The sequence below is a fragment of the Blautia sp. HCP3S3_H10_2 genome (assembly GCF_052122375.1).
Taxonomy (GTDB): domain Bacteria; phylum Bacillota; class Clostridia; order Lachnospirales; family Lachnospiraceae; genus Blautia_A.
This window is the reverse complement of record NZ_JBQKCL010000017.1, coordinates 57672-108322: the sequence shown is the minus strand read 5'-3', so window position 1 is coordinate 108322 and position 50651 is coordinate 57672. Positions and strand designations below refer to the sequence as shown.

The following is a 50651-nucleotide window of genomic DNA, read 5'->3' as shown; positions in this document are numbered from 1 at the left end:
TGGATAACCAAACAAAGGAATGTCCAAAATCAGGGATATCACTTTTGTGTAGGTGTCTAAAAAATAGGCACTACACTAATTCAAAATGTCCTTGACAAGGGATACAGTTTAGGAATTCTGCTAAATCCTTCAGGTACACTTCTCCTGTCTCTTTCACCCCGGCCTGGTTTGTTTCTCCATTGCCGTCATAAACACCAATGGCACGAAATCCAGCCTGCTTCGCAGTCTGAAGTGCATACAGGGAATCCTCGAATACCAGTGTTTCCTCTGGTCTGGTTCCCATATATTCTGCTGCCAGTCTGTAGATCAGCGGGGAATGCTTGCTTTCTCCCACCTCACTGGTAGTATCTATTTTTTGCAAGAACTCCAGAAGTCCGTTTCGCCGAAGTGCCCTTGTCACATGCTCCCGCGGACTGGAAGTAGCCGCTGTCATCTTGATCCCTTTCTCCTGCAAAAAAGCCAGCAGCTCCCTGGCGCCGTCTTTCGCTTTTACCTCGTAGAAGTAATAATCCTGCAGCATTTCCTGAATTCCTGCCAGTACCTCTTCTACAGACTGTTTCAGATGATACTGCTGCTTCATATATTCTGCGCCCTGTTCCATACTCATGGAAAACAACATCTCTCTTAGGTCCGGCTCTGGCTGGATTCCCTGATTTTGCAGGTATCTCGCTCCAAGATCATTCCAGATTGCCATAGAATCCAGCAACACACCGTCCAGGTCAAAAACTGCTCCCCGAATCATGCTTCCACCATCTTCTTTGTTTCTTCTTTCAGATCTTCTGTCGCCTTTTTAATATTCTTCTGTGCATAGATCGCACTGATAACTGCAATTCCACAGATCCCGCTTGTTTTCAGTTCTTTCACATTCTCCTGGGTTATGCCGCCAATGGCTATTACCGGAATCGATACTGCCTCGCAAATAGCCTTCAGTGTCTCATGGGGCACTTCCACGGCATCTGCTTTAGAGCCGGTAGGAAATACAGCTCCCACCCCGAGATAATCCGCTCCTCGTTTTTCCGCCAGAACTGCCTGTTCCACAGTCTGCGCAGATACACCAATGATCTTATCCGGTCCAAGCTTGGCCCGCACGTCGCCAGCTTCCATATCACTTTGTCCTACATGTACACCGTCTGCATTCATTGCAATCGCGATATCCACATTATCGTTGATCACAAACGGCACCTGATATTCCTTACATAACTTCTGAAGCTGCTTTGCCTCCTCCAGGAAATGTGCTTCATCCAGTTCCTTTTCCCGAAGCTGCACAAAGGTCACACCACCATCCAGGCTCTCTTTTACTACAGAATATAAGGTACGTCCATCCAGCCAGTGACGGTCCGTAACTGCATACAACAGCAGGTCTTTTTTATCGACGTTCATACTTGGCCCCCTCATTCAGGACTGCCTCGTCCATCTGATAAATAGCATCAATAATACGATTGCGGTATGTAGAATTCCCTTCCCATTCCTGCATATGGCTCCATCCGATTTCTCCTGCCAGTCCCATCACGCAGACTGCTGCTGCGGCTGCCTCCAGCTTCTGCTCCGGATTCGCTGTGATATAGGCTGTCATCATTCCGGACAGCTGGCATCCGGTTCCTGTGATTTTACCCATCTCCGGTCTGCCATTTCGGATCACATAACAGTTTTCCCCATCACTGACCAGATCAATAGCCCCTGTGATTGCTATTACAGAGCCGCTTTTTTTGGCAAAATCTTTTATGAAAGCGATAGAATTTTCCAGATTTTCTTCTGTTACGGCATCTGCCACATCTGCATCTACCCCTTTGGTTGTTCCACTTCCAAATGCAAGTGTCTTGATTTCAGAAATATTTCCGCGGATAACTGTCGGGTGCAGTTCTTCCATCAGTTTCAAAGCGGTCTCTGTACGCAGCTTCGATGCACCGGCGCCCACCGGATCCAGCAAGATCGGATGTCCCAGCTCTTTAGCACGCTTTCCTGCAAGAAACATTCCTTCGATGCTGCGCTCATTCAGGGTTCCAATATTAATATTTAACCCACCACAGATCGTTGTGATATCTTCCACATCCTTCGGCTCATCAGACATGATCGGGCTGCCGCCACAAGCCAGCAATACATTTGCCACATCATTTACTGTTACATAATTTGTAATATTATGCACCAGCGGTACCTGCTTTCTTACCTTTGTTAAACATTCTCCAAACATCATTTTCCTCCTTTACCTGCTTCATAGACAATTTTGTACAAGCCTCCCAACATGAAGAATTCACGTATTTACTTCGTAAATCGCGGCGTCTTCATATTTGAGCCAGCAAACTAAACGGACATGTCTGCTTACGCAGATATGTCCATGAATGAAAGTCGATTGCTCCGCGCCTCTGGCGCTCCCACAGGACCTTCATACTAAAAAGCGGATATGCCACAAAGACATATCCGCTCAAAATACACGTATGAAAAAAACACGTATCCGCTATATCCCTACGTTGGCATTATCCAAATCAGGTTACGGGTCCAGACCAAACATTCTGTTCTCAGCCTGCTTACGGCAAGCTCCCCTTTCATCTATTCTTGTACATTATAAGCCTGTCCAGCCCAAAATGCAATCTGCTTTTTTTGCGAATTTCGTTATTCTTCTTTTTGTACTTTTACTTTTTTCTTTTTATATTTATCAGGATTCAGCTTTTCATCTTTTGTTCTTCTCACCATTACAAAAATGCCAAGTCCAATAAGTGCTGCGATTATAACATCAACAATAATTACTGCAACTCTCCATGGAGACATTTTATAGTAAACTTTTGCTCCTGGCGCTGTGTTATTAACCTGTGCTGAATTTGCCATCGTATACAGAGTATCTTTTATAGCTCTTCGAAGTGCTGCCACGCCTGTTGCTGTATCAATAGATGTATATTTTCCTGGGCTAAGAGTCTTATCGATCATATGCTGGTCTACTCCGGCTCTTACCATTCTGTTTACTGCAACATTGTCATTTGGACCATTTCCCTGATCATAATCAGTAATTACAAATCCCTGGAATCCCCATTCATCTCTGAGCACTGCAGTCATAAGATTGTAATCATAGCCAGAATACAAACCACCTATTCCTGACCATCCGCTTGTCATCATGTTATCACATGCGCGCATAGTTTTTGTGCTGACTGTACCTTTATCATCAGAAATATACTTAATTGTTTTCATTGCTTCTTTTACAGGTATCTCAAATGCTTTGAGGTACAGTTCACGGATTGTCTGTTCTGTTGCCCATGCTGACGGAATCCACCAACGCTGTTCTTCCTGTTCAACCATTGCAAAGTGTTTCAGCGCACAATAAGTTCCTTTATCTCCTGCACCAGATATTACACCAGCTGCTATCTTTCCTGAAATAATTGGATCCTCTGAATAATATTCATAGTTTCTTCCAGAGAATGGAGACCAGTGAAGATTTACCGCCGGTGCGTACCATCCACTGCCATCAATCCAGTAATTTTCTTCTGCCACATGACTGCCCATCTCATATGCCAGATCCACATTCCATGTCTGCGCCAATGTCGTTGCGGCAGGGAAGGAACAACAGGATACCCAGTTATTACCAGAATTATCATTCAGGCCAATTCCCTGTGGACCATCATGTTCAGATGTAGCCATTTTACCAACTGCTGATAACTTTCCAGATGCATATCCATTTGCAAATAATGCTCCATTAATCTCATCGCTTTCATAGTCAAGCTGGTCTAACAGCTCGTCCCACTTTGAATCATAGTAACTGATTCCTCTCATGTTCGATAAAGTAAGACCATTATCCTGTTTGGATTTCGGCATATCTTTTTCTGCTACATATACTTTACTACCTTCACTAGATCCCAATACCGGATCGTTTACATCATCCCAGGTTCCTTTTCCAAGATCATATGTTGCATATCCATAATCCAGCCATGAAATCACCGTATCGCTTGCCTGCTTAGTTACATCTGTAGGTGCTGTTGGCTGAGTATTTTCCCAGTCTGCTCTTGTCAGAATTGTAACATCATTTCCAACAGATGGATCTGTCATATATTCATTTGCGTGCTCGAATTCATTTGTTGTTGCAATAAACTCAGCTGAATCGTCTGCTTCTTTCTTCGCTGGTTCCCCAGTTGATGTTCCATCAGCGTTTAATGCTGCCTGGGCATTTTTATCATAATTGCGGATATGATCTTCATCCGATCCGTCATACCAGAAAGTATCATCAATCGTTGTAATTTTCTTTTCGATTACATCATGACTGTTCTGACGCAAAGTAATCTCATAATCGCCTTTCTCAAGAACATATGCACCTGTTGTTCCGTTTCCATTATCATGTGTATAACAATAAGATGCCATATCTTCTTTCGGAATACTGATCTTAACAAGCTCAGACTCCCCTGGCTGTAATTCTCCTGTCTTATCAAAGGCAATCAGATTTGCTGTTGGTTTTTCGATTTTGTTCTCTTCATCAAACTCTGTATATGGAGCATTATAATAAATCTGCACAACATCCTTGCCGGCATATGTATCTCCTGTATTTGTTACCTTTACAGAAAGTTCAATATTATCTCCGGAATCATCATAGCTTTCAATTTTCTGATCAAAAGTAGTATAACTCATTCCATATCCAAATGGATATACAACACCATTATCACGGTTATAATACGGATCTGTCTCTCCCGCTGGAAGATTATTGCTTGTAAAGTATCCTAAATCAGATGCTGTTTCATACCAACGGTATCCAAGGTACATTCCTTCTTCATATTCACGGAAAGGAGCCTGGAATTCTGAGCCTCCCTTAAATGCAGCTAACCATATATCTCTTGTATATGTAGCATTCTCATATACAGTGTTTCCTTCTCCGTTATTAAAATTAACAAATGTAGGAGTTTCCTGGTTATTTGCTACAAATGTATCTACTGTTCTACCAGATGGGCATACAGTACCATTTAAGATTTTCCCAAGAGACTTGAATCCCATCGCACCAGGTGTACAAATCTGCAGAATTGCATTAACCTGGTCATCATCCTCGAGCTCCGGAATCTGCATAGCATTTGTTGAATTTATAACCACTACAACACCAGAGCAATTATCTTTTGCAAACTGAATGGTTTCTTTTTCTGCTTCTGTGAGAGCTAACTGATGAGGAGTTCCGTCCGCGTACTCCTTTGTATACAAATCTCCACCTTCTCCTGAAGCACGTCCAACGAAAACAATACCAACTGTATCTTTGCAGCTGTCTTCTAAACCTTTATAAGTATCTGCCGGATATTCACTGATATTTACAGATGCCCCTAAAAATGCTGTCTGTCCGCCTTCTCCGCTGGCTGCTACTGGTGTAGTATCAACCGTTTCTGCTTTTTTCATGGCATCTACAACATCCGTATTTACATTCCCGAATGCCTCTGTCAGACCTTTTTCTGCTGTATATACATAGTCTGCTGTTGTATTAGTTCCACCTGAACCAGAACCGCTCATTACAGGATTTATGTAACGATAACCAAACGGGGTTACCTTGCTATCCGTAGTAAGTGGCAAAATTCCGTCATTCTTTAACAGTACTTCACCTTCATCGCCAATCTGCTCTGCTATTTTCACACTATTATTCAATGCTTCTTCTGAATTCGTACTTTCAAAATCATAATAATTTGTATCCCAATCAGAAGTTCCTTTCGGTACAGTTGCTGTCTTTTTTCCTTTTCCAAGGAAGGTATCCAACGACGGTGTAAAATAATTTGTTACTGTCGTTAAAACTACAGCAAAAATCAAAAAAATAGCCATAATGGTGCTCATTATGATTCTGAATACCTTATTACTCATTTTTAATTTCTTTTCTTTTTTCATAGTTACTCCTTTCTCAGTTCAAATGCTTTAAAATCAATTGCTCCATTTCCACTATATTTGAAAAATATCGCATTTGAATGTTTCTCCCTTTTTTTCATTTCCTGCGCCTTTTCACTCACCACATGCCACTCATTTCCAGACTCAGAAACTCTGATCTCAGTCAACACATTGTCAAAAGTTTCATCCAATGAAATGATCATTTTGCCGTCTGCATTTCCTCTGATTTCTATTGAAACACTTCCAAGTTTCCGTATATCGAAATACTTAAATCCTGCAACCGCGCCATCTCTCATATTTGCAATGTATTGAACCGCTGTTGCATCTCCATCTTTTTTATCTTGTGTAAAATATGGATGTTCTGATAACTTCTTTCTCGGGTTCTTTCCATCATATCTTCCGGTACCATTCTTTGACCAGAGATTACATGCAATTCGTGCCTCATACCTTCCCAGTCCGTCCAATGGTCCACCATTCAGGCCACAGCTTGTAACCTCTGCCTGAGCAAAACTTCCATCAGACCGCATCTCTATTTCCTCTGCGCATGCCTGTCTTGCATAGGAGCTTCTGTTTGTCTGTCGATGGTAAAAAATATAATACTTATCATTTAAATGCAATATACTTCCATGAGTATTTCCCAGATAGTTTTTAGCATGGTTCTCATCTGTATTTTCATTCAAGAACAGATCCCCCTGGCTGATCAGCGTTCCTCCAAATTTGAAGCCTTCGGTTGGCTTATCACTAATTGCATAACAAAGTTCATGATTATTCTTTGAGGAATACACAAAATAATATTTCCCATTATATTTTCTCATAGAACTTGCTTCAAAAAATTCATGACCAGTAAATGCTCCAGTTCCCTCTTTTGGAAATAAAAGTTTTTCCGGGGTTTTTATCGTTATCATATCCGGTTCTAGTTCTAATACATATCCGCCTTCGAATTTTCTTTTTCCGCCTGTTACCACTCCTGGAACTGGCGTATAAAATCCTGAGTAGAGATATACCTTCCTGTCATCATCAATAAAAATACCTGGATCAAAAGGAAATGAATCTCCTTTTTTTCGTCCCCATACCGTACCATCTTTATAATGTACATAGCCATAAAATTCATACGGTCCCTGTGGTTTATCACTTACCGCAACTCCCATGATTCCCATGAAATCAAATGCATAATACAAATAATATTTTCCATCTGGTGCCTTCGCAACATCCGGTGCAAACAAAAGCCTCATTCCCAGTTTATTTTTTGGATCCTGGTTTTTACGATAAATGATTCCCTCATATCTCCAGTCACTCAGATCCTCAACTGGTGCAGAATAGCATACATAATCATTCATACAGAACATTGGTGCTCCAAATCTGTCATGTGATCCGTATATATACACTCGGTTTCCAAACACATAGGGTTCTGCATCTGGAATGTACTCATTCTGCGGCAAATATGGATTAAATGCCTGTCCTCTCATCTCATTTTTCCTGCCTTTTCACTCTTTCTGCCCTTTCATTGCCTGCTCTGAAGGAAAAATAATCTTATTTACAACAAAAAAGATTACCATGGAAACTCCCCCATTCAAAACAGTTGTTCCTATATTATAAATGAAATCTGGAACAAATTTTCCTGCTACAGCAATCCAGATACAATTGACTGAATTTACAATACAGGTCACCACGAAAAAAGCTACCATATACCATAGAATCTGTCGTCTCAGATTACCATGGCTGCGAAATACATAATTTCTCTGAATTACAAAATTCACGCATTCGCCGATCACCATTGCCGTCATGTATGCGCAAAAATAAGGTAAACCACCATGTGCTGTGTCATACCCTATAACGTTCCATTCAAACTGCTCGCCAAACAACTGAACCTGGATTCCTGGCCATCCAAATTTGACCATTGGTAGTCTTGCAAAAAGCTTTGGCAAAAACTGAAGCATCAGATATTTAAATACGGTTATCAGGTTACATACGATCACGAATAAACCGCCCTCACGTACCCATCGGGCAACTGCTGGCCTTTCATCCGCCCACTTATTCCATTTCTCAGCTATGAAAAACCTTTTATCGTCCTTTATTTCCTGCGTTTCTTTTAGCCTCCTTCCTTCTATCCTTGAAAACGATTCTGCGCAGTTAATCATTTTCCTTTTGATGTTTGTATCATAACACATATTTTTTTCGAATTTTCCTCATTTCAAAAATCGCATTTTTCATTTCATATTTTGCACTCAGATTCCATAAATGGACATTAACGAAAAAATAAAAAAGTCTGTCATTTCCGTTCAACGAAATTCGACAAACTTTTTTTACTTTTCTTACAATTTCTGTTTTGTTAATCCTTTACGGGGGAAAAGCAGTTCCAGGCGAAACCAATTATCTTTTATCGTAACATTAAAACAACCATGATATTTTTCTGCGGAATAACGAATACTCTTTAATCCATATCCATGATATCTCTTATCTGCTTTTGTCGTAGGAGGTAATTCTCCTATCTTTAAATGCTCTCCTTCATAATAATTCTCCACAAGTACACATACAAAAGATTGCTTCTCAGATATGCTCACATGAATCATTTTCATCTCTGGATCCTGAATCTGCACCTCATATTCAATCGCATTATCCAATGCATTTCCAAAAATCGTACATAGATCCATCACGTGTATCTGATTTAACAGTTTCCCATCTGCAACAACTGTCATTTTTATTCCAAGTCGTACGCATTGTGTACTTTTACTCGTAAAGATTGTATCAAGTACTGAGTTTCCAGTCTTTATCTCTGAATCATACAAATGAATTCCCCGTTCAATCTCATCTAAATACTGACCTTTTTTCTTCTCATTGGGTTCCTCCCGAAGTACCTGTATCTGATGCTTTAAATCATGATATTTCCGATTCAACAACTCTATATTTTCCTGCGATTCCCTGTACTGCAAATACTGCGTACGAAGTACATTCTGGATTGCCATCATCTCCTGCTTGGTATCATTATCAAGCTTCACTATCTGGAAAATTTCAATCATAAGAACTCCAGCCAGATCCATCAACGTGCGGATATTAAAGATTTCAGATTTCATTACCCCGGTAAATGGTGTTATCACTTCTGTATAACTTAAATTACTAAGCGCAAACATAAATAGAGTAAGAATCCAGACAAGTAACAGATTTTTTCTGCTGATTTCCAACTCATAGTTTTCTCTTTCTCTCACTTGGTGGATATCCAGATAATAAAAAAGAAGAAATCCTACTACATAAATCGCCCCACAAAAAAGAACACTTTTCACTGTATATTCTTTTCGTCCGTTTTTCCAAAAATAAAATGAATAAATCTGCCATTCAAGTGCTGCAATCAATTCTGCACGCATAAATGCCCTTGCGCACATATAAGCAGCATTTTTCCATTTTGTCTGGCAACCATATTTTAAAAGAATTGTCATTACAGCAATTGCTGCAAACATTCCGGCTAGCCAAAGCCAGTTTTCCACGGTTCCACACCAAAGCTGAATTATCGCCAGAGGCAGAAAACCAGCTGCCACTGCGGTCAGTTTTATCTTTTTTTCCTTTAAGATACCACCACATGCTATGATCATATTCACACATGACAGCCATTCTGCAAATGCCGTATATAATTTAGGAATGTCCTGTATTTTTCTCACCTCCCATCTGTTACTCAGTCATATAGCTCACAAGCTTTGCCATAAATTCATTCTTTTTCCCACGACTGATTTTTAACATTTCACCATTTACATTTACTATACTGTTTTCTACCTCCCTGACCCACTTCAGATTTACCAGACAGCCGCTGCTGCATCTTGTAAATCCATCTGATCCCAGTTTGTCTTCCATCTCTTTCATTGAAAAAATAGTGGTTTCATATGTTCCATTAACTGTGTGAAACGTCAGTCTATGCCCCATACTTTCAATCCATTCAATATCAGACGTTTTTATTCTTCTTACCCCGTCCCTCATGGAAATAGACAAATACTTTTCTTTTGTTCTTTCCAGAGAACGGATTGCTTTTTTCAGGGTTTCTGTAAAGCTTGCATAGCTGATCGGCTTCAAAACATAATCAAGCGCATTTACTTTATATCCCCGTAACGCATACTGCGCCATATTGGTGATAAAAATAATAATAACCTGCTCATCCACTTTACGAATCTGTTCTGCGGCTTCCATCCCATCCATCATGCCCATTTCAATATCCATCAAAATGATATCCTGCGCCTTGTTATAACCATCTACTATTTCATATCCATCATGGAACCTTGAAACCTGAAACTGCTCTTGCTGCGCCTCTCCAAATTTCTTCAGATATTCCTGTATTGTCTCAGCGTAGTTATCATCATCCTCGACAATTGCTACATGTATCAATTTATTTTTTCCTTTCTGCCGCCTTTGGCCAAATCATATTTTAGTTTCTGTTTGTAAAGACATTCCTTCACTTTGCAGAATGCCTTTTTCAAAAACTTTCCAGATTTTATTTCATTTACAACTTAACCATCTCACATATGGTCTGTTTCACTTTCTCCATATCCAGCGGCTTCGCCAGATGGGCATTCATTCCAGCTGCAAGACAGTTCTCTTCATCCTCTTTGAAAGCATTCGCTGTCATGGCAATGATCGGAATCGTCTTTGCATCCGGCCGTGCCATCCTCCTGCATCCCTGCCAGCACCTCTGTCAGCTGTGTATTTAATCCGCTTGTATCTTTTTTATCAAATGCAACTCCAAGCTCCACTGACTGCAAAGTTTCTTCCAGAATCCTGAATTTCAATCCTGTATCTGCCATAAACTGGTCTACTGAAGTGTCATGTGCTGCCAACGCATCCACATACCCTTTACTTAGAAGAATAAAGATCAGGTCTCTTTTCTGTACGAAAATCACCTTACGCAGCTGAGGAAACGTACCATCATGACTGCGGATGATATCCTCTGGTTTGGTGGTATTCTGTACAGCGATCACTTTATCCTCCAGATCCTGCAATGTCTGGATGTCACTGTCTTCGTTTACCGCACCTACCTGACGGCTGCGCATGTAAGGTCCGGCCCAGTTATATTCATCCTCACGCCCGGTCATGGTAAAACTACTCCAGATACAGTCTATCTCTCCATCTGCCAGTAAATCCTTCTTGTCCTCCCAATTGATGAAAACAAATTCCGGAGCATACCCCATTCTGGAAAAAGCTTCCCTGGCCAGTTCTACGTCAATTCCCGTCATTTCCCCATTGGCGTCTGCATAACTAAACGGAGAATAGTTGTCACAGCCCACTATTATTTCAGGCAGATTTTCATTTTTTGTATTTTCCTCAGCTCTGCTGCATCCGCCGAGTATGCTTCCCAGCAGCAGAACTACCAGGCCAAGGCTGATTATCTTTTTCATAGGCTCCCCCTTTGTATCCTTAGAAGCTTAATTACGTTTTTCCCTTGCATAAGATCATAATCTTCCGCCAACCATCATTCTTGTATTCCCCTCAAGTATATCACAAAGGTATCTAATATAGACAAAAACATTCCAAAATAACTAGGCAAAAGGGATTTTTTTTAAGCGCAAACTATGTTAAAATGTGGCAAACTTAAATTATTTGATGGAGAACTCCAATGAACAAACTATTTAATTCTGAAATAGATTTAAAGCTCCGGTTATTTTATGTCCTTGCCTGGACAGGATGTATTGCAAATACTATTGGCTATGTGTCAAATGCACTGTTGTATGGACTGTCGGCCGCTACGCTGTTTCCTTTTTTCTGCGCTCTGATTATCTATGCAGCCAGTGCCTATGGTATCCATACAGGTAAAACGCGAGTACCTGCGCTTCTCATTCTTTCCATATGCAATCTGGTGGAATTCCCCGTACTGTATTGTCTGTACGGACCATACCGGTTGTCTTATATGATATTGGGAATCGTGGCCACAGCGCTATTCCTTGAAGATGCCTGGAGAATTGCCGGTACATCCCTGCTGATGTTATTTGACTGTATGCTTATTATATGGAAAATGGTCCGGCCGGATTTTTTCTCAGCCTTCGTGGTTGAAGAAAATCTGCTTTCCGCAGTCATTACCTTTTTAATCGCCAGCGGAAGTATCATATCCATGCTGACTATTCTTCTCAGGCAATACGCCCAGCAGCAGAAATGTATGCAGCAGATGACAGAAGACCTGCAGCTGGCAGCACACCTGGATCCATTGACCCGGTTATATAACCGACGCTATCTTACACAATATCTGACGGACAAAATAAGTGACGGTGAGGTAACTTTCGCTGTGGTTCTTCTGGATATTGATAATTTTAAGCAGATCAATGACACCTATGGTCACATGTTTGGCGATGAAGTTTTACAGAGCTTTTCCCAAATTCTTCTGAAACATATGAAAGGTCATGGCATTGTCACCCGTTTTGGCGGGGAAGAATTTATGCTGGTATTTAATTCCGTGGATAAATCCTCTATGCAACAAATTCTGAGTCAGTGCGCATCCCGGTGTAAAAATAAAATTCTTTCCGCCTACTTCTGCACACGCATTCTGATATCTCTCTTTGAACCTTTTCTCAATTTCCTCCAGCGAAGAAGAGAAAGTAAAATCCGAAACTCTCTCAATTCCTGCCATAATCACCTTGTCTGTGTGGGAACGGACTTCGGAAATAGAGGTGCGCTCCTCATCACTGACTCCAGGCACATGATCTTCCCAGTTAAACGCCTGGGCTTCACACTGATAGATCTGGTCAAACATAAGATTTTTGATTCCATGTACATGAAGCACATTAAACCAGGTATACCCTTTCACTTTTTCCAGAAAATCCATGAGAAAAGGCTTCTCAAACCGCTGGAAATCAGCTTCACTGATCAATTCCCTGGTTGTATACTGGGTAGAATAAAAGAATCCATCTACACCAGCTTCGATCATGCCTTTGGCAAGTCTCAGATTGTTCTCATGAATCACTTCCAGCCCATGCATCAGTTCGTTCGGATATTTCTCTATATAATCAGAAACTGTCGGCACCTGGTAACTGCTGTAATCCAGACCTTCCACCCGCTCTATAGGTGAAGTACAAAGCTTCAGCCAGGAAAGCGGAGTAAAAAATGTGGGAATTACCACTTTTTCTTTTTTGTAATGTTTCACAATTCCGTCAGCCGCACGAAGTTCCCTGGCAAATACCGGGTTTTCCAGTGTCAGAGGCTCCAGCGCAGCCAGTGCCTCCGGTGAAGAAAACGCAAATTTCTTTGTAATTCCGCAAAGTCTGGCAGGATCATTTTCAGGAAATTCGATCACATCCCCGCAGGCTTCTCCCATATACTGAGGCTGTGACATGATCTTTACCAGATCCCAGTTATTTTCCTCTGTGAAACGAATGGTTCCGGCAATCATTTTCTCCGGATCACGGTCGATTAGCGAATTATGCTGCCAGCCTCCGATCGGTGTTACGTCCACTTCTTTTCCTTCCAGAACTGCCTGGATTCTCTGATAGCCATTCATCATCGTTCTCTCCAATCTTCCCATCCCTCTTCCGTTCCCATTGGACAGGATACTATACATTTTCCGCAGGCCAGCTTTCTTCCCAGCTTTGTGTTTTTCGCACGGTTTCTTCCATCACTGCATAACTGGTAATTTACCATTTTTTCCCGGGAAATGCCAGGTTCCCACTGAACACCGCTCAGCACCTTAAACAAACATGCATCTACACATTTGCGACAGTCTCCGCAATGACTTTTATCCATCGGGATTCCGTCATCCAACGGTGCATCCACCAGAATCCCGGACATGGAAAGCCTTGGACCAAATCCTGGCGTGATCAGCAGATTGTTCTTTCCGATCCAGCCAAGACCAGCACGCCTTGCGGCCTCCTTCACGGAAAATTCAGCTGTCATTGTCTTACTCAGATCCGGCAGAACTACAACATGATGCGCAATCCCCTTTTCCTCCAGCATCCTGCTCATTTTTGCCTCAAATTCATTCCGATAGGGAAAAGTAGCATATTGGATTTCACGGAAATGAGGTTCTTTATATCCTTTCAAAGTCAGCATTTCAGAAAAAGGAAATACAGTTACGATCACGTGGGTATAGGTTCCCTTACAGGCGTCTTTCCACAAAGCACAGCTCCCCCAGAATGCATTCGGATAGCTCTCTTTCACAATGCTGTCTATCGCATTTTCAAGCTCTTTTCTTTCCATTCTGTATTGCCTCCACATTTATTAATCTATCTTCAATTACTGTATTCTGGATTTCAGCGTAAAGTTCATTTCTCTTCTCTTCATCTCTGCAGGAACGAGCTTCGTCCAGCATTGCATCTACATCCGGGTTGCTATATGTAGAATAACTTTCTCCGGAATGAAGAACTGCATAGATTGCAGCATCAACATCCAGATATTGTCCGCCGCCATGCAGATCCACTACATAATCAGCAATCCCAAGAATCATCCCCAATATAAATTCTCCATATTTATAAGAAAATGAATCTCCCGGCTGTTCCCGGTCAAATACCCGGTTTAGATTGACTCCGTCCACCGGACTTCCATTAGCCTGACCTTCATATGCTGAAACATTCAGGATTGGAACCAGAAGTACATTCCCATATAGTTCTTCCGGCTTCAATTCCTCCCGCAGATGCATAACCGTGATGATTCCGTCGTATTCATCTCCATGAAGCGCTGCTTCCACCCAAATTGTCTTCTGTTTGTGACCCTGGCTCCCCTGTATTCCCTTCAGATAATAATATGGAATCTTCTGCCTTATTCCTTCCACTTTAGTGGAAAAGAATCCTGCCAGGCTGCTTCCACATTCCATGTTCCTTGTCTTTTCCCGGAACAAGGCCAGTTCTCTTTCCACTTCCTTCTTCATTGGTATTCTCCTTTCGGTTTCCTTTTGTAAAAAGGATCAATCCCAGTATGATGATTCCACCACCAAGAATAGTTCCGGTACCAGGTATCTCTCCCAGCATTGCAAAACTCATAATACTGCTTAACAGTGGTGTAAGAAACATTGCATTGGTCACATCTGACGTCTTATCCGCAAGATTCAGCGCTTTGTTCCACATCGCGTATGCGATCACGCTGCCGAATATTCCCAGAAACAATACGCTGACCAATCCATTTCTGTTCCATCCGTGTATTCCCTGAATAGTTTTTGGCAAAAACAATAAATACAACACAGCTGCACTGATCATGCTATATTCCGTGATCTGATACGCACTGTATCTTTTTACCAGGATTCTGGTCAGCAGATTGTACCCGGTAAAACAAAGCATCGCCAGAACAATAAGAAAAATACCACTGCCGGCATATGCATCTCCATTCCAGAAACAGACGATCAAAACTCCAATAAATTCTACTGCAATTGCCGCAATCTGAATTTTCCTCAAATGTTCATGAAACAATATACTTCCGAACAGTGCCACCATGATCGGCGAGGAACTGACGATTACACTGGAAGCCGAAACGGATACCGTCTCCATTCCATTATTCAAAGCTACTACATACAATACAAACCCGGCAGCTCCTGTCAGCAGAAAAACTGGTATATCCCTTCTGGCAGGAAGCGTCTCCCGACGAAAAATGACTGTCAGCAGCGTAACTGCGCCAGCAGACAAATACCGCAGCGCACTCAGTGCAAACGCATCATAATACAGCAATCCGACCTTCGTAAAAATGTAAGTCAGAGCCCAAAGTAAAATCGTTCCCCAGGCCAGTAATAAAACTTTCAACTGTTTATTCTCTATTTTATGCATGTTCTAAATCCGTCCAATTTATACCCTGTATTCCCATCAATTTTGTAGATTTAGCGTTTTAGCGGATGATAGCATAATTGAGAGATTGTGTCACTTACTCAAATATATTTTTGAAAAAACAATCCCGCGCAGGCTATGCCTTTATCCTGACATAACCTACGCGGGATCTTTCATCCATAATTTTTTCTTATAGCCTGATTACAAATAACTCTCCTCATTATCTTTCATTTAGCGGATATAAAAATATGTCTCATTACCCACGCAAACCCTTTTGCCGTCCGCAGCTCCGGATTTGAAAAGTGTCCTCCCCTATTCCACTCCAGAATACAGTCTATATTCTCTTCTTTCAGCAGTGCATATCCCTCCCGGATGCAGTTGCCAACCTTTGCCATCACGGGATTTCTAGTTCTTTCCTCCCGATCACCAAGACTCAGATAAACCACATCACCGTTACTCTTGTACTGTCTCATGTATTCCATAAATCCCGGATACCAGACTGATGGAGATACCGCCGCCACACCGGAAAATAAGTCCGTCTGGCAGGATGCCCACAAGGAAAATAACCCGGCCAAAGAATATCCGCCGATGCAATATATCTTCTCTTTATCCGTGCATAGCTTCTTGATTTCTTCTAACGTCTCTGCTGCACCATTGCCGAAGCCTTCTTCTCCAAATACAGCTGGCGCCTCCCAAGGAGCCAGATCACGATTCCAGTTTTCTACCTTCACCGCGACCAGCTGAAACTCCAGATCTGTCAGCCTTTCAATTTCCCGGACTTCCTCTTCCAGAAGCGGAAGGTCATGATCTCCAACCGGCTGTATCAGGACAATCTGAGCCTGGCGATTCCCAAATTTATATATTATTTTCTCTTGATAAGATGAATCCGCACAAAAATCTCTATTACTCATTATAATTTTCCTCTTGAAAAATTTCTCTTAGTGCGTTTGAAAAATCCCATGCCCGCTATGTTCTTATCTCAACATACTCTGCATGGGATTTTTTCTGAAAATTTTAAATATGTTTCTTCGTTAATATCTTCTGCTCCCTTCTCCGCCCTATCTGCGCGTTCCTTTTCTCTCTGCGTGTTTCGTCGTTCAGCCTGAATGTCCATTTTCTCCATGTTTTCAAATAAAAATCCCATTCCACGACCTCCAATCTCACCCATTAACTCTCTTGCTTCTTCACTGGGCACGTTCATCTTCATTAGTAAGGACCATAATATGTCCTGGTATAGTCATGTTTCTTTTGTTCTGCGCGGTTTTCTTCATAGTTCTTCCTTATATGAGAAACAGGTCACAGACAAAAGATATATACATTTTCATATTAGCATGTGCTTATTTTGAATACAAGAAGTAAATAATCTTTTTTAGCAAAAACGATGCCCTGGCAAATTATCACCACGGCATCGTTCTTTCGACTATTGCTATTACAAATTTAAACTATAAATAATCTATCCAATCAATCTGCTGGTTGTATTTGCGCAACTGATGATTGCAACTAAAATACCTGTTATAATACCGGCAAGATACGGATTCTTAGAAACTTTATAAAGCATCCTGTCAATTACAGAAGCTCCTGGAATGATCATCAGGAACGCCCAAAGCTGTGCGATGTTCATTGGAGCATTATTATCTGACCATGCCATGTGTCCCTGGCTTACATAGGTACCATACTGAATTGCAAGTAAAATAATAATCGGAGCCATTGTAACTAATGTTAATATTAAATTATTTACCCATGATTTTTTTCCTCCGATCTGGTTAAAGTTAAAACTGTTGCTTGAAACAGAATATGCAACGTAGAAGATCAAGAATAAAAATGCATGTGGGAAAATCGCCATACGAAGCGTATTTGCATTTACAATCTTCATTCCTACGTTCCAAATACGGAAATCTGTCATAAAGAAATAATCAGCAGTAAATACGCAAAGGTAAGAAGCAATTACAACAATAAGCGCAAGAAGAATTGTTTTACCCAGCTTCTTCAGTGGCATTTTCACTCCACTTTCAACTAAATCCGTATTTGCACCATTCAGCTTATACGATACAATCATTACAATAATGCTCAGAATACCATTTAACGCAGCCCAAAGAGCAATACCAAAAATCATCGGCTGTTCTGCAAATCCGACATTTTTACCAAATTCCACTACTGGCTGATATGTTACAGCACCAATAATCGTAGTTATTACTGCACAAAGTACATATATCTTTAAACTCTTCTTATCTGCCTTCTTAGCAACTGCCAAATCCTGTGCTCGCAGCTCTTCGAACGTTTTTGTATAAAGAAGCACTGTTGCAAGTGATATGATAAAGAAAATAACTCCAATTAATCCCACAAAGTTGAACGCCTCTTTTACCTGCCAAATCTGACTTCCATTATCAATAGATACCGGGTATCCGAAGGCTTCACCAAAAAATTCAATGGTAGCTGCTGCAGATCTCTTTGAAAAATGTGACCATGGATGGATCTGTGCCGGGTTATAAATAACACGAATTGCATCTTCCCCATCAATTGTTTCATGATAAATAGTTCCTGCTTCCCTCACATCCTGTCCTTCCGGATCTGTTCCGAAATGCAGAAATGACTGTGCGAAATAACTCTTTTCCATAAAGTATGGTGCCTGAAGTATCTCTCCATCATCTGTTAATGTCTGATGGAAAAATTCATCATATTTGCAAGCTATAATTCCAACATCACGAGAACCATAATTATTTTTGTATGGAGAACCAACACCAGCTAAAGAAGCAAGTCCTCCCATAGTATCAGCTTCTACATACATTGCGTCCTGACAATTCAGAAGAACTGCTGAAATAATGTGTTCTCCAGAAGCATCATCTGCCTGGACAGCCCAGTTTGAGGACATTCCCCCCATTGAATGACCTGTCACACCAATTTTAGTCTTATCTACATATGGAAGCCTTGAGACTTCTAAAGCCCCCTGATAAACAGCAGTAAATTCAAATCCAGAACCATGCCCACCAGCATAATCCCCAATATCAGACTCACCACATCCCGGCTGGTCAACTGCAAGAACAACATATCCTCTTCTTGCCAGCTCAACCGGATTAATGTCCTGCATTTCTTTATTGTTCAGATATCCATGACTTGTAACAACTGCGGGTGCCAGCGTATCTGCTGTCGCATTATCCGGAACATACAAATTAGCACTGATTCCCATTCCTTCTTCTGTTTCCCAATACATGTGTTTCATTTTAACATGTCCGAAATTCGTCTGGACCAGAGATGCTACAATACTGCTCAGAAGCATCAGTGCAATTGAAACCACAAGCATAATGGATGCTTTCTTTTTCATGTTTTTCATGATTCTTCCCCCTTGTAAAATATTGATATTTGAGATAGCTAAATATTATATTGAAATTTTCTCAATAGCAATATATAATTGAGTAAATATTTACTAAATTATTACTCAACAGGAGGGCAGCTATGTCTATCACAGCAAAAGAAATTGCAAATGCACTAGGTCTTTCTCCTTCTGCAGTCTCTTTGGCACTTAATAACAAACCAGGAGTCAGCGAGGAAACCAAAAATACAGTTTTAGAATATGCAGAAAAACATGGTTTCGTCTTCAAAAAATATGATATGTCTCAAAATAAAAAATTAAATATCCTTTTCATCATTCACCAGGAGTATTCTCTTGCCTTGGATTATCACAATATCTCACTGGAAATGCTGGACGGAATCAGCGAAGTTTGCCAAAATCATCATTGTATTTTAAACTCACAGACCATAAAGTCAGATGAAGATTCTATTCGCAATTGCATCGAAAATTTAAGACTTAATCCGGTAGATGGTATCCTGATTCTTGGAACCTCAATCCAGAAGGAAACAGTCAAACGCTTTTTGTCACTAAATATTCCACTTGTCCTTTTAGATTCCTCATTAGATTCTGTTGATTGCAGCCGCATCTGTATTAATAATATACAAGGAAGCTATCATGCAACAGATTACCTTATTCAGATGCGCCATTCGCAGCCAGGATATCTTTGTTCAAATATCCGACTCAATAATTTTGAAGAGCGCCGTCTTGGTTTTAAAGAGGCACTTCATGATCATGGCTTATCATATTCAAGATCTATTATTCACGAACTTTCACCATCTATTGACGGTGCTTTTGCTGATTTTATGGAAATACTTGAACAGAACCAGGATTTAGCCGACTGCTATTTTGCTGATAATGATCTGATTGCGATTGGCGTAATCCGGGCACTCCAGGCAAAAGGCATTAATGTCCCGGAAGACGTTGGCATTATCGGTTTTGATAATATTAACCTTTGTCGTATATTGCAACCTTCCCTAAGTTCCATTGCCTTTTCGCGCAAATATCTTGGGCAATTGGCTATTTACCAGCTTTTATACCATATTCAAAATCCAAATCAGCCCCATATAAAAATTGCAATTGATACAAAGCTGATAAAACGATTTTCGATATAACCTTATGACTACCCACTTAGATTTTTCGTCCAATAATAAATCTCATGCAAATTATGTACTTATTTCACCATAACTTGCATGAGATTCTTCTCAAGGCGCCACTCATCTTCGGACAATTTCCATCCTGATTACATCCTTCAGCCTCTTCATATCCACCGGCTTGGACACATGTGCATTCATACCAGCTTTCATGCTGCGCTCAATATCTTCCTGAAACGCATTGGCAGTCATTGCAATGATCGGAATGGTCTTTCCAAGAGGATTTCTGCCAGTTCGGATCTCCTTCGTCGCCTCATATCCATTCATAACCGGCATCTGCACATCCATTAAGATAGCCGCATATTCTCCCGGCCGTACTTTTTCAAAAGCTTCCACCAGCAGCTTTCCATTTCCAAAAACAGTACAGCCTGCACCTTCCAGCTCCAGCATGGAAACCAATATTTCAGCATTCAACGCATTGTCTTCCGCACAGAGGAAATGCAGGCCACTTAAGCTGAAAGCCTCGCCCTTATTCTGTTCAGCTTTATTCTTTACACTACCTTCATCATAGAAAGCCATTTTATTTTGCGATTCACCTTTTAATATTTCTTCACTCAATGATACTCTATTGGGGATTTCTCCATCTTTCGCACTACCATTCAGATATATATTCCCCAGCCTATCCTCAGGCTTCTTCAGCATTTTTTCTTCCTGGCACACCTCAAACGGAATCTCGATTTCAAATCTGCTTCCCTTTCCAAGCTCACTTTCCACGCAGATCTTTCTGCCCATGGCATCCACTATATTCTTAGTAATCGCCATTCCAAGTCCGGTTCCCTGGATTTCGCCTACAGTTGCTTCTGAACGGGAAAACGCGTCAAAAATATGCTCCAGGAATTCCTTAGACATACCCATTCCGCTGTCCTCTATCACAAAATAATAATTTCGTTCCTGCTCATCTATATCTGTTTCCCCTATGGTAAAACGAATCTTCCCTCCATTTGGAGTATATTTAATCGCATTGGAAAATATATTCATCAAAACCTGCCGGAACCGGACTGGATCTCCATATAGGTATCCATATCTTGCATTCTCTCCCCTGACAGTCAGTTCCAGATTCTTTTTATTAATCTGCGGGCGTATGATCGTAATAATCTGTTCAATCTGCGCACCGATATCCATAGCTTCATTTCTAAGTTCCATGGAACCATTCTCGATTTTACTCAGATCCAGGATGTCATTGATAAGATCCAACAAATACTGGCTGGAAGACTGCAGTTTCTCAATATAGTTTTTCAGCACTTCCGGATTTTCTACATTCCGCCACATCAGCTCTCCCAGTCCCACAATGGCGTTCATGGGTGTACGGATATCGTGACTCATATTAGCCAGAAATTCTGTCTTGGAACGGTTCGCCTGCTCTGCTGCCCGTCTGGCATAATCCAATTTCTTATTGATTTCCTGATTTTCCCGGAGTGTCTGCTCCAGCTTCCGGTTACTGCGCGTCAGCTGTCTTTTGGCATCAGTCAGCTGATTGTTGATCTGTTGGATCATAAAATATTCGTTATGAAAAATCCCATATATGTGATCTTCTGCCCAGGCTACATATTTAGGATACTCGTTGTTAAACTCCTGAAATTCCCGGCTGTTTTCAACCTTTGAAAGGATAACCAGACGTCCCTCTTTATAAGAACGGATAACTGCAGGTACCACCAGGTTTTCTTTTGCAAAAGTAAGCTCCAGTGAATATTATTCTTCCTCGTTATCCTCCAGTTTCTCTTTCTCCGAAATCATTTTAAACAGAGACTCCCCCTCACTTAAGCTCAAATCAGGGCTGCATTGACGTATTTTTCTGATATTCCATTTTCTGTCACATAAAAAAACTGCGTATATCATCTCTTCTAATACAACCTCTGCTCTCTTAGTTTCATAACATCAAAGACAAGAAAAAAATACTGTTTTTATAACACTCTGCCCAATATACAAAGTAGACTCCATCAATCAAGCACAAATCTTATTCGCTCTCTCCAGCAATTCCCTGGCATCCTTCGAATAAATATCCACCGGCCACTTTTTCCAGATGTCATTGGTACTTTCAAATGCTTTTCCGCCAACTGCCACCTTTATATTCGGAAACTCCTTTTTAATCTCCCTTACCGCCTTTTCACAGTCCATCAGATGCTGTGGCATAGATACAGACAATGTGATCAGATCTGGCTGATTCTCCTTTACAGATTCCATAATATAATCTACCGGAACCGCAGCCCCAAGGAAAATACTGTCCCATCCGTGATTTTCAAAAAGGTCTGCTACAATGCGCGCTCCCATCTCATGAAGCTCCATTCCCGGACAGACACTTAAGATCGTCTTATTCTTTCTCTCACCGTCAAAAAGCTTGTCGTACATCTGGGACATTGCCATCTGGGTAACTGAGGTACAATAATGTTATGTATCGACAGAAATCTCCGCTGTATGCCAAAGCTCTCCTACTCTTCTCATACTCTCAGAAAGAATCTCCACATAAATATCATCAAGCTCCATTCCCTGTTCCATAAATTTACGGATCTTTCCAACAGCCCCGCGGGTATCCTTTTTGAAAAGACAGCCCATATATTCCTCTATTTCTTTTTCATAACGTGATTCTTTTTTCACATTATCTGCGGGAACATAATCCCGGATGCACTGCTGTGCCTCCTCGATCAGCTGCTGCGGCTTCTCATGCTTCTCCTCACTTACCACCTTCGGTATCGTTTTCTTGATCGCTTCCAGATGGAAAATCACATATTCTCTTGTCTGCTCACGGGTAAAACGTTTCTTGTGGATTCCAACCATAAGTTCATATAACCACACTGCATAACTATTCATGATCTTCTCGTCGCCTAACACATAAGCCGTGTACAGATAATCTATATTATAGCGGGTATCCCTGTAAATAATCTTTCTCGCGCGTTCATCAATAGACCAGAAATACTCTTCCTTATCATGACTCTCTCTTGCATAAGATTCCTCCACAAGATGTTCAAACTCAGCCTCATATTCCATCCATAACAAACTCATTTTGTAAACAACTCCTTCTGTTTCTTTTGTATCCACAAAAGTATTAAATCTTAACTCAAACAATACTATAATAAATAATATACACTTAGCATCTGCTTGGCTCTGAACAAAAAAAATTAATCCAGCTCTTATAATTCAAAAAAAATTATAAGAGCTGGATCAATCAGATTACCAATTATTTATCTGCCAGTACCTCATCTAACCAAGCATATGCCTCCGTCACATCATAATCTCCCTTATGTGGCTGAAGCCATGCAAATTTGAAATTCGCATTTTGAATATCCGCATTATTTGTAATGCTATAACGCAAAACTGTTTCCAGCGCAAAAGAAGTATCACGGTCATTCATGCCATGGCGTACATACCAGTTTGGTGCTTTTACACCAGAAGCATCGTTATTTTCTTTATCATTCAGATAAGCAACTGCATTTGTCATACGGATCTGTTTCTGTAATGCCTGTCCATCCTCGGTTTCCAGATACTCGTCCCAGGTAAGGCCTGTATCATCTTTTCCACATCCATTTCCTTCCACCACATCATTATCCCAGGAATATGGATTAAACGCACAATACTCAACGTCTTTGGAGCCAAAAAGAGAATCTTCATTTGTGGGCCCGTAATTCAGACCTGCATTACTGAATGCACTCACCACTTTCAACTTATTATTAGAAGCAACATAGGTAAGATGCTTATCATAATCGTATGTAAAGCTGCCATCTTCTCCAAAAGTAACCCAATCCAGCGGACCTGCTGCTTCCTTTCCATTTGTCTGTAGAACTTCCAGATCTTTTTTCATTGTATCTACACCATATTCTTCAATAGATGTCTCAATCTCATCTTTCATTAAATCTGTAATTGCATCTTTGAGATTATCACTGGTAAGCGGCGTTCCATCATCTAATTTTAAGCCAAGCTGGTTTACATAATCACTGTAGTAACCTGCCAGAAGTTCTGACGTTTCCGGATCCACTGTATGATCTTCTTTATTATACCAGATGTTTTCTTCTTTATCTGGGTCTGTCTCAAAATTCTCGCCTTCCAGAGCTGTACGGATATCTTTGTATGTCCATTCATAAGCCGCACAAGCATTCCCCAGATCTGTGATCGGACAATAAGCAATTACTCCAAAAACATCATCATTTATGGTAGAAACCAAAGTTCCATCATCCTGCTTTTCAATTCCTGCTGCTCCAATTTCATATAAAGAATCAAAATAATCAGAGCTATTTCCACTTGCACCAATAACAGCAGATAATGCACCACCTCCAGAGGTTCCTGTAATCACGATCTTTTCTGTATCACCAGCTGGAAGTGCTGACGCATTATTGCGCAGATAACGAATTACAGCTTTGGTATCTGCCACGATTCCAGGTGCATGTCCATCATATTTTCCATCAACAGGCTCCTGCTTACGGGAACGTCCACCGTAACTTACAAGAATACAATTTCTTGAAAGAATTGCTCCTACTTTGTCATTATCATCACTGCTTGTATATTCTGCAACTTCCTCCGGATCATCTTCTGCCACTTTCGTCCGGCTTGCCCAGCTGTTTGCAATCCAGCCAGAATTATTCACACATAAAATAATCGGAGATTCTGCTGTCGCACCTTCTGGAACGTAAATGCTGATTCTCTGATCCGATATTGACGGTTCTGAAAGATAAACATCAATATATTCCGTAACCTTCGTTTCTTTTCCATCTACTTTCACTGTCAATTCCTGTGTTAAAGCATCTGCAATATCCACATTTCCTGTAGGTGGCATGACTTCTTCATCCTCTGTACTTTCTGCTAAAGCCATAACAGAATTACCTGCCAGAAGGCTTAGCATCATCGTTCCAGCCACTACTTTTTTTAAATACTTTCTCTTCATTCTCTTCTCCTTTATACTATTTATTGACTATATAATATTTATTTGCATTCCACATTTGAAAAGCAGATATACTTTTATATTACGCTTTTCTAGTTCTTCTTCAATGTTATTTCATTTCTATTTTGTACTGTTTGTTGAACTACACAATTAATAGTGATATACTTATTCCAATTCAAATAGAACCGTAACAAATGTTATACTTATCTCAATGCATAAAGGAGACTACATACACTCATGAAGCCACTTAACAATGCCGAACATATTTTTAAATATCTTTATGAACATCAGATTAATTACAGCAATTATCAGGAACATGAAAAAGCTCTTTGTTCTTTTTTTCCTGATAAAGCTTCTTATGACGAATTCATTAAGTCTAATCTGCAGCCCTTTAATTTTTTAAGCTACCAGGATTTCCTTCCAGATACAGAGCATATGGACGCATTTTTTCATCCCCGTTTTATTCAACAGCAGGCTCATTCCCATAATTTTTTTGAAATGAAATATCAATTACAGGGAACCAGTACTGTTACAATTGGAAATGAAGCTATTGTTTTGAAAGAAAATGATATATTACTGATTGCACCATCCATTCCACATCTTACCGAAATATTTGACGCAAGTTCTTATATGATTAACGTAGTAATCATACCAGAATATATTTCGTTGCTATTCCCCCGATTACTATCATTTTCAAACACATTCAAAGACTTCTTTTTAACGTCCCAAAATGATACTGGTAATTTTACACCTTACATGCACCTTCATATAAAATATCCTGAAGAAATCGTATATCTGGTAAAGCGAATTTTCCACTATTATTCACCACCACGAAAAACTTTTTCCCACCTTAATTCGCTTATTACTGAATCCGAATTAGAAAGTCTTTTTCTTTTGCTCTTACAAAAGCAGAGCTTTGTAGAAAAATATTACAACGTGCAGCAAAACCAATCAATCAAACAAATGATAGACTATATTATTGATCATCTGGACAGTATTTCTTTTGCAGAATTTGCTGATTACTTTCATTACAGTCAGTCTTACGCCAGCCGTTTTATCAAGAAATATACCGGCATGACTTTCACTGACCTTGTAAAAAATATGCGTTTGAAAAAAGCTGCAAGCCTTCTTTGTTCAACTTCCTTAACTGTAGAACAGGTTGCCCTTCAAACTGGATATTCTGGAAGAACAAATTTTTACCAGAGCTTTCAGAAGCATTATGGCGTCACCCCTTCTGAATTCCGAAAGAACAAAAGAATACCGGCGGACCTTTAATCCCGCCGGTATTCTTTTGGTATTCTTTTTCTATTCTCTTTTCATTTTCTATTTATTTACTTCCCCGAAGCATTCCTCAACTTTTCTGATAACTTCCTTATCCAGCCAGCCTCTGCCGCCCATATCTTCCAGAATCCCACAAGCTTTTTCATGGGACATTTCCTTTTTATATGGCCGGCTCTCTGTCAGCGCCTGATAGATATCAGCACATGCCATGATTCGCTCCTGGGTATTCAATTCCTCTCCTGTTTTTCCAAAAGGATATCCACTGCCGTCCAGATGTTCATGATGAAAAGCTGCCCAATCCCTCATCTCATGGAAATTATCAATTTCTGCCAAAATATAATAGGTGTAAGCAGCATGATGCTTCATGATTGCAAACTCATCATCCGTAAGGCGCCCCGGTTTTTCCAGAATCTCATTTCCAATGGCTACCTTTCCAATATCATGCAGCGCACCAGCCAGATACATCTTCTGTGCTGTCTCCTCATCAAAACCCATGAAGCGTGCCAGTCTCTCAGCAGTCTCTGCTACTCCAATAGAATGTGTGCTGGTAAAAGGAGATTTATAATCAACGATTCGGGCAAAAAACTTTGCCAGCTCTTTTATCTGGGAAAAATCAAGCTCCTTTGTTTCACGTGAAACTCTATTCCACAGCTTTTTTTCCAGATCTTTTTGTTTCAGAGACAGGAAATGTTCCTCTGTAAATGCTGCACGGAAACCATTTATGCACTCTTCATCCACAACTGAGCCATTGATTTGTGTGATAAAATTATCCCCCTGCTTCCAGGTATCTTCTGCAAACTCTTCTTTTCCATAATCCCGGTCCAGCAAATCACAAAAATGTATAATTCTTGCAAAAAGCGGAACCTCCTTCCAGTTTTTCCCGAAAGGACCACTTCCATCTGCATTTTCATGGTGATACAATATTACATTTTTTACATCTGTATGAAAAGGAAGGTTGCGGATATTTTTTTCGCCCAGGGCACAATGAATGCCAAGCTGTGGTACTGCTTTGCCACTTATGTCATTACCATCTTCATTCCTTACTGAACCTGCAGTGAAATTTTTATTCGGGCTTTTATCCAAGCTTTCATTCGAGCCATCGTTCTGACTTTCATCCATCCCCTGCAGTTCTTCCTGTATATACTGTGTAAGTGCATTATCATGCAGCAAAGCACACACAGTCAGATCCTGCAGCTTTTTCCCCTGGATTCCCATCTGCTGTGCCATGCACACACTCATATATGCCACACGCTTCGCATGTTTATCTGTTACATGGACCAGCTCCGCCTCTACGCAGTCTAACGCGTAGGAGCAGGCTGCCATCAGACCTAAAACATCTAATTCCATATAGAATAATTTCCCCTCTTACTTCATCTTAAAAGCGCCTTTTCCATGCTGCTTCACATCATACAAGGCCGCATCTGCTGCTCTGCACAAGGATACGAAATCCTCTCCCTGCTCTGGGAAAGCAGAACCTCCGGCGCTTGCAGACAACTCCACCTCTTCGCCTGTAGACAACGTCAGATGAGAAATCAGCCTCTGGAAATCTGCCATATAATTCCGCACTTCCTCTGCATTCATATTTTTCAGATAAGCAACGAACTCATCCCCGCCATATCTTCCAATAATACTGTCCTGTGGAAAACAGGTTCGCATCATTTCTGCAAAGTGCTTCAGGCACAAATCTCCGTTGTTATGTCCATAAGTGTCATTATATTTTTTGAAATTATCTACATCAATAAATACAAAATATCCAGGAGTCTTCTTACTAAGTTCTCCTTCCAGCGCACTCTGGAATGCCCTGCGGTTCAAAATTCCTGTAAGCGCATCTGTAGCCGACAAGCCCATGTACATCTTCTTATCTTTTTTCTCCAGGAACACAATGGTAAGCATATACAAAACCGTGAAGCCCACAAGAATACTGCCATATACTCCCCCCCACGCTGAAAAATGCTGGGTAATATCTGAAATATTCTTATTCGTAAGTTCAACGATCACATACCAGCCCGGCATACCTGAAATGCTGCAATAAGATATAGTAGATGCTTCATCTCTGATCGTCACGGAAAATCTGCCTTCCTTTTTCCCGGACTGCATATCCTTTACCCACTGATTATATGAATAATCCGCATCGTACTGGAAATACCTCTGCTGAAGCAGAAGATTGTTCCAATTTCCTGCTATATTGGAGGCATCACTGATACAAGTGATATAATTCTCCGAATCAGCTTTCAGAAGATGGACGCTGATCTTGCCCTGCAGCAGCTCATAATCCCCAAGCTGTCTCAGATTCTCGATCATAATCGATACGTAAAGAGAATGAATCCTTGCAGACTCTTTCATAGGAACAAAAACTGTCATAACCATGCTTCCGTTCTCACTTGACTGATACGGATCTGAATTAAAAGTGGTGTCTGTACTTAACGCAAGCTTATCAAGCCCTTCTTTTTTTATATCAGAGGCTGTACATGAGCTGCCATATATTTCTCCATTATTCAGAATGATTCCGATGTTACTGAACACTGTCTCATCCAAATTTTCTTCCAGCTGTTTCTGGATTTCCTCCAGACTGGAATTTCCCATGGACTGGATCATCTTTACATCCTCCTGGGCAAAATTCTGAAGGTATTCCATGGAATCGTTCATTCGTTCCGCATACAATCCGGTGATCAGCTCGAGATGCTGGGTATTAAAATTTCTGGCAATCCTTGACAGATGAAAATAAGCGGCTATAACAATTGCCAGACAGACGGTCAGATACAGGACCAACAGCATTTTTCTTTTTGTTTTGTGTTTTCTACGGTCTTTCATGATTCTTCGTTCTCCATAAGATAATCCTGATCGATCATGGTCACTCCGGTATCAAAATACTTTTGTTGGGATTTTTCTCCTTTTATGAAAGAATCCAACATATGCATTCCCAGATATCCCATCTGATCCTGCTTCTGCAGCAAAGCAGCCGCCTGATAATCCGGATTTTCGATGATTTCCTTTGTTTCATCTGCCAGATCAAAGCCCACCATGGCCACGTCTGACCGCTTTTTTGCCAAAAGTGTATTCACAATACCTACCGTAGACGTATTATTACATCCGAAAAAGCCCTTTATCTTTTCATTTTCTTTCAGAAGCGCCTCTGCGTCTGACTGCGCCTTTTTCACACTGCCACCATTAATACGGATATCCTGGGCAATGCCCCATTTCTCCGGCGCATAATTTGTCCAGTAATCAAGAAAGCCGGAAATCCTGTTTACCATTGCCTGGGAGGTATCTGAGGATAACAGGATTCCCACCTCCAGCTCCTCTGAAGGCGAATTGCCTGCCTCATTCAGCATTTCCAGAATTTCCTCTGCTGCCATTTTCCCAGCCGCAATATTATCCGTCATGTAGCAGGCATCATATTCTGTACTATTAATAGAAGAATCAATAAGAACCAATGGAATCTCATCTGCATAAGCTTTCTCACAGCTTTCTACAAGGAAACTGGAATTCGCCGGAGCAAGCAGTATTCCGTTCGCGCCCTGCTCCATAGCCTGATTCACCAGAGAAATCTGCCCGGAAATGTCCGTCTCATTATCAATTCCGCCAAGATAGACAGCTTCGTCCATCTCTTTTGCGGCATCCGAAATCCCCTCAATTACAGACTTCCAGTATGCCCCATGGTAATTCTTCAGGATAACATAGATTTTCTTCTCACTTTCCGGATTGGAAATGCAGGTATATTCCACGACAGCAGATTCTTCTGTCTGTTCCTCCGTTGAGGAAGCATTTTTGTTCCAGCTGCCGACTATGCCAGCACAACCGCTCAGACTGAAGCCCAATGAAACAGCTCCAAATGCAGAAATCAGATATGTAGTTGTTTTTTTTCTTAAATATGCTGTCTTTTTGTACTTTTGCATATTTGTGCATTCTCCCGACGGTTTTATTTCTTGTAATATGTTAGAAAAATCAATATATTACAATTATATTCTCTGCCCGGATATGCTGTCAATGCAATGTTCGTGCACAGCTTGAATTACATTTTCTCCAAATAAAAAGCACTCCCGGCAGGATTCGAACCTGCAAAAACACGATCCGTAGTCGTGTGCCTTATCCATTAGACAACGGGAGCATGGTCAGTCTTTTTCCTGACCTGTTTGTAGTCTATCGCAGTTGACGTAAAAAGACAATTCAACCCGTAGTTTAAATAGCCAAAAAGACCGGAAAAGATCCTCCTCGCACCATTTCCGGTCTATAATATCTATAATATCCTACAGTGAAAACTCTCTTTTCATATACAGGTAAATCATCCTTGCTGCAGCGTGAAATCACTTCGTATTCACTTTTCCCCAAGCAGCGCTTTCATAATTCCCACATAACACGCAGATACATTCGTCAGGTCTTTCACCTCCACATATTCATCGATGGTATGTGCCAGATTCTCTCTTGCGGGTCCCATTCCAATTGTGCGGATACCAGCTTCCCCTGCATAGTGGCTTCCATTCGTGCAGAAATTGTAAGTGGTTATTTCAGGAGAAAATCCATCCTTTTCCAATTGGGATTTTATTTTTGTCACCCACTCTTCTTCCATATCAAACAGCCATCCTGGGAAAAAGCGCTCACCCTGGATTTCTTCTCCGGTATAGCATTTCTCTTTTCCCACTGCATAAGAAACCTTATAAGAAAACTGCGAATCCTTCTCCTTCAGTTCTTCCATTTTCTCAATAATCGGCTGAAGGACGCTTTCTTTCGTTTCCCCCACCAGAAGTCTGCGGTCATAGGTCGCACGACAATATTCCGGTACTACAGACGCACCAGGATATGGGGAAGACTTCACATCTGTCAACTCCAGGATTCCCTTGCCCAGCTTATCCTGGAACGGTGGTATAATCTGACGGATTGCCTGTATGGCTTCACACATTTTGTACACTGCATTCACACCTTTTTCCGGATTTGCCGAATGTGCCGGTACTCCAAAGGTCTCCACCACTATTTCAGCCCGTCCCCGCTGTCCCACTTTCAGATTCATCTCAGAAGCTTCGCCAATTACCACGTAATCCGGTCTGACTTTCTCGCTTATTTTACGTGCTGCGACGCCTTCAAAGCATTCTTCATGCACAACTCCAGCCACATATACATCTCCTGCAAAATCCTTTCCATTCTCCGTAGCATATCTCTGCGCAGCGACTGTAAATGCAGCTACCGCCCCTTTCATATCAGCTGCGCCTCTGCCATAAAGCTTTCCATCCTCAACCACAGAATGAAACGGATCGTGCTTCCAATCCTTCAGATTTCCAACCGGAACGGTATCTATATGTCCGTCAAACAGAACTTTAGGGCCGGGATTCTTCCCTTTAATATGACCGATCACGTTTCCATAACAGTCTGTCTCTATCTCATCAAAAACGCCAGCTTTTTCCATATATTCCTTTAAGGTTTCCGCCACTTTATCTTCGCAGCCTGAATAGCTCTGGCAGTTTATCAGACTTTGTGCCAGTTCAATTACCTTCTCATCCCATTTTTCACTCATGGTATATTACTCCTCCTCACCCGTTTTCGTACGGATCATCGTTTCCAGAATTTTTACACAGCCATCAATTCCAAAAGTCTCCCGGTTTATGGTCAGATCCTTCTTTTTCTTATGGCTCCATTTTCCCATGGAATAAAAACGATAGTAATTGTCCCGCGCCGCATCCATCTTTTTTACCAGCTTCTTTGCTTCCTTAGCTGAAATATGATGCTTCTTCATAATATTGTCGATTCGAAAGCTTTCCGGAGCATAGATAAACACACTCAACACGTCCGGCTCATCGTGAAGTACATAATCTGATAATCGTCCTATAATGATGCAGGACTCTTTTGCATACAAATCTCGCATAACCTGTGCTTCCTGATGAAAAAGCTTGTCCTCCTGCGCCGAATTAATACGTCCATTTCCCAGATACGGATCCATAAAACGTCGTTCCACATTCTCATCATACCCGCATACAGAGTTGACGTCTACTCCTGATTTTGCAGCTGCCCTGGCAAGCAGCTCTTTATCATAAAGCTTTACTCCCAGACGTTCTGAAAGTACTTTTCCTATTTCATGACCTTCTGCCCCAAACTCACGGCTGATGGTCAGCACAAAATGCTTTCCCATAATTTGCCTCCTGCATTTTATTCATATAATTTTTTCACATATTTGCTGGTAAAAGCCCGCATCACGGCAAAATATCCCAGACGGAAACAGATCTTATCCCCTGTCTTAAACTTTCTCTCACAGTCTGTGACATCTACGATCAGATGATCACTGCTGGCTCCGATGATTTCCACACCTTTATCTACAGGCCACATGGTTTCTATATCAACATCCTGCCTGCCAAGGGCACAGATTGCTCTCTTTCTGATTCCCTTGTCTGTAAAAACAGGTACATGTCCGTAACTGTCTGCTCCGATCCGTCCAATTGGCATGGATGGCTTTTCCTTTGATTCAATGATCGCAGCCTCCATAATAAATGCGTCATTACTTGTTCCAGGCAAATATTCATAGTTTGTACGCTCTCTTCCGAACAACACAGATTCCCCAAGGCGAAGATTATTAATCCCTTCCGGAATTCCATTCTCCATCATCAGATGAACCGTCGCCGAATTGCCGCCGCTGATACACACCGTTGCATCGTATTTTTTTGCCAGACTAAGAAGCCGGTTCATTTTCTCTTCATCCGATTGCACAAAAGAAAAACAGGTCAGATTTGTACCAAGTCCATACAAATCCAACCCCTTTGCCTGCTTTGCATAGTTTATTGCTTCTGCCAGATGTTCCTCTTCAAAATATCCTTCGCGAAGATCTCCCAGATCAACCATCAGAATTACTTTGTGTTTCTTTTTTAACTCTATCGCCTGCCGGTTAAGTGCTTTAAGTGTGGTAAGTTCTGAATTTACTGATACGTCACAGAACTGGACCACGTCTCTCGCCTCAGACACGGACGGCATACGGATAAGCCATTTTTCACATGGCAGCTTCTCATAATTTTTGATATTTTCAATTCTGGAATCTCCCAGTCTTTTAATTCCCTGGTTCACCAGGGTTTCAGCAATCTTCTCTTCACCACCAAATACCTTAGTTACACCAGTTATTTCTATATGGTATTTTCTGGTCAGTTCTTTCATGACTCTTGCATTTTCTGCAATTTTATCCAAGTTAATATGTACGCATGGATACAAATCCGACCACTCCCTTATCTGTTTACTCTGAAAGTTTTTACAAAACACTGGCAAGGAAATTCCTGCATCTTTCCGTTTTCGGGTGCGCAAACATTTCTTCTGGCTTTTCCTCTTCTACAATGTAGCCGTCATCCATAAAAATGATCCGGTCTGCAACATCTCTTGCAAATCCCATTTCATGTGTAACCACAACCATGGTCATGCCTTCCTTTGCAAGCTCCTTCATAACATCCAGAACTTCTCCTACCATTTCCGGATCCAGCGCACTTGTAGGCTCATCAAACAACATAATCTTCGGGTTCATTGCAAGTGCCCTGGCTATTGCCACACGCTGCTTCTGTCCTCCTGATAAAGTTACCGGATACACATCCTTTTTATCCAGAAGTCCCACACGGTTCAGCAGCTGCTCCGCTTTTGCAATTGCATCTGCCTTGGACATTTTTTTCAGCATAGTCGGTGCCAGGATCATATTCTGCAGCACAGTGTAGTTTGGGAAAAGATTAAAATGCTGAAATACCATGCCGATATTTTCACGGAACTGATTGATTTTCTTTATTTCGGAAATATTTTCTCCAAGAATCACAATATCTCCATCCTGTTTTTCTTCCAGCTTGTTCAGGCATCTGAGCAAGGTAGATTTTCCAGAGCCAGACGGCCCAATCAGGCAAATCACTTCGCCCTCTTCTACATTAAAGGAGATATCCTTCAGGACCTCCAGATCTCCAAATACTTTATGTAAATGTTTTACCTCTATAATTGCCATAATTCATTTCTCCTAACGTTTGTCATAGCTGAGTCTGCGCTCTACTTTCTTGGAAAGCCATGTCAGAGCGGTGATCAATACAATATAAATGATTGCGGCATAAGAATATAATTCAAAAGCTTTATAGTTTCTAGCAATAATGGTTTTTGCAGTCATTGTCAGCTCATTGACACTGATTGCGGAAAGAATTGCAGTATCCTTCAGACTGCTGATAAACTGGTTCATAAGAGACGGAATCATGATCTTTACCGCCTGGGGAAGAACGATTTTTCTCATAGTCTGGAAATAGCTTAAACCAAGGCTTCTGGCCGCTTCCATCTGACCATAATCAATGGCCTGAATACCTGCTCTGAATATCTCTGCCATATAAGCAGAAGCATTGATTCCAAGGATAATGATTGCCGCAAGCACCAGTGTCATAGAGTTTTTGATTACGCCAAAATACAAAAAAAGTGCCAGAATCATAAGGGGAATTCCTCTTATAATTGTGATATACACACTGGCAATCTTCTGTAAAATACGACTGTTGCTGATTGAAAAAATACAAAGTACAATGCCAAGCGCCACCGCCAGGAGAATACCAAAAATCGCTATTATAATTGTCAGTTTTAAACCTTCCATCAACCGTGGAAAGTATTCTATAAAATTGGAAAAATAATCTGCCATAATGTACCTCTTTATTATCGGATTTCTTTTTGTTTCCCTTAAAAAGTTCCCTTTTTTGCCTGTCATAAAAAAGAACAAGGGAGAACGCTTCTTTTTTGCGTTCTCCCTTGAATGCCTTTTTACGATTCAATTGTTATTTTTATGAGTATCATTCTGATGAATATCTTTTTTCCTATGATTCTATTTTACACATTCTGAATATTATTTCGTATTTTTATACCATTTTTCCAATCTTATTCATATTCAGCGATGATTTCATCATATTTTCCGTTGTCTCTGATCTTCTGAAGACCATCGTTAAACATCTCAAGCAGTTCTGCATTTTCACCTTTCTTTACAGCAAATCCGTTCTGCGGTGCTTCCTCGATGGCATCAATAGCAACTTTCAGATTTTCCTGCTCACCGATCTTGATCTGATAACTGATTACCGGATAATCCTCGATAAGGAAATCTGCCTGACCGTTTGCAACTGCCATCATCATACTTACAGAATCCGGATAAACAGTTGTCTCAAATCCATACTCGTCTGCATGGTCTTCGCACCACAGCTGACCTGTAGTTCCTTCCTTGCAAGCTGCAACCTTTCCATCAAGATTCTCGAAATCAGAAATGGAATCATCATCCTTATTTACGACCAGTGCGGAACCGGATTCATAATATCCGTCAGAGAAGTCAACGCTCTCTTTTCTTTCATCTGTGATATTCATTCCTGCGATGGAACCGTCAATTGTTCCGGAAACAAGTGCAGGGATAATACCGGAGAAATCCATAGGAGTCAGTTCATATTCAAAACCTTCTTCTTTTGCGATTGCGTCCAGAAGTTCTACATCAATTCCGATATAGCTTCCATCATCCTGCTGAATGGAAAATGGAGCATATGCCTGGTCGCACGCGATCTTGTAAACTTTCTGATCATCTGCAAATACCTGAGTTGCACCAAGACCAGTCATCAGTCCCATTGTAAGTACCAGTCCCATTGAAATTGTTTTGAATTTTCTCATAATTAATCTCCTCCTCGTAAAAAGATTGACTTTAAAAGTTTAGAAACAGAAAAGGCGTAGACACATTGAAGTGTTCTACGCCTTTGTAGTTTCATTTGCTTTTGATAGTTCTGCATTATACGAACTTTTTTCTGGATTGTCAAGAACTTTTTTTAAAAGTGTAATTGTCCCTGCAGCCAGATCAATCCTTTGAATCTGCGTCCTACTGTTGGTTCTCCCAACAGATCTGCCCTGTTTATACACACATCAAACTGAATATCATTGCACTCAATGGTCATTTGACACAGTTCTTCACCAGTAAGAATGTTCTTAAAATTCACAAAATCTACAATCTCACCCATTACACTGTACTGGTCACATTCGATTCCATGGGGCATGAAACAGGTATCCACAATAGTCAGCACATCATCTGTAACAATGCGCTCGGAAATCATGGAATACGTGTCCATATCTTCCATTGTCAGGTCTTCCATTGCCTCTTCGTCACCATTTCTGGCAGCTGCGATCAGATTGTTGCGGTTCTTTGTCAGCTCCCGCTCTACTTTCACAGCCTCTTTATCCTTCTGAACAGGGAAAAGGATTTTTCCCTCTCTTGCCAGACCAGTAATAGTCAGCGGCTGTCCTTCCCGCATATTTCCTTTATACTTCTCCAGCATATATTCTGCTGGGTTCTGAAGATAAAAGATTAATGTGACTCCCAGACGCATATCATCGCACGCGCCTGCATAAGACTCTTTTTCTGCATGTCTTTCTACAATTACATTTTCCTGAGAAGTGATCCCTGTGCCGCGAAAAAACGGGAATGTATATTCCACGTGAAACTCATTATCCTCATCGTACTGGCCACAAACTGTTATTCCGCAGTCGCAGCCATAGTTCTTGGAATATTGTACAAAAACACCGTCTGGATGATTTTCTACTGCAATTTTTTCATCGTAAGTATTCATCACATCCTGAATGATTTCCTGCATTTCTTTACGTGACTTTACCTTTGAAAAGCCAACAGTTCTCAAATAACTGTGCACATTATCACCTCCCTGCAAAGTAATTACTGCAATTACTGTTTATTATGTTTATTTATTATGTTTTGTTTATTACAATGATATTTATTATGTCGTATCGTGTTTGTATTTTCTGTCCGTTTTTATGGACTTTTCTACAATCCCGTTTGTAAAGTCCGATTATTTGGACTTTTTCTCAATTTTTGTCATTCCACCCATATATGGCTGAAGTGCTACCGGAATATTTACACTTCCATCTGCATTCAGATTATTCTCGAGGAATGCGATCAGCATTCTTGGCGGAGCTACAACTGTATTGTTAAGGGTATGAGCAAGATATTTCTTACCATCTTTTCCGTTTACACGGATTTTCAGACGACGAGCCTGCGCATCACCAAGGTTGGAGCAGCTTCCTACCTCAAAGTATTTCTTCTGTCTTGGAGACCATGCCTCAACATCGAGAGATTTCACTTTCAGGTCTGCCAGGTCACCAGAGCAGCATTCCAGTGTTCGAACCGGAATATCCAGGGAACGGAACAGATCTACTGTGTTCTGCCACAGTTTATCAAACCACATTTTGCTCTCTTCTGGCTTGCAGACTACGATCATCTCCTGTTTCTCGAACTGGTGAATACGGTAAACACCTCTCTCCTCAAGTCCGTGAGCACCTTTCTCTTTACGGAAGCATGGAGAATAGCTGGTAAGAGTTTTCGGAAGTTCCTCCTCAGGAATGATCTGATCGATGAATTTACCAATCATGGAATGCTCGCTGGTTCCGATCAGATAAAGATCCTCACCCTCGATTTTGTACATCATTGCATCCATCTCAGCAAAACTCATAACACCTGTAACAACATTGCTTCTGATCATGAAAGGCGGTACGCAGTATGTGAAGCCTCTGTTGATCATGAAATCACGTGCATATGCGATAACTGCGGAGTGAAGTCTTGCGATGTCGCCCATCAGATAATAGAATCCGTTACCTGCAACACGTCTTGCGCTGTCAAGGTCGATTCCATCAAAAGCTTCCATAATTTCTGTATGATATGGAACTTCAAAGTCCGGAACAACTGGCTCACCGAATTTTTCAATCTCAACGTTCTCGCTGTCATCTTTACCAATCGGTACAGATGGATCAATAATATTCGGAATTACCATCATATCTTTCAGAAGCTCTTCCTCAACTTCTTTCTCTCTCTTGGAAAGTTCCTCAATGCGCTCACCAGAAGCTGCAACCTGTTTCTTAACTTCTTCTGCTTCTTCTTTTTTACCCTGGCCCATAAGAGCACCAATCTGTTTGGAAATTTTGTTTCTCTCTGCACGAAGAGCTTCAACTTCCTGTTTGATCTCACGGTTCTCTTTATCCAGTTCCAGAACCTTGTCAACTAACTCCAGCTTGCTGTCTTGGAATTTGTTGCGGATGTTCTGTTTAACGATTTCCGGATTTTCTCTCACAAATTTAATGTCTAACATGTTTTCCTCCTGTACTGATACATTTAGTAAGTATCCGTTTTATTTTTTCATTTTTACTTATTTCTTGTCTTACTTATTATTCTTGTGCTTTATTTTTTACCTTTATTTTGCACTTCTATTTTGTATTTGTACTTTTTTCGCACTTCTACTTGTGCTTTTTCGCACTTTTAGTTGTGTTTTTCGTACTTTTACTTACGCTTTTTCGCACCTTTATTTTGTACTTTTATTTTGCGTTTTTCGTTACATATTTATTATTGTTTTATGCCTGTAAAAAGAAATTGGTTAACTGGTATTTTAATAACAATATTGTCGTTTGTTATACGCATTATAACAATATTGTCATTTTTCGTCGATTGTTGTTGTTCTATCTTACTTTTTATAAGATTATTGTCGATTTATCTTGTTATTTTAATTTAATTATTTCTTGTGAAACATTTTCTATCAACTTGGTCAATTACATTAACCAGTTTACTCATCCTTTTCAATATTTTCCAGGCCAAAATTAACTGCTTTTCTTAAAGCTTCCAGTTCTTCCTGACTTAGCATTACATAGGACTCTCCCTTTACAATTTCCTTTAAATAAAGGAAACAGTTATCCCTGCTGTGAACTGCATTTAAAATAATACCAGAATTATCCTGATCCAGTAATGCAAGGGCGAAACTGAGTTTTCCGCCTACATCATCAAACGCATCATACTTTTCAACACCATATTTACTGAACATTGTTTCCAAGCGGTGTTTAATAAAGCTGATATCATGCTCATGATCTTCTTTTGCTTCGTAAAGACGGTCAATCTGGGCAAACTTTCGTACAAAAACCTTTTCAAGGGATTGCGCGTCACTGCCTTTCATGAACATTTTGTATTTACGTTCCAATCGGCTTAGCCTCATTTTGCTGCTGAATACATTCACCGCCAGAACGATGGTCAGAATCAGCAGTAAAATAATGATGATGCCTGGATCAATTCCAAGGCTGTCAAAAATACTGCTCATGCATTCTCCTTATCTTATTGATTCAAACAAGTCAATGATTCTTTCCAGTTCGTCTCTGGAATAATATTCAATTTCAATTTTACCTTTATTGTTCTTTTTTCTGTGGATGAAAACGCGGCTTCCTATAATTCCTTTCATTTTCTCCTCAAGGCTCTCGTAAATTGCATCTTCAGCCATATTTACCGGCTTCTGGACCTTCTTCGGCGGATCTACAATATGTTTCACCAGCTTCTCAGTCTCTCGAACGCTTAATTTCTCATCGAAAACCTTCATTGCCACGTTAGCTTGTTTCTCTTTGTCTGTAATTGCCAGAATAGCCCGGGCATGTCCTGCTGAAATCATTTCGTCAATCAGCATTTTCTGAACCCTGTCGTCCAATTTCAGAAGTCGAAGAGAATTTGTCACTGCTGTCCTGCTCTTAGAAACACGTTCTGCAATGCTGTCCTGTTTCAGCTTAAATTCGTCAATTAGACGCTTATAAGCCATCGCTTCCTCAATTGGATTTAAGTCCTCCCGCTGAATATTTTCAATCAGTGAGATTTCAACTACCTGCTGATCGTTAAATTCTTTTACAATAACCGGAACTTCTTTCAAACCAGCAAGCTTAGCAGCTCTCCATCTTCTCTCCCCTGCGATAATTTCGTAGTAATCACCTTTATTAGAAACCAGGAGTGGCTGTAAAATGCCAAACTGCTTAATTGATTCTGATAATTCCAGTAAAGCATCCTCATTAAACTGCTTGCGTGGCTGGGTTCTGTTTGGTTCTACCTTTGAAATTTTTACAAGTACTTCTGTTTTCTTCGGTTCAACAGGTGCGGCCTGTGCCGTATCTTTCATTTCCGGCTCAGGCTTCACAGCTGATGTGTTTTCGCTCTGCTGATGTGAATTTTCACTTGCTGGAACAGATTTCTGTGCTGACTTTTGTTCTGTTGGTTTCACTGATTTTTCTGGAAAAAGAGCATCCAGACCTCTTCCAAGGCCTTTCTTCTTAACTGCCATTATTCAACCTCCCTGTTTATCACTTCTTCTGCAAGAAGGCGGTAAGCTTCAGCTCCAGTGGACCTTGGATCATAAAGAGTAATCGGCTGTCCATAACTTGGCGCTTCTGCCAGTCTGACATTTCTCGGAATAATCGTCTTGTATATATTCTGCTGAAGATTTTCTTTAACATTCTCTACAACCTGTAGAGATAAGTTCGTACGGGCATCATACATAGTAAACACAACGCCTTCAATCTCCAGATCATTATTCAATCTGTCTTTTACCAAATCAATAGTATGTATCAACTGTGACAACCCTTCCAGTGCATAATACTCACACTGGATTGGGACTAGAACAGATGTCGCAGCAGTAAGTGCATTAATAGTAAGCATATTCAGAGACGGAGGACAATCTATGATAATAAAATCATAATTCTCCTTAATTTTATCCGTAATATCTTTCAATATGTATTCTTTATTATCAATACCCACCAGCTCGATCTCTGCACCAGACAGATTTACATTTGATGGTATCAGATCTACATTTTCCACAACATCCTTGACAATCGTTTTCTCAACATCAGATTGTCCTACCAGAAGTTCATACAGTGTATCTTCTACTTCGTTTTTATCTACACCTAATCCACTGGTAGTGTTTCCCTGAGGATCCATGTCAATTGTCAGAACTTTTTTCCCCTGTTCTGCCAAACATGCTGAAAGGTTAATAGCCGTAGTAGATTTACCAACGCCGCCTTTCTGATTAGCAACCGCAATCGTTCTGCCCAATATCAACCCTCCCTTTCATATTATTTGATTACTGCTTACATGTTTCACGTGAAACATTCTTCAAATATAAAACTGCAAACAGCAACTGGATTTTACAGATTGTGTCATCATCTTACAGATTCTGCACAACCCCACCATACAACTATTGTTATTATAACACTTTTGAATTTATCCCGCCACATAATGTTTCACGTGAAACATAGAAAATGGCATTTCTTTTCATAAAAATATTGTCTATTTTTATCTTTGTACTAATTATACCCAGATTAATGATATTCCAAACATCTATTAGTGGGATTTAACGAATATATACTCTCGTATTTTCTTTCTATGCTCTCATGTTTTCTTTCCATAATCATCAAATTTTCAAAGTCGAAGCATGAAAAAGTCTTTCATACAATTTATTAGTTAATTAAATCCATAATGTACAATAAATATCGTACTCGTATGATTTTATGTCTCATTCCAAAATTTCCGTTTTTCTGCAATTTGGGGTAACAAAAGCATTTCGTGAAATGCAGTCGAAGTATATCGGAGTACATTGGAATACTATTGGAGTACTATCGGATTACTATCGGAATACCACCAGAATACCACCAGCGAAAACTATCACCCCAAAAAACTTTTACTACTCACTTCGTTCACAGCAGCACTTTTCGTAATGTATAGGATTTTCATACAATACTATAATTTCGCGCTGAGTTTTTCTTTTCTGTGAACTTTGATAACAAAATATCCTGTCGAATATTACTTGCAGGTAGTAGCGTCTCTATAGCATTATTATATTATTATAGTATTATTATTCACTCTATTCGCAGTAACGTACTTCAGCTTCCTATCAGTAAATTTCTTCCCCTATAGTCTGTCAATTTCCTTTTATGCGCTAAAAATCATTGTAAAATGCCCCTTTTTGGCGTATAATATACATACAAAGCCCAAAGGAGGTTCTCTATAAAATGAAAGACAGCAAACATAAAATCCTGACATTAGCTGCTCTCACCACTATTGCTGCTGGTGTCATCCATGTTACCAATAGAGTAATCGTTACCTCTTCCCAATTAAAAGAAATGCTTGATTTTTCCAATCACAATTATTACAATTGGCGATTTGGAAAAATTTATTATACCAAGAAGGGAAACGGTTCCCCTCTTCTTCTGATTCATGATACAATGCCCGGTGCCAGCGGATATGAATGGTCTCGTGTTGAGGATCAGCTTGTCCAGGAGCATACCGTATACACCCTTGACTTATTAGGATGTGGTCGTTCTGAAAAAGCAGGAATTACATATACTAACTTTCTTTTCGTGCAGATCATCTGCGATTTCATTAAAAATGTAATTAAAGAAAAAACAGATATTATTGCAAGTGGTTTCTCATGTTCATACGTTACCACTGCAGCTGCTTATGACAAAAAAAATATTAACAAAATCATGTTTATTAACCCTGTAAGCATGACTTCTCTTGCGCAAACCACTACACAAAAAGACAAATTATTCAAGTTCTTTATTGAATTGCCTATATTTGGAACCTTCATTTATCATATAATTGTTTCACGTGAAACAATTAATGATTTCTTCCTGAATAATCTTTATTATAATCCGTTCCATGTGGATAAAGATGTTCTGGATGCCTATTATGAAGCAGCGCACAAAGGCGGTTACTACGCTAAATGCCTGTATTCCAGTCAAAGTGCCAAATACACTAATATTAACATTCGCCACGCTATAGAATCTCTGGATAACAGCATTTATATTGTAGAAGGTGAAGATGAACCAAACGGAGCCGCTATCGTCGAGTCCTACCAGAAAGCAAATCCTGCAATTGAAGCAGTAACCATTCCATGCTCCAAACATTTTCCACATATAGAAAACGTTGAAGCATTTCTCGAACAGGTTGGAGCATTTTTTTAACTGCTTCAAGGATATATAAGTATACCCTTGAAGCAACAAAAAAGCTTTGAAATTATATTTTAAGATATATAGTTTCAAAGCTTTTTATTAAGATATATAGTTTCAAAGCTTTTTATATTTAAAGCCCAAACCATACCAGTCAATTTGTTTATGCTATTCTACTTTCGATTATTATTTTCGTAAGGAAATATCTAGTATTTATATACCATATCACATTTCGCATTTATATCTGCATAATCTTAATCTACTCCCCTCATTTTTATGCTTCACTTTCTATACTTAAGCAAAATTTCTCGAATATATACCATACTTTGTTGGAAATTTTCTCCGTTTGAAAACAAATAGCGAATTGCACGGCAGAATAAAAGAAAGAAATGTATTGTAAAACAAGGTACCTAAATTATATGGGCTTTTTCAGATGGAGTTTGTTTTTCTGTTTTATATTTATTAAATTCTTATATTATAATTAGTTTTTCTTAAATGTAGGATTTTTCTACTTCTTACGCATTTCTCCTTAATATTTTCTCTTTTTTCGTCATTCCTTTCATTATTCGTCCGTTTTATTGTACTTTGTTTTCGTCTTTTGTTTTAAAGTGTCATTTATTGTACTTTATTTTATATTTTCAACAATTGGAGGCGTCTATATTTTAGGTTTATAGATTTGATTGCTTCCTATTAAAGCAATTATAAAACAAGTTCCAGTTTTCGGATCCCACCAATTTTTAAACTTTCAGCCAAAGCGGGGTTTAAAATAGCTTTCTGTAAGATGTAAGCACAATTTATGGGAGATTTTGTCTGGTTGAGAGAGGTGTAGCGTGGCTACACTGACTGAAAGAAGGTAAAATATATCGCAAAGTAAGACATGTAGATTTAGGAAATGTTTTTAGTATGTTTTTAGTACATTCTAGTTCTGTTTGAAAATGGCTTTCTGCAAGATGTGCATCACAATTTGTGGGCGATTTTGCCTGGATGAGGACGTCGTAGCGGGCTATAACAACCGAATTCACGCGAAACACACCGCAAAGCGAGGGTGTACAGGGTGCGCAGATTGCAGGAATGTTTTTTCAAGCATTCTTTAGTAATCTCTAGTATAGTAAATATAGCGATACCCTGGATTATAAATATAATTTGAAATGCGGGCATATCAAAGCGTAGAGCAATCCATTTTCGTTCTAGCGAGATCCACGTAATTAACATATCTATATCTGCTCAGTTACAAGAAAAAATTCTGTATTTCCAGGATTCTCTGTCTGTGACAGGGCGCTGTAAGCGACAGCTCTTTTGTTACCGCAGTGTGATCCTGCCTAGCAGGGCTTTTATATAATGGGAGATTCCAATGAAATCTCCCATTATATAAAAATACCACCCTTCATTCCTTAGATTTTTACATCTAATTCTTGGAGAGTGGTACACATCGTGCACAATAAAAGTCTTCTCTTATTCTTCAAGCAATTCCAGCATTGTTTATATATTTATTCAGCACTACCTTCTGACACCTCTGTTTCATCTAAATAAGACGAATCTGTGTTTCCGCCTTCAACGCTAGAATCAGTTGACGAAGTATCTTCTTCTGATCCATTTCCAGTTACAGTCTCAAACGCCTGGAACAGTTCTTTTACAGTCATTTTATTTACCAGATAAACTTTTCCGTCTGTAACAGCAGCATAGTAATTCGTGTCGTAAGAATAATATTCTACGTTTGTTTCCTTTCCATCTACGTCTGTAAATTTTACAGCCATCTCCGGATCTGCATTTGACTTGAACTCATCAGTCAGGCGTTTTTGTGCTGTCATGTTAATCAGCTTATTGTAAAATGCGGTAAATGTTGTACTATCCAGCTCATTTCCATTCAATGTGTAAGACAATGTTACGCTCGTGCTGTTTGAGGCAGAAGAACTGTTTTCTGTATTTCCAGCTGTTTCCGTATTTTCCCGGTCCGCATTGTCTTCTGTGTCTTCTTTTTCATCTGTATTTTCAACATTCTCAGCAGTTTCTGTGTCTGCGTCATCAGCCGTATCTTTTGCAACATCTTCCGTTACTTCTTCTGTTTCTTCAGTTGTATCTTCAGTGCCATCTTCCGCTTCATCCTCAGATGTTTCACGTGAAACATTTACAATGTAATCTTCGCCTTCATAGTTCACGTCCAGCGTTTCCAGGTTATTTACAGACAGATAGCTTACTGTCAGATCCCAGAAATCTGCATTTGTCTTACCAAGGAAAGTATCAAGAGAATCTTCAGAAATTGTGTAAATCTCACTACTGTCATTTATGCGTACATATCTTCCACCATCCGAGGACTGGTCGCCAACCTGAATTACAAGTTCTTTATCAACCAGTTCTGTCTCTGCTTCCGAGTCCTCATCTAAAGTTTCCGAGTTCTCTGCAGTATTCTCATCTGAGTTTTCATCTACACTTTCATCTGAATCCTCTAAACTGCTGTTTTCCTCAATCTCAGAGTCTTCATTTCCATCTTTCTCGCTTCCGTCCTCAGATGCCTCTGTAGCCTCCTCAGAGCCGTTTTCAGACTCGTTTTCCTCATCAGTGGAATTTTCCTTATCAGAAGAGTTTCCACCGTCGGTGGAGTTTTTCTCATCTGTGGAGTCCTTTTCAACCTCTTCCTGATAATCCGCTGTAATTTCCGCATATGGCTTATCTAATCCGTACTGAGAAAGCTTATCGTCCGTACAATTATAATTCACATAACTTGCATACGCCATACTGGACAACGCGCTGGCCAGGGATGTTGCCTTGGCGGAATCAGCTTTATCTGTCTCACCATCACTGGTAATATTCCAGAAATTATTTTCATCTTTCTCCACAGTATATGAAGAATCTTTTCCATTTACAGAGATTTTGCTGACCGTAGAAGAATCCACGGTTGGAAATGTACCACTTTTGGCAAAGTCATACAGACCTCCTTCAAAAGAAGAGAGTGTAGAATTGCTCACCACATACACAGTGGAAGAATCCTTGTTCAGGTCAATATACTCCTGATTTGTGGACTCATTTTCCATTCCGATCTGGATTACCGTCGTTTCGCCATCTTCAGTGGTAATTGTAATCGTGTTCTCTGGCTGATCCAGTTCATATTCAGAAGCATCTTCTACGTTTTCTAATGTCCTCTCTGCTGTTATGGAATTCAGAGAGCTGACTAACGTATCAATTTTATCCTGATCTACTGGAAAATCAGTCTCATCACTTTTCACCCAGGAATCTCCGTCTTTTTCAAAGGTAACTTCTTTTTTATCAATTACAAATTTTATAGATTTCACGTCAGCAGACGCTATGGAAACAATTTCCGGATTTTCTTCCTCTTCACTTGACTCTTCCGCAGCATCCTGTCTGGCTACGTAGGCTTTTACGCCTACGTATGCACCACTAAGGATAACTAAAACGCCTACTGCCGTAATAAGATTTACTGATTTTTTCTTCATCAGGCTTTTCTCCTCTTCCACCAAATCATAAATCCAACCAACAGGAATGCTCCAGGGATCAAACCAATAGTACAGATCTTCCAGAAGCTTGCATCATATGCTGTCAAAGTCAGATAGGATACTTCCAGGCTCTTGGACGGAATAGAGACTGTTGTGCTGCTTTCCGTGTCTACCAGAGAGCTTAAGGAAGCCATCACAAGTTTTTCGTTTCCGCCAGATACCATCTGGTTTACCTGGCTCTGCAGTAAGTTTGATGTGGAATAATAAATAATATGTGTCTCTTTATCATTATCTACAGTTTCTGTAATGCTGACTCCCAGATCAAACGGTCCTTCCACATCTCCATCCTCTTTTTCGAGAGTACCGCTGTTCACATTTGTCTTAGAATATGCGCTGTCAGAAGTTGTGAGAAGGCTCTCAATATTAACCGTATCTCTTACATCATCAGACTTCTGGATTCCCTGTGCATATGGCATCAGGATGTAATATCCAGAGGAAGCAATCTCGGATGTAATATCTGTACTGTTTACTGTAGGAACCAGATAATACGGCATCTGCGCTGCATAATGCTGGGCATCTCCCTCAAATACAAGACCATCCACCCTGCTTACGCCATAATTTCCCAGAACCGCCTCAAAGTTCTCCATCTTTTCCCCTGTATAATCGGAGAAAATCATTGCTTTTCCACCATTCTCCAGATAATCAATCAAGGCTGTCTTCTCATCCTCTGAGATATCTGTTGTAGGAGAATCGATCAGCAGACAGCTTGCATCGTCCGGAACGCTTCCCTCTGTAAGCAGGTTCAGGGATTTGATTTCCATGTTTGCTTTCTCAATATCTTCCTTAATTGTAGAATCAAGTTCCTGCTCTCCGTGTCCCTCCAGAGTGTACAATACTGGCAGGTTTTCACTGGTCACATATGCAATAGCACTCGTGATCTGTCCTTCGCCGTCAAACCCTGTCGTCTGATAGCTGTATGTGTTATAATCTATGGAGGATTCGTAAATATTGTTATAATTTACAACTTTGTTTCTATCTCCGCATACAACGATCAAGCTGTTAGATGCAAGGTTATCACTTGTATACTCGCTGACAAATTTCGGATTTACTACCGGATCCTTCTGTTCTACGGTAATATGGTCAGATTCATCGGCATATCTCTGAAGCAGATTGCTGATGGTCTCGTCTTCGCTTCCGCTCTGAGCTATCTGATATATGGTAACATCCTTATCCAGATCTTTCAGCATAGCCTTAGTCTCATCCCCGATTGTATACAATTTTTCAGAACTGATATCCAGCTGTGTGTATTTTGAAGGAAGATTCCCAACAATCATATTTATAACAATAATGATAGCAACGAAAACAACAATCATAATGGAACTGTAGCTTCCATTTTTCAGATATTTTTTATTTATTGTATCCTTAAACTTCTTTCTCTGTTTTTTGTTTTTATTGTTATTGTTTTTAACATTAGCAATTTCAATCTCACTTTTGTCATTCATTGTTTGATTGTCAATATTGTTATTATTTTCATTGTTGTTCATATTATTGCTCTCAATATTGTTTTCATTGTCACTATTATCATTTTTCTTCTTAAAAAACATTTTTCCCACCTCCTTAATTCCAACGTCTCTTTAATATTGTCTGCATGGTTAGGAATATACAGATGGTAATAACAGACAGGAAATACAATACTCCAGTCACATCAAAAATACTGTTTGTAAAGTTTTCAAAGTGTGAGCTAAGATTAAACACTTCAAGCACTTTCTGAATTCCTCCTTCAAAAACACTGGATTTTACAACATAAACAATTACCAGTGCGACTTCTCCAATCACGCAGATTGCACCAGAAATCACTGCATTCTTAATCATGCTGTAAATCATAAGGCTAAGTGCTATGATCAGAAGTCCGAATGTTACGCAGGTGGACATTGCTGTCTGTGAAAAGAAGGATGAAATTCCATTCATCATATAAAATGCAAATAAAAATACAAAAGTAAGAACTGCCGCAATTACCTGGCTTTCAGTAATTGCTGAGAAGAATACACCAATGGCAATGTTTGCACTTCCCAGAAGGAAAAAACCAAGGAGTGCAGTGTATGCAGCTCCAAATGCAACGGTTCCAAATTTTGCCATGATCAGCGGGTAAGTTGCCAGTACTACAATTGGTATCGCATAAATAGTAACCAGTGCCAGATATTTTCCCATTACAATGCCGAATACAGACACCGGAGAGGTGAGCAGCAACTGGTCTGTTTTCTGCTTTCTTTCCTCAGCAAGTACACGCATGGTCAGAATCGGCACTGCGATCAGGAACACAAAGGTCATAGCGTTTAAAGTATATTCAAATTTCGGATATGCAGCTGAAAGCTGATATGCTGAAAAGTAGATACCTGCAATTAACAGTACAAAAAACATAAACAGGTAGCCGACCATAGAGGTCAGGTAGCTTTTCAGCTCTCTTTTATAAATAGCAAGCATGGTTTACTCCTCCCCCTTTTCTTCCTCAGACGCTGTTGAATTATCCTGTATCTCGTCAGAAAGTCCATTACCTGACACAGTATCATATATTTCGTCCGAATCAGCCAATCTCGTTTCAAAAAGTCCGTTATCCAGGACTTTTTTCTCGGTATTATCTGTATTATCTGTATCATCATGATTTTCGTTATTCTCATTTTTTCCGTTCAGATAATTTTCAGCATCTGCTGCCGTTTTAAAAAAAGATTTTCCAGATTTTTTCCCGGAATCGTCTTTATCCTTTTTTTCACTTTCCGTAAGTTCAAGGAAAATCTCCTCCAGAGAAACCTTCTTAGACTGCATTTCAAGAATCGGACAGCCGGCATTTACCATACTGTAGAATACTTTTTCACGCACATCCGCGTTCTCCTCTGTACTCACAGTAAGCGCATAAACACCTTCTTCCGGGCTCTTCTTTACCGTAACCTCTTTTACCCCTTCTACGCCCTCCAGAGCGGCTTTGATGGTATCTTTCTGACCTTTTACAAGCAGGTTCAGGTTATTAGAGCCTGTTGCCAGTTTGCCCAGATTCTCCGGTGTATCGCTAGCTACCAGTTTTCCATGGGAAATGATCAGCACGTAATCGCATACTGCGCTGACTTCGGAAAGGATGTGGGAGCTGAGTATAACAGTATGTTTCTTTTTCAGCCCTTTGATCAGTTCACGAATCTCATTAATCTGTTTCGGGTCAAGGCCAACGGTCGGTTCATCAAGAATGATCACTTCCGGATAGCCAAGTACTGCCTGGGCAATACCAACTCTCTGTCTGTATCCTTTGGAAAGGTTCTTGATCAGACGGTTTTTCATATCGGTAATTTTCACCATATCCATAATTTCTTCGATCATGGATGCTTTTTTATCTTTAGGAATTTTCTTCAGATCTGCAACGAATTTCAGATATTCCAGAACGGTCATATCAAAATAAAGGGGCGGCATTTCGGGAAGATATCCGATACATTTTTTTGCCTCCTCAGGTTCCTCCAGAATATCATGGCCGTCTATGATTACTGTTCCTTCGGTAGATGCAATGTAGCCGGTTATCATATTCATGGTTGTGGATTTTCCGGCGCCGTTGGGGCCCAGGAAACCATAAATCTTACCTTTCTCGATTTCAAAAGAAAGGTGGTCTACGGCGGTGTGGTCGCCATAGCGTTTCACCAGATTTTTTACTTCAATCAAGTTTCTTACCTCCTTCAAGTTGCAGGTGCCGGACGCATATTCCAGGCATCTATCTATGATAATTTTATGTGCAACCTGTGAGGAAATTTAGATGATTGTGTGAGAAAAATGTGATTATTTTGTGTTAGAAATGTGTCTCGTTATCAGCAGCAACTGTAGATGTATTATTGTAAAAAAATAATTGTAACCCGTTCCAAATCTTACTATAATAAGGTATACGTATTCAGCTCTCAACAAAATACAAAGTATTTTGCAGATTAACCCTGAAACGTTACAAATTATAATCTCATAGAGCCAGCTAAAGCGGCTCTGTTAAGGAGGATTTATGAAAAAGATCAGAAAATTTGCACCCTTGTTGTTTTGCTGTCTGTTCATGTTTCTGCTGCTATTTCCGCAGACTGCAAAAGCAGGCACGCTCGTCCCAACAGCCCAGGATAACCTAAGTGTCAGTCTGAGGCGTTCCTCTGACCTGATTCCTGTTTCTAATGGTTATATGCGTGTATTCAAAAAATCAAAAAGTATTGGAATCGAATACTACGATAACAATTTTCAGATTACGGGCAAAAAAGAAATTGCCATGGAGCTTCCTCT

44 protein-coding genes, 1 tRNA gene, 3 pseudogenes and 1 riboswitch (1 of these 49 only partly in view) are annotated in these 50651 nt (G+C 40.2%); of the genes and pseudogenes, 6 read left to right on the top strand and 42 right to left on the bottom strand.

Going from position 1 to position 50651, the window contains the following annotated elements; translation table 11 throughout:
* Positions 1-70: 70 nt before the first annotated feature.
* The 11 genes and pseudogenes from ACTQWB_RS16280 to ACTQWB_RS16230 all read right to left on the bottom strand — a co-directional run bounded on the left by ACTQWB_RS16280 (position 71) and on the right by ACTQWB_RS16230 (position 11907).
* The gene (locus ACTQWB_RS16280) at positions 71-742 is read right to left on the bottom strand and encodes an HAD family hydrolase (RefSeq protein WP_441502398.1); all 672 of its coding nucleotides are present in this window, start codon (positions 740-742) and stop codon (positions 71-73) included.
* Positions 739-1380, bottom strand: a complete 642-nt coding sequence (thiE, locus tag ACTQWB_RS16275) for a thiamine phosphate synthase (protein ID WP_441502399.1) — start codon at positions 1378-1380, stop codon at positions 739-741. Before thiE ends, ACTQWB_RS16280 begins: the two co-directional genes overlap by 4 nt.
* Positions 1367-2188, bottom strand: coding sequence for a hydroxyethylthiazole kinase (gene thiM, locus ACTQWB_RS16270; RefSeq protein ID WP_441502400.1), 822 nt, complete (start codon positions 2186-2188; stop codon positions 1367-1369). Before thiM ends, thiE begins: the two co-directional genes overlap by 14 nt.
* Positions 2189-2440: 252 nt before the next feature.
* Positions 2441-2549, bottom strand: a riboswitch (TPP riboswitch).
* 58 nt (positions 2550-2607) lie between these two features.
* The gene (locus ACTQWB_RS16265) at positions 2608-5826 is read right to left on the bottom strand and encodes a glycoside hydrolase family 3 C-terminal domain-containing protein (RefSeq protein WP_441502401.1); all 3219 of its coding nucleotides are present in this window, start codon (positions 5824-5826) and stop codon (positions 2608-2610) included.
* 2 nt (positions 5827-5828) lie between these two features.
* Positions 5829-7289, bottom strand: a complete 1461-nt coding sequence (locus tag ACTQWB_RS16260) for a family 43 glycosylhydrolase (RefSeq protein WP_441502402.1) — start codon at positions 7287-7289, stop codon at positions 5829-5831.
* A gap of 18 nt (positions 7290-7307) precedes the next feature.
* A complete protein-coding gene (locus tag ACTQWB_RS16255) occupies positions 7308-7799 on the bottom strand; it encodes a GtrA family protein (protein ID WP_441502403.1) in 492 nt (163 codons plus the stop codon).
* A gap of 336 nt (positions 7800-8135) precedes the next feature.
* Positions 8136-9473 carry an ATP-binding protein gene (locus ACTQWB_RS16250; protein ID WP_441502404.1) on the bottom strand — a complete coding sequence of 446 codons (1338 nt, stop codon included), beginning with the start codon at positions 9471-9473 and terminating at the stop codon, positions 8136-8138.
* Between the two features lie 10 nt (positions 9474-9483).
* Positions 9484-10188 carry a LytR/AlgR family response regulator transcription factor gene (locus ACTQWB_RS16245; RefSeq protein ID WP_441502405.1) on the bottom strand — a complete coding sequence of 235 codons (705 nt, stop codon included), beginning with the start codon at positions 10186-10188 and terminating at the stop codon, positions 9484-9486.
* Between the two features lie 115 nt (positions 10189-10303).
* A pseudogene (locus tag ACTQWB_RS16240) lies at positions 10304-10474 on the bottom strand (hypothetical protein); the annotation flags it as partial.
* Positions 10401-11195, bottom strand: coding sequence for a substrate-binding periplasmic protein (locus tag ACTQWB_RS16235; RefSeq protein WP_441502406.1), 795 nt, complete (start codon positions 11193-11195; stop codon positions 10401-10403). The pseudogene ACTQWB_RS16240 and the gene ACTQWB_RS16235, both read right to left, overlap by 74 nt.
* 505 nt (positions 11196-11700) lie before the next feature.
* On the bottom strand, positions 11701-11907 hold the full coding sequence (locus tag ACTQWB_RS16230; RefSeq protein WP_441502407.1) for a hypothetical protein: 207 nt from the start codon (positions 11905-11907) through the stop codon (positions 11701-11703).
* On the opposite strand from ACTQWB_RS16230, the pseudogene ACTQWB_RS16225 reads away from it, so the two are divergent.
* Positions 11810-12241, top strand: a pseudogene (locus ACTQWB_RS16225) (GGDEF domain-containing protein); the annotation flags it as partial. The gene ACTQWB_RS16230 and the pseudogene ACTQWB_RS16225 overlap by 98 nt on opposite strands.
* Here ACTQWB_RS16225 and ACTQWB_RS16220 read toward each other — a convergent pair.
* From ACTQWB_RS16220 to ACTQWB_RS16190, 7 genes are all read right to left on the bottom strand, one after another.
* A complete protein-coding gene (locus ACTQWB_RS16220; protein ID WP_441514615.1) occupies positions 12149-13285 on the bottom strand; it encodes a uroporphyrinogen decarboxylase family protein in 1137 nt (378 codons plus the stop codon). The pseudogene ACTQWB_RS16225 and the gene ACTQWB_RS16220 overlap by 93 nt on opposite strands.
* Positions 13285-13980: a 4Fe-4S double cluster binding domain-containing protein gene (locus ACTQWB_RS16215; protein WP_441502409.1), complete on the bottom strand. Its 696-nt coding sequence runs from the start codon at positions 13978-13980 to the stop codon at positions 13285-13287. Before ACTQWB_RS16215 ends, ACTQWB_RS16220 begins: the two co-directional genes overlap by 1 nt.
* Positions 13961-14647, bottom strand: coding sequence for a hypothetical protein (locus ACTQWB_RS16210; protein ID WP_441502410.1), 687 nt, complete (start codon positions 14645-14647; stop codon positions 13961-13963). The genes ACTQWB_RS16215 and ACTQWB_RS16210 overlap by 20 nt, the downstream gene beginning before the upstream one ends.
* Positions 14553-15509: a DMT family transporter gene (locus ACTQWB_RS16205; RefSeq protein ID WP_441502411.1), complete on the bottom strand. Its 957-nt coding sequence runs from the start codon at positions 15507-15509 to the stop codon at positions 14553-14555. Before ACTQWB_RS16205 ends, ACTQWB_RS16210 begins: the two co-directional genes overlap by 95 nt.
* Before the next feature lie 248 nt (positions 15510-15757).
* On the bottom strand, positions 15758-16441 hold the full coding sequence (locus ACTQWB_RS16200) for an esterase (protein WP_441502412.1): 684 nt from the start codon (positions 16439-16441) through the stop codon (positions 15758-15760).
* Positions 16442-16509: 68 nt separating this feature from the next.
* The gene (locus tag ACTQWB_RS16195; protein WP_441502413.1) at positions 16510-16698 is read right to left on the bottom strand and encodes a hypothetical protein; all 189 of its coding nucleotides are present in this window, start codon (positions 16696-16698) and stop codon (positions 16510-16512) included.
* A gap of 285 nt (positions 16699-16983) precedes the next feature.
* Positions 16984-18858, bottom strand: a complete 1875-nt coding sequence (locus tag ACTQWB_RS16190; protein ID WP_441502414.1) for an alpha/beta hydrolase — start codon at positions 18856-18858, stop codon at positions 16984-16986.
* Positions 18859-18980: 122 nt separating this feature from the next.
* Here ACTQWB_RS16190 and ACTQWB_RS16185 point away from each other — a divergent pair, with 122 nt between their 5' ends.
* Entirely contained in the window at positions 18981-19988 is a 1008-nt protein-coding gene (locus tag ACTQWB_RS16185; RefSeq protein WP_441502415.1) for a LacI family DNA-binding transcriptional regulator, read from the top strand.
* A 102-nt stretch (positions 19989-20090) separates the two neighbouring features.
* On the opposite strand, the gene ACTQWB_RS16180 is transcribed toward ACTQWB_RS16185, so the two are convergent.
* The 4 genes from ACTQWB_RS16180 to ACTQWB_RS16165 form a co-directional block, all read right to left on the bottom strand.
* On the bottom strand, positions 20091-21680 hold the full coding sequence (locus ACTQWB_RS16180) for a hybrid sensor histidine kinase/response regulator (protein ID WP_441502416.1): 1590 nt from the start codon (positions 21678-21680) through the stop codon (positions 20091-20093).
* A 288-nt stretch (positions 21681-21968) separates the two neighbouring features.
* Positions 21969-22373 (bottom strand): cobalamin B12-binding domain-containing protein, encoded by a 405-nt coding sequence (locus ACTQWB_RS16175; protein ID WP_441502417.1) that lies wholly within the window; start codon positions 22371-22373, stop codon positions 21969-21971.
* A gap of 39 nt (positions 22374-22412) precedes the next feature.
* Positions 22413-23024, bottom strand: coding sequence for a B12-binding domain-containing protein (locus tag ACTQWB_RS16170; protein WP_441502418.1), 612 nt, complete (start codon positions 23022-23024; stop codon positions 22413-22415).
* 175 nt (positions 23025-23199) lie between these two features.
* Positions 23200-24897 (bottom strand): subtype B tannase, encoded by a 1698-nt coding sequence (locus tag ACTQWB_RS16165; RefSeq protein ID WP_441502419.1) that lies wholly within the window; start codon positions 24895-24897, stop codon positions 23200-23202.
* A gap of 234 nt (positions 24898-25131) precedes the next feature.
* On the opposite strand from ACTQWB_RS16165, the gene ACTQWB_RS16160 reads away from it, so the two are divergent.
* Positions 25132-26169 (top strand): AraC family transcriptional regulator, encoded by a 1038-nt coding sequence (locus tag ACTQWB_RS16160; RefSeq protein ID WP_441502420.1) that lies wholly within the window; start codon positions 25132-25134, stop codon positions 26167-26169.
* 48 nt (positions 26170-26217) lie between these two features.
* Here the strand turns inward: ACTQWB_RS16160 and ACTQWB_RS16155 are convergent, their stop codons facing one another.
* The 15 genes from ACTQWB_RS16155 to ACTQWB_RS16085 form a co-directional block, all read right to left on the bottom strand.
* Entirely contained in the window at positions 26218-27522 is a 1305-nt protein-coding gene (locus ACTQWB_RS16155) for an HD-GYP domain-containing protein (protein ID WP_441502421.1), read from the bottom strand.
* Between the two features lie 18 nt (positions 27523-27540).
* Positions 27541-28986, bottom strand: coding sequence for a GGDEF domain-containing protein (locus ACTQWB_RS16150; RefSeq protein ID WP_441502422.1), 1446 nt, complete (start codon positions 28984-28986; stop codon positions 27541-27543).
* Positions 28983-30071, bottom strand: coding sequence for an ABC transporter substrate-binding protein (locus ACTQWB_RS16145; protein ID WP_441502423.1), 1089 nt, complete (start codon positions 30069-30071; stop codon positions 28983-28985). The genes ACTQWB_RS16150 and ACTQWB_RS16145 overlap by 4 nt, the downstream gene beginning before the upstream one ends.
* A 139-nt stretch (positions 30072-30210) precedes the next feature.
* A tRNA-Arg gene (locus ACTQWB_RS16140) sits at positions 30211-30283 on the bottom strand.
* Positions 30284-30490: 207 nt separating this feature from the next.
* Positions 30491-31681 carry a YgeY family selenium metabolism-linked hydrolase gene (locus tag ACTQWB_RS16135; RefSeq protein WP_441502424.1) on the bottom strand — a complete coding sequence of 397 codons (1191 nt, stop codon included), beginning with the start codon at positions 31679-31681 and terminating at the stop codon, positions 30491-30493.
* A gap of 6 nt (positions 31682-31687) precedes the next feature.
* The gene (locus ACTQWB_RS16130) at positions 31688-32293 is read right to left on the bottom strand and encodes an AAA family ATPase (RefSeq protein ID WP_441502425.1); all 606 of its coding nucleotides are present in this window, start codon (positions 32291-32293) and stop codon (positions 31688-31690) included.
* A 17-nt stretch (positions 32294-32310) separates the two neighbouring features.
* On the bottom strand, positions 32311-33357 hold the full coding sequence (locus tag ACTQWB_RS16125) for an alanine/ornithine racemase family PLP-dependent enzyme (protein ID WP_441502426.1): 1047 nt from the start codon (positions 33355-33357) through the stop codon (positions 32311-32313).
* A 37-nt stretch (positions 33358-33394) separates the two neighbouring features.
* The gene (locus ACTQWB_RS16120; protein WP_441502427.1) at positions 33395-34120 is read right to left on the bottom strand and encodes an amino acid ABC transporter ATP-binding protein; all 726 of its coding nucleotides are present in this window, start codon (positions 34118-34120) and stop codon (positions 33395-33397) included.
* A gap of 12 nt (positions 34121-34132) precedes the next feature.
* Positions 34133-34786 carry an amino acid ABC transporter permease gene (locus ACTQWB_RS16115; RefSeq protein WP_441502428.1) on the bottom strand — a complete coding sequence of 218 codons (654 nt, stop codon included), beginning with the start codon at positions 34784-34786 and terminating at the stop codon, positions 34133-34135.
* Between the two features lie 233 nt (positions 34787-35019).
* Positions 35020-35787 (bottom strand): transporter substrate-binding domain-containing protein, encoded by a 768-nt coding sequence (locus ACTQWB_RS16110; RefSeq protein WP_441502429.1) that lies wholly within the window; start codon positions 35785-35787, stop codon positions 35020-35022.
* Between the two features lie 152 nt (positions 35788-35939).
* On the bottom strand, positions 35940-36812 hold the full coding sequence (locus ACTQWB_RS16105) for a DUF3881 family protein (protein WP_441502430.1): 873 nt from the start codon (positions 36810-36812) through the stop codon (positions 35940-35942).
* Between the two features lie 156 nt (positions 36813-36968).
* Positions 36969-38261: a serine--tRNA ligase gene (gene serS, locus ACTQWB_RS16100; protein WP_441502431.1), complete on the bottom strand. Its 1293-nt coding sequence runs from the start codon at positions 38259-38261 to the stop codon at positions 36969-36971.
* A gap of 468 nt (positions 38262-38729) precedes the next feature.
* Positions 38730-39254: a DUF4446 family protein gene (locus tag ACTQWB_RS16095; RefSeq protein WP_441502432.1), complete on the bottom strand. Its 525-nt coding sequence runs from the start codon at positions 39252-39254 to the stop codon at positions 38730-38732.
* Between the two features lie 9 nt (positions 39255-39263).
* On the bottom strand, positions 39264-40253 hold the full coding sequence (locus ACTQWB_RS16090; RefSeq protein WP_441502433.1) for a ParB/RepB/Spo0J family partition protein: 990 nt from the start codon (positions 40251-40253) through the stop codon (positions 39264-39266).
* Complete coding sequence (locus ACTQWB_RS16085) at positions 40253-41020, bottom strand: ParA family protein (RefSeq protein ID WP_441502434.1); 768 nt, start codon at positions 41018-41020, stop codon at positions 40253-40255. Before ACTQWB_RS16085 ends, ACTQWB_RS16090 begins: the two co-directional genes overlap by 1 nt.
* 956 nt (positions 41021-41976) lie before the next feature.
* Here ACTQWB_RS16085 and ACTQWB_RS16080 point away from each other — a divergent pair.
* On the top strand, positions 41977-42930 hold the full coding sequence (locus tag ACTQWB_RS16080; RefSeq protein WP_441502435.1) for an alpha/beta fold hydrolase: 954 nt from the start codon (positions 41977-41979) through the stop codon (positions 42928-42930).
* 779 nt (positions 42931-43709) lie between these two features.
* Here the strand turns inward: ACTQWB_RS16080 and ACTQWB_RS16075 are convergent.
* Positions 43710-43901 carry a DUF6783 domain-containing protein gene (locus ACTQWB_RS16075; RefSeq protein ID WP_441514614.1) on the bottom strand — a complete coding sequence of 64 codons (192 nt, stop codon included), beginning with the start codon at positions 43899-43901 and terminating at the stop codon, positions 43710-43712.
* On the opposite strand from ACTQWB_RS16075, the gene ACTQWB_RS16070 reads away from it, so the two are divergent.
* Positions 43851-44009 carry a DUF6783 domain-containing protein gene (locus tag ACTQWB_RS16070; RefSeq protein WP_441514613.1) on the top strand — a complete coding sequence of 53 codons (159 nt, stop codon included), beginning with the start codon at positions 43851-43853 and terminating at the stop codon, positions 44007-44009. The genes ACTQWB_RS16075 and ACTQWB_RS16070 overlap by 51 nt on opposite strands.
* Positions 44010-44402: 393 nt before the next feature.
* Here the strand turns inward: ACTQWB_RS16070 and ACTQWB_RS16065 are convergent, their stop codons facing one another.
* From ACTQWB_RS16065 to ACTQWB_RS16050, 4 genes and pseudogenes are all read right to left on the bottom strand, one after another.
* A complete protein-coding gene (locus ACTQWB_RS16065) occupies positions 44403-46364 on the bottom strand; it encodes a DUF4340 domain-containing protein (RefSeq protein WP_441502437.1) in 1962 nt (653 codons plus the stop codon).
* Positions 46364-47968 carry a GldG family protein gene (locus ACTQWB_RS16060; protein WP_441502438.1) on the bottom strand — a complete coding sequence of 535 codons (1605 nt, stop codon included), beginning with the start codon at positions 47966-47968 and terminating at the stop codon, positions 46364-46366. The genes ACTQWB_RS16065 and ACTQWB_RS16060 overlap by 1 nt, the downstream gene beginning before the upstream one ends.
* Before the next feature lie 13 nt (positions 47969-47981).
* Positions 47982-48845: an ABC transporter permease gene (locus tag ACTQWB_RS16055; protein WP_441502439.1), complete on the bottom strand. Its 864-nt coding sequence runs from the start codon at positions 48843-48845 to the stop codon at positions 47982-47984.
* A gap of 258 nt (positions 48846-49103) precedes the next feature.
* Positions 49104-50060: pseudogene (locus ACTQWB_RS16050) on the bottom strand (ABC transporter ATP-binding protein); the annotation flags it as partial.
* Between the two features lie 325 nt (positions 50061-50385).
* On the opposite strand from ACTQWB_RS16050, the gene ACTQWB_RS16045 reads away from it, so the two are divergent.
* Positions 50386-50651 carry the beginning of a leucine-rich repeat protein gene (locus ACTQWB_RS16045; RefSeq protein WP_441502440.1) on the top strand. Its footprint extends 2284 nt past the window's final position, so 266 of the gene's 2550 nt are visible here — the first part of the coding sequence; the start codon lies at positions 50386-50388; its stop codon lies off the right edge, out of view.

What these genes read in the sequence shown, in the direction of transcription:
- ACTQWB_RS16280 (WP_441502398.1), bottom strand. Translation starts at nt 742, where the DNA reads ATGATTCGGGGAGCAGTTTTTGACCTGGACGGTGTGTTGCTGGATTCT.
- thiE (WP_441502399.1), bottom strand. Translation starts at nt 1,380, where the DNA reads ATGAACGTCGATAAAAAAGACCTGCTGTTGTATGCAGTTACGGACCGT.
- thiM (WP_441502400.1), bottom strand. Translation starts at nt 2,188, where the DNA reads ATGTTTGGAGAATGTTTAACAAAGGTAAGAAAGCAGGTACCGCTGGTG.
- ACTQWB_RS16265 (WP_441502401.1), bottom strand. Translation starts at nt 5,826, where the DNA reads ATGAAAAAAGAAAAGAAATTAAAAATGAGTAATAAGGTATTCAGAATC.
- ACTQWB_RS16260 (WP_441502402.1), bottom strand. Translation starts at nt 7,289, where the DNA reads ATGAGAGGACAGGCATTTAATCCATATTTGCCGCAGAATGAGTACATT.
- ACTQWB_RS16235 (WP_441502406.1), bottom strand. Translation starts at nt 11,195, where the DNA reads ATGAAAAAGATAATCAGCCTTGGCCTGGTAGTTCTGCTGCTGGGAAGC.
- ACTQWB_RS16230 (WP_441502407.1), bottom strand. Translation starts at nt 11,907, where the DNA reads ATGGATATGATACTTCCGCTGGCGATTAAAAAGGTAATGACTGCGGAA.
- ACTQWB_RS16220 (WP_441514615.1), bottom strand. Translation starts at nt 13,285, where the DNA reads ATGAATGGCTATCAGAGAATCCAGGCAGTTCTGGAAGGAAAAGAAGTG.
- ACTQWB_RS16215 (WP_441502409.1), bottom strand. Translation starts at nt 13,980, where the DNA reads ATGGAAAGAAAAGAGCTTGAAAATGCGATAGACAGCATTGTGAAAGAG.
- ACTQWB_RS16210 (WP_441502410.1), bottom strand. Translation starts at nt 14,647, where the DNA reads ATGAAGAAGGAAGTGGAAAGAGAACTGGCCTTGTTCCGGGAAAAGACA.
- ACTQWB_RS16200 (WP_441502412.1), bottom strand. Translation starts at nt 16,441, where the DNA reads ATGAGTAATAGAGATTTTTGTGCGGATTCATCTTATCAAGAGAAAATA.
- ACTQWB_RS16195 (WP_441502413.1), bottom strand. Translation starts at nt 16,698, where the DNA reads ATGGGTGAGATTGGAGGTCGTGGAATGGGATTTTTATTTGAAAACATG.
- ACTQWB_RS16190 (WP_441502414.1), bottom strand. Translation starts at nt 18,858, where the DNA reads ATGAAAAACATGAAAAAGAAAGCATCCATTATGCTTGTGGTTTCAATT.
- ACTQWB_RS16185 (WP_441502415.1), top strand. Translation starts at nt 18,981, where the DNA reads ATGTCTATCACAGCAAAAGAAATTGCAAATGCACTAGGTCTTTCTCCT.
- ACTQWB_RS16175 (WP_441502417.1), bottom strand. Translation starts at nt 22,373, where the DNA reads ATGTACGACAAGCTTTTTGACGGTGAGAGAAAGAATAAGACGATCTTA.
- ACTQWB_RS16170 (WP_441502418.1), bottom strand. Translation starts at nt 23,024, where the DNA reads ATGAGTTTGTTATGGATGGAATATGAGGCTGAGTTTGAACATCTTGTG.
- ACTQWB_RS16165 (WP_441502419.1), bottom strand. Translation starts at nt 24,897, where the DNA reads ATGAAGAGAAAGTATTTAAAAAAAGTAGTGGCTGGAACGATGATGCTA.
- ACTQWB_RS16160 (WP_441502420.1), top strand. Translation starts at nt 25,132, where the DNA reads ATGAAGCCACTTAACAATGCCGAACATATTTTTAAATATCTTTATGAA.
- ACTQWB_RS16155 (WP_441502421.1), bottom strand. Translation starts at nt 27,522, where the DNA reads ATGGAATTAGATGTTTTAGGTCTGATGGCAGCCTGCTCCTACGCGTTA.
- ACTQWB_RS16150 (WP_441502422.1), bottom strand. Translation starts at nt 28,986, where the DNA reads ATGAAAGACCGTAGAAAACACAAAACAAAAAGAAAAATGCTGTTGGTC.
- ACTQWB_RS16145 (WP_441502423.1), bottom strand. Translation starts at nt 30,071, where the DNA reads ATGCAAAAGTACAAAAAGACAGCATATTTAAGAAAAAAAACAACTACA.
- ACTQWB_RS16135 (WP_441502424.1), bottom strand. Translation starts at nt 31,681, where the DNA reads ATGAGTGAAAAATGGGATGAGAAGGTAATTGAACTGGCACAAAGTCTG.
- ACTQWB_RS16130 (WP_441502425.1), bottom strand. Translation starts at nt 32,293, where the DNA reads ATGGGAAAGCATTTTGTGCTGACCATCAGCCGTGAGTTTGGGGCAGAA.
- ACTQWB_RS16120 (WP_441502427.1), bottom strand. Translation starts at nt 34,120, where the DNA reads ATGGCAATTATAGAGGTAAAACATTTACATAAAGTATTTGGAGATCTG.
- ACTQWB_RS16115 (WP_441502428.1), bottom strand. Translation starts at nt 34,786, where the DNA reads ATGGCAGATTATTTTTCCAATTTTATAGAATACTTTCCACGGTTGATG.
- ACTQWB_RS16110 (WP_441502429.1), bottom strand. Translation starts at nt 35,787, where the DNA reads ATGAGAAAATTCAAAACAATTTCAATGGGACTGGTACTTACAATGGGA.
- serS (WP_441502431.1), bottom strand. Translation starts at nt 38,261, where the DNA reads ATGTTAGACATTAAATTTGTGAGAGAAAATCCGGAAATCGTTAAACAG.
- ACTQWB_RS16095 (WP_441502432.1), bottom strand. Translation starts at nt 39,254, where the DNA reads ATGAGCAGTATTTTTGACAGCCTTGGAATTGATCCAGGCATCATCATT.
- ACTQWB_RS16090 (WP_441502433.1), bottom strand. Translation starts at nt 40,253, where the DNA reads ATGGCAGTTAAGAAGAAAGGCCTTGGAAGAGGTCTGGATGCTCTTTTT.
- ACTQWB_RS16080 (WP_441502435.1), top strand. Translation starts at nt 41,977, where the DNA reads ATGAAAGACAGCAAACATAAAATCCTGACATTAGCTGCTCTCACCACT.
- ACTQWB_RS16070 (WP_441514613.1), top strand. Translation starts at nt 43,851, where the DNA reads ATGGCTTTCTGCAAGATGTGCATCACAATTTGTGGGCGATTTTGCCTG.
- ACTQWB_RS16065 (WP_441502437.1), bottom strand. Translation starts at nt 46,364, where the DNA reads ATGAAGAAAAAATCAGTAAATCTTATTACGGCAGTAGGCGTTTTAGTT.
- ACTQWB_RS16060 (WP_441502438.1), bottom strand. Translation starts at nt 47,968, where the DNA reads ATGTTTTTTAAGAAGAAAAATGATAATAGTGACAATGAAAACAATATT.
- ACTQWB_RS16055 (WP_441502439.1), bottom strand. Translation starts at nt 48,845, where the DNA reads ATGCTTGCTATTTATAAAAGAGAGCTGAAAAGCTACCTGACCTCTATG.